The sequence below is a fragment of the Postechiella marina genome (assembly GCF_039538365.1).
Lineage (GTDB): Bacteria > Bacteroidota > Bacteroidia > Flavobacteriales > Flavobacteriaceae > Postechiella > Postechiella marina.
Map to the genome: position 1 here is coordinate 576714 of NZ_BAABCA010000001.1, position 57671 is coordinate 634384.

Here is a 57671-nt window from a genome sequence, read left to right on the forward strand (position 1 = left end):
AAAAATTTTGAGATTGTTATAGCAGATGATGGTTCTGGACCTAAAACCAAAGATTTATTATATAAATTTAGAGACCAAGAAGGATTAAATATTAATCATGTTTGGCAAGAAGATGATGGTTTTCAAAAATCTATGATTTTAAATAAAAGTATAGTGGCTTGTAAAAGCGATTATATTGTTATGAGTGATGGCGATTGCATACCACGAAACGATTTTTTAGAAATTCATCAAAACAATAAAGAAAAAGGATGTTTTTTATCTGGAGGTTATTTTATGTTACCAATGGATATATCTAAGGCTATAACCAAAGAAGATATTTTAAAAGGAAACTGTTTTAATTTAAAATGGTTAAAAGCTCATGGTTTAGCTTCTTCTTTTAAAAATAATAAACTTACTGCAAAAGGCTTAAAATCTAATTTGCTAAATAAGTTTACACCTACAAGACCTAGTTGGAACGGGCATAATGCTTCTGGTTGGAAAACCGACATTGTTGCTGTTAATGGTTTTGATGAGCGTATGCAATACGGTGGTCAAGATCGCGAATTGGGAGAACGTTTGGTAAACTATGGTATAAAACCTAAGCAAATTAGGTACAGTGCAATTTGTGTGCATTTAGATCATAAACGCGGGTATAAAACACCAGAATCTATGGCTAAAAACAGAGCTATTCGAGACGAAACCAAATCTGAAAACAAAAAATGGACAGATTCAGGAATTAAAAAAGGGTAGTTAAATTAAAATTTAAAATTAAAGTATTTAGTTATTTGCTCCCACTGTACACGTTTATAATCTAACTTATTATTTACACTTTTTAAAGATACTGCTTGTGTAGCAATTATTGGTATAGGTTCTGGCGCACTTATTTTGGCTTGAACACTTAGTGTATTATTTAATAGAGCTGTTGTTTTAAACCACAAGTCGTCACTTTTTGGCGAAAGTTTATTAATTAATTCTAAATCGTTAAACCTTTTGTCTAAAGCATTTTTTGGATATAAAACTAAAAAAGCACCAACAGGCATTAATAACTTTTCTCCCTCAACAGTTTCTGTAGCAAATGGCCATTGTAAATAGGGTAGAGGAGAGTTGTTTGCATCATAAGTAATGCGTCTACATCGGTTTCCTATAACTACATTTGGAGTGTTTAAATGCTCGTTATAAAGTAGCTGTAAACTTGAAGGATGATATATTAAATCATCATCACAGGTAATTACCGTTTTATCAGGGAAATTTTCAAGAGTATGAATAAGCTTTCTGTGAGAAAAGGTATGTGGCGAAAACCTAATTTCAAAAGTACTACCTATTAGTTTTTCTAATTTAGGAGGAATATTAGATTCGTAACTCGTGTTTAACCATAAAATAATTTTTTCTGGAAGTACTTCTTGATTTAATAAACTTCTAATTGTTATGTGTAAAGTTTTTATTCTAGTAGGAATGGTTGTTAAAGAAACAATAACAGGAATTCGCTTTTTAGAAGATTCGTTAAAACTTTTTATTGGCTTAGTTGCTAATTTAATACTATTGTAAAGAGAATTAGGTATTTCTGTAAGCTTCATAACTTAGAATATGATTATACAAATAACTATCTTGAATATAAAAATCAAGATAGTTATTTGTTTTATTATTAATACTTTAATTAAACAGCAACACTATGCTCGCGTAAAGCATCGTTAAGCGATGTTTTCTTGTTAGTACTTTCTTTTCGTTTACCTATAATTATGGCACAAGGTACGTTGTAAGTTCCTGCAGGAAATTCTTTAGGGTAGCTACCAGGAATAACTACAGAGCGTGCAGGTACCACACCTTTATATTCAACAGGCTCGTCTCCAGTTACATCAATAATTTTAGTACTCATGGTTAAAGTTACACCAGCTCCTAAAACAGCTTCTGTTTCTACTCTAACACCTTCAACAACAATACAACGACTACCTATAAAAGCGTTATCTTCAATAATTACGGGAGCAGCTTGCAATGGCTCTAAAACACCACCAATACCAACACCTCCAGATAAGTGTACATTTTTTCCAATCTGTGCACAACTACCAACAGTTGCCCAAGTATCTACCATAGTACCTTCGTCTACATAAGCACCAATATTTACATAACTAGGCATTAAAATAGTACCAGCAGAAATGTAAGCACCATGTCTTGCAACAGCATGAGGTACAACACGAATTCCTTTTTCAGCATATCCTGTTTTTAACGGTATTTTATCATGAAACTCTAATGGTCCACATTCAATAGTTTCCATTTTTTGAATTGGGAAATATAAAACAACAGCTTTTTTTACCCATTCGTTAACTTGCCATCCACCTTCAATAGGCTCTGCAACTCTTAATTCTCCAGCGTCTAATAGAGAAACAACTTCTCTTATTGCCTTAATTGTTGTTTCGTCGTTTAAAAGAGCTCTATCTTCCCAAGCGCTTTCTATAGTTTGTTGTAATTGTGTCATCGAAATATTTATTTTGAGCAAATATAATAGGTATCATTTAAAAAAAGGAATGAAAAGCTTATAATTATAATGCTGTTTTTGTATAACACAAGAGATTTTGATTATGCATTTAACAGGATAAAAAAAGCAGTTTATCATTTTGTCCTTTTACAGAATCGTTTAAATACAAGTAAAAGGTGTTTTTAACGATAAAAACACTCTTGTTATCTATTTATCGTTGGTTTTATACATTATCTCTAATAAACGAAAATGCAGCGTGTTATAACTAATTTTTTCTTTTAAACCTTGAGGTGTAAGGTATCTTTGACCCAACAAAAGCCCCCAAGCAAATGAAAACTTTTTACTTCTTTTTAATCTTATTATTTTCTTTCTCTTTTGCAAATGCACAAAGTATAGAAACTAAAGAAACGCAAACAACTGTTGTAGCGGTAAAAGAAAGTAAAGAAGTTACTAGCAAAGCAACTATTATTTTAGAACCTTCTATTATTAAAGAAGCAGTTGCACGTAGTAGTAGCGATATTAGAATTTATTTAAATCGTGAGCGTAAAGTTCAAAATATAAAATTATTATTCCCGAAAATTAATAAAGCAAGAAAAGCTTAAAAAATTTCAAAAATTGATTATTAAGGTTAAATCATTTGAAAAAAGACTATCTGAAAAGGTGGTCTTTTTTTGTTTAATAGAGTATTTTTGCATAAAATAATTATATGGCTAGAATATTAGCAATAGACTTTGGAGGTAAAAGAACAGGAATAGCAGTAACAGACGAGTTGCAAATTATAGCCTCTGGACTTACAACGGTTAATACCAAAGAGCTTATCTCATTTTTAAAAGATTATATTTCTAAAGAAAAAGTAGAGTTGTTTCTAATTGGCGAACCTAAACAAATGGACAATACAGCTTCAGAAAGTGAAGTGTTAATTGCAGCTTTTATAGAAAAGCTAAAAAAAGCAATTCCAGATATGCCTTTAAAACGTGTTGACGAACGTTTTACATCTAAAATGGCTTTTCAAACTATGATTGATAGTGGTTTGAAAAAAAATCAACGAAAAAATAAAGCACTTATAGACGAAATTAGTGCAACCTTAATATTACAAAGTTACTTATACGCTCAATAATTACATTTTTATAAAAGGAATACATTAAAATATATTTAGAGTTGTATTTTTGCCAAACAAAATAAATTATCAGCATGATTTTACCTATTGTCGCTATTGGCGACCCCGTTTTAAAGAAAAAAGCAATAGATATTACTAAGGATTATCCTAAGTTAGACGACTTGTTAAAAAATATGTTCGAAACCATGTATAATGCCTATGGTGTTGGTTTGGCAGCTCCACAAATAGGATTGCCAATTCGTTTATTTTTAGTTGATACAGCCCCGTTTGCTGATGATGAAGATTTAAGTGAAGAAGAACAAAGTAGTTTAAAAGATTTTAAACGTGTGTTTATTAATGCAAAAATTGTAAAAGAAGAAGGCGAGGAGTGGGCATTTTGCGAAGGCTGTTTAAGTATTCCAGATGTAAGAGAAGATGTGTTTAGAAAACCAAAAATTACCATTGAGTATTTTGATGAAAACTTTGAAAAACATACAGAAGTATTTGATGGTTTAATTGCTCGTGTAATACAACATGAATACGACCATATTCAAGGTGTTTTGTTTACAGACTTGTTATCAACCTTAAAAAAACGATTAATAAAAGGTAGATTGGGTAACATTTCTAAAGGAAAAATAGATGTAGATTACAGAATGCGTTTTCCTAATGCAAAAAAGAAACGATAAAATTTGCAAAACGATTTGAAACACTTGATATTTGCGCCTTTCAAAAAATAATTTATGAGTTTAGAAAAAATAATTGCTATTGCAGGAAAGCCAGGTTTATATAACTTAGTAACGCAAACACGTGGTGGTTTTGTAGCCGAATCTTTAATCGATAAAAAGCGTTTATCTATAAGCGTACACCAAAATGTAAGTGTGTTAAGCGAAATTGCTATCTATACTTTAGAAGAAGAAGTACCTTTAAGAGAAGTTTTTAAAAGTATTAAAGAAAAAGAAAACGGTAATACCACTAGCGTTGGACATAAAGATGGAAAAGATAAATTAGAAGAATATTTTTTCGATATTTTACCTAATTATGATGAAGATAGAGTTTATCCTAGCGATATAAAAAAGGTTATACAGTGGTACAATCTATTACACAAGCACGATTTGTTAGGCAATTTAGATGCTGATACTAAAGAAACTCAAAATAAAGACGAAGAAGAATAATATGTTAATTTTAACATATTAATTAAAACCTCCTTATTAAAGGAGGTTTTTTTATGCTTTAATGTAAGTTATTTAACTATAATACGACTTTTTAAACCTAACAATAGATTAAACATAAACGACATGAAATCAGTATGGTTTTTTGACGATGTAAACCTTTTTAAGGTACTTTGTCCTCACAAATTTAAGGCCTATAAGGCAAATCACGATTTTGATGCTTACAAAAAGAAAGATTATATCTACTTTGAAGAAGACTCTGCAAATAAAGTATATTTAATAGAAAAGGGAAAAGTAAAAATTGGCTACTATAGCGAAGACGGGCAAGAAATTGTAAAAGCTATTTTAACCCGTGGCGAATTATTTGGAGAAACTGCCATTTTTGGAAACGATAAACGAGAAGAGTTTGCCCAATCTATAGATAACACTACTAGTATTTGTCCCATTGGAGTACAAACCATGCACGATTTAATGCGAGACAATCAAACCTTTAGTTTTAAAGTTTATAAATTTATAGGGTTTAAGCTTAAAAAACTAGAAAGAAGACTTCAGTTATTATTATTTAAAGATACAAAAACAAGATTACTAGAGTTTTTAGAAGAATTGTGTACAGATTATGGTTACGATTGCGAAAAAACAGGTGATAAAATTATACATCATCCATATACACAAAAAGATATAGCTTCGTTAATAGGGACTTCTAGACCGACTTTAAATATTCTTATGAATGAGCTTAAAGAAGAAAAAGTGATAGAATTTAGTAGAAAAGAGATAAGAATTTATAAAAATATCGCTTAGTGTTAGGTGGCTAACATTTTATAAGCTAGTTATAATATAATTTTGAAGTATTAATAATTTAAAAAAAATATATTATGATTAAGAACATGTTTTTAGCTGTATTGGCAGTTGGTTTTTTAGCTACATCTTGTAGTGACGATGACGATAATAATACTCCAAACCTTTCTAATTTAACATTAGATTTAGATGGATTAGAAGCTTTAGGAGACGATTTTGTTTATGAAGGTTGGATTATTGTAGATGGAGCACCGATATCAACAGGTAGATTTTCTTCTGTAACATTTCCACAATCTTTTGAAGTAGATGCTAATCAATTAGCAGATGCCACTACATTTGTTCTTTCTATTGAGCCTACTGTAGACCCTGATGCAGGTCCTGCAGATACCAAAATTTTAGCTGGTGATTTTAATGGGAATTCTCAAATTATTGTAAATTCTAATTTAGTAGCAGATTTCTCATCGGCAACAGGCGAGTATATTTTGGCAACACCAACAGATACAGACGATACTAACGAAGCTAGCGGTGTTTGGTTTTTAAACAACTCTGCAGATCCTGCTGTAAAAGGGTTAGAATTACCAACATTATCTGCTGGATGGAAATATGAAGGTTGGGCAGTTATTGATGGTACACCAATAAGTACAGGAACTTTTACAGATGCAGATATGGCAGATGACAATGCTGCAACATCAGTATTTAAAGGCGATGCAGGAAATGGGCCAGGGTATCCAGGTGAAGATTTTATTCAAAATGCACCTTCTGGATTAACATTTCCTACCGATTTAAAAGGAGCAACAATAGTAGTGTCTGTAGAGCCTTATCCAGACAATAGCCCTGCACCTTTTACTTTAAAACCATTAGCACATGTTGTACCTGCAGATGCAGCAAATCATACAGTAATACCAATGTCAACAGGTCCTGTCTCTGTATTAGTTGGTGCTGTAAAAAGATAAATTGATTTATGAGTTTTGTTTAACTCATTTTTGTTAGATTTAAAGCATAGTTTCGACTTAGAGACTATGCTTTTTATATTTAAAATATGAAATTAAATAAATCTAAAAGAAACAATCTTTTAATACTACTGGTTTTAATATTAATGGTTGTTCCAGAAACACGTTTACCTATTCAGGTTTTTATTAATAAAGGTTTGGCTTTAATAAGTCCGTCAACAATATCAAAAAATAATCAAAGAAAATTAAAAAGTTATAATTGGACGTTAAAAGATTATAATGGGCATATATTAGATTTTGAAACCTTAAAAGATAAGGTTGTTTTAGTTAATTTTTGGGCTACTTGGTGTCCGCCATGTATTGCCGAAATGCCAAGTATGCAATCGCTTTATAACGACTATGGAGATAAAATAGCCTTTGTTTTTATATCTAACGAATCTGTAGAAATATTAGACAAGTTTTTAAATAAAAATAACTATTCATTTAAGGTGTATAGTAGTTTAACAAGTCCTCCAAATCAGTTTAATGTATCTAGTATTCCTAGAACATTTTTAATTGCAAAGGATGGTAGTATTGTTATAGATAAATCTGGAGCTTCAAACTGGAATAGTAATACGGTACGAGAAACTATAGATGGTTTATTAAATAAAAAAAGTGTTCTAGTTAATTAAACTAAAACACTTTTATTTGGATTAAAATAAATGTTTTTAATATAATTCTTTTATTTTAGAAAGTTTCGAAGCCCAAGTTTTTAAGTCTTCTTTATGCTTTGCAATGTTACTATGTACTTCTTTTACTAAAGGATTTGTATCGTCTACATTAGTAAAGAATTGTAAATTATTTTCAAGTTGATTAATTTGCCCTTTAATTTCATCAATTTTTTTACGAATAAAAGAACGTTCGTTATCTAAACTACGTCCGTTATCGTTAGCATTACTTAGCTCTTCTAGCTTGTTTTGAAACTTAATCATTTCAACCTGCTCTTTATCAATATCAAGTTTAGAAAACAAGGTGTCTAAGGCTTTGGCAAATTTACCTTCAATATAGCGTTTATCGTTAGGTACTCTACCAATAGCGTTCCATTGAGAAATATAGCCTTTAATAGTTTCAAGACCTATGTCTTTATCTTCTGGTAGTTTTATATCTTTTAAAACATTTAATAATTCGTGCTTTTTATTATAAGCATCAATAAACTCTTGGTTAGCTGCATTTTTAGAGGCGTGAAGTTTATCAAAATAATGATTACATGCGTTTTTAAATTGTTTCCAAATTTTATCGCTATCCTTTCTTGGTACATGTCCAATTTTTTTCCAATCACTTTGAATTTTCTTCATCAAAGCAGTGGTAACTTGATGGTCTTCACTGTCTTTATTATCTTCAGCTATTTTTATTAACTCAAGTTTTTGTTTAAGGTTAGAAAATTGATCTTTTTTAAGCTCTTTATAATAAGCATTTTTCTGTCTGTTAAATGTTCTAACAGCTTCCTTAAATTTAGCCCAAGTAGGTTCGTTTACTTTAGCAGGTACTTTTCCTGCGTTAAAAAACGCTTCTCGTAAAGCTTCTATTTCTTTAATCTTTTTTTGCCATGTACCATGAGAGTTAATCTGCTCTTCATTAATGGCATTTATTGATGTTATAATTTCAAGTTTATGCTCTAAGTTTTTTTCGTAAATTTTATCTACTTCTTGGTAATAAACTTGTCTTTTATCATTAATAATTTTTGTAGCAGCTTTAAACCTATCCCAAATTAGCTCTCTGTGTTCTTTGCCTACAGGACCTAATTCTTCTTTCCACATTTTATGAAGCTCTTGTAGCTCTCTAAATGCTCGCATTACATCATCATCTTGAGCTAACTCTTCGGCACGTACAATAATTTTTAATTTTTTATCTAGATTATGTTTAAAGTCTAAATCTCTTAAATCTCTATTTAAGTGTAAAAAATCGTAAAATATTTCTACATGGTGGTGGTAGCTATTCCATGCATTATTGTATTTGTCTCTAGGTATTGGTCCAGTTGTACGCCAACGCTCTTGCAATTCTTTAAAGTGCTTGTAGGTTGTGTTTATGTTTTCTTCTAGATTAATTAAGCCTTTAAGTTCTTCTATAATTTCTAATTTACTATTTAAATTAGCTTTAAGATTTTGTTCTAGGCTTTTATAATGTTCGTGTAATTTACTTCTATAAACTTTGTAAGATTCTTTAAATCGTTTTTGAATAGGAGTAGAGTAGTAAAAATCTATTTCGTTTCCACCTTCACTTATAAACTCAGCTTTTTTCTCTTCAATAAGGGTGTTGAATTTAGAATTAAACTCGTTTTTAATACCATCTACATGGGTTTTAATGGCCTGAACTTTTTGGTTGTTTACAAGTTTCTCTAATTCTATAACTAAAGATTCTAACGACATTTTATCATATTCCTTAACTTCTATAGAATGTCTCTCTTTGTTACCTTCATCTTCAGCATCTTCAGCGTTAGATTTTTCTATTTCATTAATAACTTCATCGTCGCTATTAGTTGCTTCTACTTGAGTTTTCTTTGTTATAGGAACTTCATTAGTATCGTTATCACTATTAGTTATAGAAGTATTTACTTCTGTTGCCGATTCGTTTTCTTTCTTTCCATCTGCGTTAGGCAGGTTATCTGTCTCAGACATTTAAAAAATGTTTAGGGTTTGTCAATTTGTTTAATTGCTTAAAGATACTAACAACTCAAGTATTTACAAAGCGGTAAGTTGTTTTAATATTTTAATATACTGTTGATTATTATATTTTCCATATGCTCCAAGACTTTTCTGCTTGTAATTTAAGCATATTGGCGCCATTTATTGTAACTGCATTTTTTTGCTTTCCTAGTCTTAAAAATTTAGTTTCTTCTGGGTTATATATTAAATCGAATAATATATGTTGATTACTAATGGTTGAGTAGGGAATATTTGGGCAAACATCGACATCTGGAAATGTACCTAATGGCGTACAGTTTATAATTATATTATGTTTTTCTACATCTTCTGCAGTTAGTGTATCGTAAGTAAAACTAACTCCTTTTGATGCTTTTCTAGAAACATAATGGCACTCTATATTTAAATTTTTTAAGGTGTACATAATAGCTTTACTTGCGCCACCAGTTCCCAATATTAATGCGCTTTTATGATTTGGTTTTAGGTGATTGATAATAGACTTTTTAAATCCGTAGCAATCTGTGTTATAACCTACGAGTTTACCTTTTTTTGTAATTTTAATGGTGTTTACAGCTCCTATAGCTTCAGCTTTTTTATCTAATTTATCTAAATATGGCATTACAGCTTCTTTGTATGGAATGGTAACATTCATCCCTTTTAAGCCTTCTGTGTTTTTTATTATTGAAGCAAAAAAAGAAATGTTTTCAATATCAAAGTTCTCATACAAAACATTTGTAATATTTTCTTTTTCAAATTTATTTTTAAAATAATTTCGAGAAAATGAATACGATATATTTTTACCTAGTAAGCCTAATTTATGCATGTGTTTTTCTTGTTTTTTGACCGTATAATTCCAGCATTAATACAATAGCAATACCTAAAATAATAAAGGCAATGGCATAATATGTTTCTGGAGTTAGTTCTGGAATAAAGCGTTTGTAGTTTTCTATTATTTTTTCGCCGGTAGAATCTAAAATAAAATCACCGTTATTTTCTTTTTTGAATAATGTTTTTTTCCATGGCCAAACAACTCCCAAAGAGCCTATAATAAAACCTATAATTGTAGATAGTGTAATACTTTTGTAGTGTTTTAAAATATAACTTAAAAGATGAGAAAAGGTAACAAGACCAGCGATAGAGCCTAATGTAAAAACAATTAATACTTTTAAAATTTTAACGCGTTCTGGATTATTAATAAAATTAAAATTACCTCCAAATACCTCGTATAATGTTAACGATAGTGCGTTTACAGAGTCTACTAAAAGTAATACATAATTGCCAAATAGTATAAGAATAAAAGAGCCCGAAAAGCCAGGTAAAGTCATGCCAGATACACTAATAATTCCGCAGAAAAAAACAAACCATAAATTATCATTTTCTTTTGCTGGGTTAAGAAAACTAATGCTTAAACCTATTATAGCTCCTAAAAACAAAGAAGTGTATGTTTTTGCATTCCAATCTTTAAAGTCTTTATTTATTTGATATATGGAGCCTATAATCATACCAAAAAAAACGCTCCAAACAAACAATTGGTAATGTTGTATTAAATAGTCTAATACTTTAGAAACACTAAAGTAGCTTAATATCATCCCAAAGAAAAGTAAGGATAAAAAACGACCGTTTATATAATTATAAAAACTTTTAAAGCGTCCGCTTATTAGCAGTTTAAAGGCTTTACTATTTACTTTTTTAAGCGAATAAATAAACTCTTCGTAAAAACCAGCAACAAAAGCAACCACACCGCCAGATACCCCAGGTACTTTATTTGCAGCACCCATACCTAAACCTTTTAAGATTAGAAAAATTTTATCGGTAAAAGAGCGCGTACTTTGCATTATTGTTTTTTAGATCCTACTTTTTCTAGAATAAAAATAGTTAAAAATCCAATAATCATTAATATTATAGCATATACAATTTGATTTTCTCCATCAAAAGAAAGCGGAGAAATACTTTTTTGTAGTAACGGTGTTTGTAAGCCTTTAGAGTTGGTGTGCCAAGTTAAAGTCTCTTTCCATGGCCAAACTTTATTTAGCGACCCAAAAATAAAACCAGTTAAAAGCGCTAACGTAATGTTATGGTAGTTTTTAAATAACCATTTTAGGATATGACTAAAACTTAAAAGGCCAACCAGGGCGCCACAAACAAAAATGACTAAGTTTTTTATATCAAAATCATGAATAGCATCGCTAAGCATTTTATAAGCACCCAAAACTATAAGTATAAATGAACCAGAAATACCTGGTAATATCATTGCACATATAGCAATAGCACCAGCAAAAAATAAAAATAAAGAACTGTCTGAGTTAGATTGTGTGGCTAAAGTTGAAATATAGAAAGCAATGCCACTACCTATAATTAAAGCTACTACCGTAGCTGCATTCCATTTTGTAATTTGTTTGCCCACAAAATAAATACTAGCTATTATAAGACCAAAAAAGAAAGACCAAATAAGTATTGGGTGATGTTCTAAAAAGTACTTAGCTAGTTTCATAAAAGTTATAAAACTTACAACTATGCCAGACAAAAGCGCTAAAATAAAATTACCATTTAGTTCTTCCCAAAATGGTTTAAAGCCTTTTTTTATAAGTGTTTTAAATAAAGCAGGTTTTACATTGCTTATAGTTGAGATAAGTTCTTCGTATATACCAGAAATAAAGGCTATTGTTCCTCCAGAAACACCTGGAACAGCATCGGCAGCACCCATGGCTAAACCTTTAAAAAAAATGACTACGTAATCTGTTAAACGTCTTTGCATAATTGGATTTTTAAGCGAAAACCAAAGGTATACATTTTACTGAAACGTTTTTATTAAAGTTTTGATTTTAAAATAGATTTTACTTTAAAATTTTTTATAATATCTGGAAAAAGCTCATCGATAATAAACGAGTACTCATTATTTATTTTAATTCCGTTTTTTAAATGGTAAGAGCCTTTTGAAGCTTCATTTAATGTAAAATATAAGCCAGCTAGTCTGTATTCTATTTCGGCACTTTCTGGATAAAAATCCATGGCTTGTTCGTAATTGTAAACCGCAGCTTGTAGCTCTCCTAATTTAATTAATAAATCGCCACGAGAAACCCATGTGTTTAATTCGTAATTACCTAGTTCTAGTGTTTTTTTGTATCCTCGTTCAGCTTCTTCATAATACTTTAATCGCTGATTTATTTGAGCATATAATTTCCAATACACAACATTTTCTGTATCTATATTAATAGCTTTATTAATATAGTATAATGCTTTTGGGTAGTTTTTTTGCTTATTGTAAAATTTAGTAATAGCAATCCAACCTTTATCTAATAAAGGATCTTCGTGCACTGTTTTGTAATAGTATTGAACAGCTAAATCACTATTGCCGAGTTTTTCATAACATTTACCAATATGGAGCAAAGCATACGATGTTGGATCGTCTAGACTTAGTGTTAAATTATAGCTTTCTATAGCTTCGTTATATCTTTTTAATTTTTCTAAAACTTTACCACGCTCTAAATATGCGCCAATAAATGTATCGTCGCTTATAATAGCAAAGTCAAACGCAGCAAGTGCTTTTTTATACTTTTTTATGGTTAAATATTGCTTTCCTAATTGATGCCAAGCAACCTCAGAGTAAGGATTTTTATCTAAAAAGATGTTTAAATATTCTATGGCTTCTTCATTTTGATCTAAGAAATCAAAACAATAAATAATATTATAAAGTGCAGAGTAATCTTCTAAATCTACTTCTAAACATTTTATAAAAAACTCTTTAGCATTTTCAAACTGATCTAAAAACAGGTATTCCATACCTATTAAAGAGTATAAATCTACTACATCATCAGTAAGTTCTAAGGCTTTTTTTAGTACTTCTATGGCTTTTTCGTGCTTGTCTTTTTTAGATAATATATTAGCCTTTTGAATATGAATTTCTTCATTCATTGGGTCTAAAATATATAGCTCGTTTAATAGGGTATCGGCTTCAATTAAATTATCTTCAAAAACAAAAACTTCTACTTTAAATAATTTTAAATTTGTTGACGTTGGATGTTGATCTAGTCCTAAACGAATTGCTTTTTTAGCTAAGGCTATTTTACCTTGATTAAGGTAATGGTGAATTATATTTTCAAATTCCTCCGAATCAAAAAACAAAATATGATTTGTTTTAAGCATTGATTCAAACTTAGTTAAAGATAAATTATTGTTGTCACTATGACTAAACTCCATACGCAGATTTGTAAGTGTTTTACTTTATTAAAAATAGTATTCTATTTTGCTTTATTTAAAAATTACAGTAAATGTTTTTAACAAAGTAATGAACATATAAGCTTTAAAAGCTTTTTTTTAGTTGTTTTTGTTTGATTTTCAGTATTTTAAAATGTTTTGTGGCTTTTTTAAATATGATCTAAAATGTTAATTATAATACTACAACCACTTATAATTTCTTGATTAGATATGGTTAAAGGCGGTGTAATTCTTACAGCTTTAGGCTCAAAAAGAAGCCAAAAAAGGATTAATCCATGATCTTGAGCTTTTAATATGAGTTGATTTGCTATGTTGGAAGAAGGCATAATTAAAGCGAGCATTAAGCCTTTTCCTCTAATTTCTTTTATAAGCGGATGCACTAAGTGCTTTCTTATTAATTCTTCTTTAACAAGCGTATTTGCTATTAAATTGCTTTCTGTAACTTCTTGCAATGTTGCTAGCGCAGAAGCTGCAATTACAGGGTGACCTCCAAAGGTAGTGATGTGGCCTAACTTGGGGGTATTTTGCAGTAAATCCATTAGTTTGCTTGAAGATGTAAACGCACCTATTGGCATGCCTCCTCCTAAGCCTTTTCCAGAAACCAGTATATCTGGAACACAGTTATAGTTTTCGAAACCAAATAGTTTGCCGGTTCTACCTACACCAGGTTGTATTTCGTCTAAGATTAATAAAGCGCCAACTTTATCACATTGTGCTCTAACTTTTTCTAAATAATTATTCTTTGGCTCTATAAAACCAGCGCCACCTTGAATGGTTTCTAAAATAACACAGGCTGTTTTGGTAGTAATTAATTCTAAATCTAATTCCTTATTAAAGGTTATAAATTTAATGTTGGGCAATAAAGGTCTAAAAGCTTGTTTACGTTCCTCAAACCCCATAACACTCATAGAGCCCATGGTGTTTCCATGGTATGCTTTGTTTGCTGAAATAATTTCTGATCGACCAGTTGCGCGTTTTGCTAATTTTAATGCACCTTCAATAGCTTCTGTACCCGAATTAGTTAAATATGTTTTTTCTAAAGGATAAGGTAAATGTAGAGCTAGTAGTTTTGTTAATTCTACTGCTGGTTCTTGAATGTATTCGCCATAAACCATAACATGTAAATAAGAATCTAGCTGTTTTTTTATAGCATTAACGACTTTTGGATGACCATGTCCAAGTGTGCATGCAGAGACTCCAGCTACAAAATCTAGGTAGGCTTTATTATTTTTATCGTAAATGTAAGAGCCTTTGGCATGAGAAATTTCCATAGCCAATGGGTGAGGGGATGTTTGCGCTTGATGTTTTAGAAAGTCTTGTTTCATAAAAACTATCTTAAGTTATTTTGGTAAACAGATGCTCCCCAGGAGTACACTAAATCATCTTTATCTATAGAGCTTAAAATAACATCATACTTAGCATTAGCTCCTAATTTGTTTATTTTTACAGTATATTTTTTCCAATTATCTGTAAGTTTTACATTAAGAGTTGGTTTTTTTGTTATAGTTCCAAGAATAGATCTAGAGGCAATTACTATTTCTCCTTTGCCTTTTAACCATATAGAAAAACTGTAATTATCTTCTTTAATAACGAAAGATTGTCTTAAATATCCAAATTTATCTCCTTTGTAAATTAGCTTGTCAGCTGTTTTATTTCCGTCAGGAGCTGTTGTAAAATTAGGAGTAATGGTAATTTTTGATTTTAGCCATTCTTTTTTATCGAATTGATTAGCATATTTTAAAACGTTTTCTTGTTCTTTGTATTTATTAATGGTAATTGGTAAAGTGTTTATTCTATTGCCAGCTTTATCAATTCTGTCTAACATGTCCTCATCAAAAAAGTTATCTTGAGGCACATAATCTTCAAGACCTTTTATTGTTGGAAGTACTAGTGGAGGATCGTCTTTAAATAAATCGTCTACGCTTTTTAAACGTTCTTCTGCTCTCCAATCAAATCCTTTTAAAATAGCTTCAATTTTTGGAAATTTAGATTCTGGATAGATATTTCCATCAACTTGATTTAATTTTTTTATTTCGTCTACTTCATTATCTACAATTTCTATTTCAATAGAGCCAGATTTAGATTTGTCTATCCCTACCAATTCATTCTCATCATTTCTAAAATAGTATATAGACTGTGCATTTTTAATAATGTCTACGTGATGCAATGCGTTTTCATCATTAAATAAACCAATCAATTTCATTCCGTTAATTTGATTGTACCCAGTTCCTAAAGTGTCTTTACTTATTAAAAAAGCATTATTAAAAACAATTAAAGAGTCTAGTTTTTCTTTTTCTGTGTTAGATTTTAGATGTATAGTGTCTCCGGTAATTTGATTATCATTATTCCAAAGAATGGGTTTTCTTTTAGTAGAAAAGGCATCGCCACTACCTTTAGATATATTTATTAATTTAGTAAGTCCTGTTGTTTGGTTTGAGTAGATTGAATCTGCTCTACCACTTAAATCTGTTTTATAAATTTTGGCGTTATAATATGCTTTTGCTATGCGGTTATCGGGTTTACCAGTAACCATTATTTTATCGGCATGAATATATATAGAATCTTTTTCTTGTACAGTAATTGCTACCGCACGTTTAGTAATAAATAAAGAGTCTTTGGCTTTAAAAACTTCGGCATAATGTCCTTTTATAACACTATTGTTTAGTGTGTCTGTTACTTTTATATTGTTTGTTGCAGAGGCAAAACTTCGGTTGTTATCAAAGTATAAACTATCGCCTAAAATTTCTCTATTATCATAGTCTATTTTGGCATTTTTTAAAGCGTACCCTATTTTGTTTTCTGTATCATAAAACCCTTTTTCGCAGTATGTTGTGCTTTCTTCAGTTGTTATGGTAGAAGGACCAAAGAGGTAGGCGTGTCCTAAATCTTCATAATAATCAAAGTAATTAGATTTAATTATAGCGTCTTCACCTTTTAAAGTAACACTATCTACAAACTTAAGTAGCTTATTTTCCATGTAATAACGACCAATTTTACTTGTAATAGTAAGTGTGGTATCTTTTACAACTGTACCATTATTTCTGTAAAAAGATTGCTGTTTTATTCTATCAAAATACAAAGTATCTGTAGATATTGTTGAGTCTGGACTTTCTAAAACAACATTTCCACTAGCAAAAGCCAATTGCGTGTCGCCATTATATTCAACGTATTTAGATGTTAAATTAATAGTATCTCCTTGCACAAGTTTTACGTTACCATAAGCTTCAAGAAAATTTTCTTTACCATAATAAAAGGCCTTATCGCACCATAAGTTACCGCCTTCATGAACAATATGTACTTGTTCTGCATCATCACGAGTTAGTATTTTTGCTCCAGGATAGGCTTTTTCGTCAAAGTTTAAAAATCCGGAGTATTTAATTTCTATTTTTTTTTGAGCCTTAACTTGTGTTAAGCTAGCACCTATAAAACAGAAAAAAAGAATAATATATATATGATTTGGTATTTTCAAAATATGATTGTTTGCAACAAAAATAACGATAATTATAATGTTTAAGTATGATATATTAAACAAAAAAACGCTTCAAATATTTTGAAGCGTTTAGTTGATTAGAAGCAATTATTTTAGTTGCTTAATAGTAATATATAATTGTTTTATAACAGCGCACATTTTGTCGAGACCCAAGGTTTCAATGGTGTCTTTTTTTGTATGATAGTTTTTATTTCTGTAAAAAGCTGTGTTTGTAACCATTACTGCAGGGGAGTTAAAATTCCAATAATTTAAATGATCTGAAAAATCTACACCAGAAACTAGGCTAGAACCTTTAAAAGATATTGTTTTTATAATGTCTTGTTGTTGCATTTTTTGTTCAATTTGTTTTCCAAATTCTCCACTTTTTTCACTTTGAACAACTGTAATAAAATTACCAATATCACCATATTGTAATTGCATATCTGGTATGGGATAGTTTTGAGAGCCTTTTTTATCACTATAAAAACCTATCATTTCTAAACAAATCATACCCTTAACAGAAATATTGTTTTTATGTAAATAATTAGCATGAATGTAACTGCCCATTTGTTTGGTTCTAAAAAATGGAGGCTCTTCCAATGTATAGGCAACAAAATCAATTCTATAATTTAGTTTGTTTTTTGAAAGCAATCTAGCTAATTCTAGTAAACCAACAACACCACTAGCATTATCGTCTGCTCCTTGTTGATTGCCACATACATCGTAATGGGCACCTATAATAAGGCGTTCTTTATTGTTTGTTCCAATTGAGCCAATTACATTTTTATACGTTTTTTTGTTTATTGAAAATGGTTGAAACGAAACGGTATCACAAACTTTTATTAATTCAGATTTAATATAATTAGCGACATTATTAAGTGTTTCTATGTTTTTATAGTTTCTGCTTTTTGGTGTTTTAGTTATTTTGAGTAAATCTTTTTTTACTCTAGTTTGGCTTATATGCTTAATAGAATCTATAGGTTTTGTTTGCGAATTAATAGTTATAGATACTACTAAAAACATAAGAATTAATAATTGTTTCATGTTTTGACTTTTACTGATATATAAATTTAAGTAATATGGATATATTTAAAAGTTGAAATTTACTATTATATAAATAATAAAACACTTCAAGTTATTTTGAAGCGTTTTGTTAAAGACAGTTTATAAAATTAAAAAAAAATATTTGGCCCAATCTGTTGTTCCCTTTTCTTTTATTAAAAATGCCTTCTTTATCGGTAATGTCATTAGGTATTTAGAGCCCTTTCAAGTTTTTTGATTTTTTTTGGAATCTCTATCAAAATTTAGTTAATCCATTAAACAAATATAAAAGAAAAGGCTACTTGTTAAGTAGCCTTTTTGGTTGTTTAATAAATGTTTTTACTTTATTTATTTCTAAAAATAGTTTGTTTTCTATCTGGACCAACAGAAACTATTGTAATAGGAATTTCTAATTCTTTTTCTAAGAACTCAATATATTCATTTAAAGATTTTGGTAATTGAGAAGTTTCAGACATTGTTGTTAAATCTTCCTCCCATCCACTAAACTCTGTGTATACTGGCTCTACGTTTTCAGGTTCAATATTATAAGGGAAATGATTAATTACTTCGCCTTTATATTTATAAGCAGTACATACTTTTAAGGTTTTAAAACCAGAAAGTACATCGCCTTTCATCATCATTAATTGAGTTACACCGTTTACTTGACAAGCGTATTTTAAAGCAATTAAATCTAACCAACCACAACGTCTTGGACGTCCTGTGGTAGCTCCAAATTCGTTACCAACTTTTGCCATTTGAGCACCATCTTCGTCAAATAACTCTGTTGGGAAAGGTCCCGAACCAACACGTGTTGTGTAAGCTTTAAAAATACCAAAAACCTCACCAATTTGGTTTGGGGCAACACCTAAACCAGTACAAGCACCTGCTGCAGTAGTGTTACTAGATGTTACAAATGGATATGTTCCAAAATCAATATCTAGTAAAGAACCTTGTGCGCCTTCTGCTAAAATAGTTTTTCCCGATTTTTGTGCTTGGTAAACATATTCTTCAGAATCTATAAATTTTAATGATTTTAAAACTTCTACAGCTTCAAAGAATTCTTTTTCAAGTTCTTTTAAATCGTATTCTATTTCAACATTATAATAAGAAATCATAGATTCATGCTTATCTGCTAGAGCTCTATAAATTTCTTTCCAATTGTTTAATTCTAAATCTCCAACACGAATACCGTTTCTACCTGTTTTGTCCATGTAAGTTGGGCCAATGCCTTTTAGTGTAGAACCAATTTTAGCTTTTCCTTTAGAGGTTTCGCTAGCAGCATCTAATAAGCGGTGTGTTGGTAAAATAATATGAGCTTTACGAGAAATAAGAAGCGATTTTCTATAATCTACATCTTGTTCTTCAAGTTTATCAAGTTCTTTCTTAAAAATTACTGGGTCTATAACAACACCGTTACCAACTAAGTTTGTTGCATCGTCATGAAAAATTCCAGAAGGAATGGTGTGTAAAACATGTTTTCTTCCGTTAAATACTAAGGTGTGTCCTGCGTTTGGGCCACCTTGAAAACGAGCTATAATGTTGTAGTTTGATGTTAGTACGTCAACAATTTTTCCTTTGCCTTCGTCTCCCCATTGTAATCCTAGTAGTAAATCTACTGCCATTGTAAAAAAATATTAGTTGGTTGTTTTTTTTCTGTTTCCGTAAAAATAAAGTGAGTGGTTTGTTATTTCGATATCAAAAACTTCTTCAATAGTTTTCTTTATAGACTGAATTCTTGGGTCGCAAAACTCAATAACTTCACCTGTATCTGTTAGAATAACATGATCGTGTTGTTTGTCGAAATAAGATTTTTCGTAATGGGCTTGGTTTTGACCAAATTGGTGTTTTCTAACCAAACCGCATTCTAAAAGTAACTCTATAGTATTATATAAAGTTGCTCGAGAAACTCGATACTTTTTATTTTTCATATTAAGATATAGAGATTCTATATCAAAATGTTCTTTATTATTATATATTTCCTGAAGGATAGCGTAACGCTCGGGTGTTTTACGGTGCCCGTTTGTTTCTAAAAAGCTTGTAAACACGCTTTTAACGATATCTTGATTTTTTGTATCTGCTTTTGAATTCATAATTGCGGTGCAAATTTACACTTTTTTATACTCTAGAGACCTTATCTATGCCATTAATTTTTTTAAGTTTATCTAAAAGGCGTTTTAAAAGAGATTTGTTTTTAACAACTACCTTTATTTTTCCTGAGAATAAACCGTCGTCTGTCTCAAAACTAAGGCTTTTCATATTTACATGCATATTGGAAGATATGACTTCTGTAATTTCGTTAACTAATCCAATTTGATCTATTCCAGAAATTCTTATTTCTGATAAAAACTCTTGTTGAGACGAATCGACCCATTTAGCTTGTAATATACGATAAGCATAATTGGAATTTAAACTTAAAGCATTTGGGCAGTTTTTTTTATGAACTTTTATGCCTTCAGATACTGTTAAAAAACCAAAAACATCGTCGCCAGGAATAGGGTTACAGCAATTAGATAATTTATAATCTAACTTTTCTTCTTCTTTTCCAAAAACAAGAGAGTCGTAATTTACTGTAACTTCTGCTTTTTCTATTTCATCTTTAGGAATATTAGCTTTTCTAGAAATTTTATTTTTAATAAAACTCATTAAAGCATTGCTTCTAGATGCCGAGTAGTCTTTTAGCATGGTATTGTCTATAGTGCCAATACCAACGCGGTAAAATAAATCTAAACTAGTTTTTAATTTAAAATAATTAACTAATTCGTTAACACTGTTTTCGTTTAGTGTAATTTTTAGTTGTTTTAATTTACGTCTTAATATTTCTTTGCCTTCTTCTCCAATTAGCTTACGGTCTTCTTTTAATGCCGATTTTATTTTACCTCGAGCACGAGCTGTGGTAGCATAATTAAGCCAGTTTGCATTAGGCTTTATATTTGCAGATGTTAAAATATCTACTTGATCTCCACTTTTTAATTCGTGGCTAAGCGGTACTAATTTTCCATTAACTTTTGCGCCACGAGTTTTCATGCCAACTTCTGTGTGTATACTAAAAGCAAAATCTAGCGAAGTGGCTCCTTTTGGTAGCGATTTTAATTCGCCTTTAGGTGTAAAAACAAAAATTTCTTTGGAGTATAGGTTAAGCTTAAATTGTTCTACAAAATCTACAGCATTAATCTCTGGGTTTTCTAAAGCTTCTTGTAGTCTATTTATCCAAATCTCTAAATTGTCTTCTTTTTCTGTATCTTGTTTGTATTTATAGTGAGCAGCATAACCTTTTTCTGCAATTTCGTTCATGCGCTCACTACGAATTTGCACTTCTACCCATTGTCCTTTAGGGCCCATTACGGTAATATGTAAGGCTTCGTAACCGGTAGATTTTGGAGACGATATCCAATCTCGTAACCTAATAGGGTTTGGTCTAAAGTGATCTGTAACAATAGAGTATATTTTCCATGCTAAAAATTTTTCGTTAGCATCATTATCATCACACTTGTAAATAATTCTAATAGCAAACTTATCGTAGACTTCATCAAAAGAAACCCCTTGTTTTACCATTTTTCTTCTTATAGAAAAAATAGATTTTGGGCGTCCTTTTATGGTGTAGTCCATAAGCTCTTTATTCAAAGAGTTTTTTATAACGTTACTAAATTCTTGAATGTATAAATCTTGCTCTTCTTTACTATCCTTAATTTTTGTTAGTATGTCTTTATAAACATTAGGTTCTGTATATTTTAAACCTAAATCTTCAAGTTCTGTTTTTATGTTGTAAAGTCCTATTCTATGGGCAAGTGGCGCATAGATATAAAGTGTTTCTGATGCAATTTTTACTTGTTTATCGGCGCGCATAGAATCCATAGTTTGCATATTATGGAGTCTATCTGCTATTTTTATTATAATAACTCTAACATCGTCGTTAAGAGTTAAAAGCATTTTTCTAAAGTTTTCTGCTTGTAAAGATACATCCATGTCTTGTTCTTTACTAAGAGAAGATATTTTTGTAAGTCCGTCTACTATTTTAGCAACGGTTTCTCCAAAAAGTTGCTCTATGTCTGTAATAGAATAGTCCTCGCAATCTTCTACAACATCATGTAGTAATGCAGCAGCAATAGATGTGGCGTCCAAACCAATTTCTTCTGCTACTATTTTTGCAACAGCAATGGGATGAAAAATATAGGCTTCGCCCGATTTTCTTCGCTGGTCTTTATGTCCGTCTACAGCAACTTCAAAAGCTTTACGAATTAATTTTTTGTCGTCATCAGATAGTGTTCTGTAACTAACTTTTAATAATTCTTTATAGGCTTTTTTTATGGCTGCATTTTCTCTTTCAATATCTTCTGCTGTCATAAATTAAAAGTAACATAAAGTATATTAACAGCCAACTCGCTTTTCAACTTTTTAAAATTTTATTTTAAGAATTTAAAAAATTTACCAGCATAGCAACAGCTTTTCCTCTGTGGCCAATACTATTTTTTAAATTTAAATCCATTTCGGCAAAAGTTTTGTTATATCCTTTGGGTTTAAAAATAGGATCGTAACCAAAGCCCTTTTTTCCGAATTTAGATGCTGTTATTTCGCCTTCGCAAATACCAGTAAAGCTTGTTTGTTTGTTGTTTAATTGAAGCGATATAACTGTTTTAAACTGTGCTTGTCTGTTAGTTTTACTTTTTAACTTTTTAAGTAGTAAATCCATGTTGTCGTTATTATCCCTTTGTTCGCCTGCATAGCGTGCAGAGTATACACCTGGCTCTCCGTTTAAAGCTTTTACTTCTAGGCCAGTATCATCTGCAAAGCAATTATAACCGTAATGTAATTTTATATATTCAGATTTTTGAATAGCGTTGCCTTCTATAGTGTTTTGAGTTTCTGGAATATCTTCAAAACAACCAATATCTTTTAAACTTAATAGTTTTATGTGCTCAGGAATTAAAAGCTGTACTTCTTTAAGTTTGTTTAAATTATTTGTAGCGAATACAATTTGCATGAGTGTAAATTTTAAGTTTGCAAAATACTAATAAGTTTATTTTGATAAAATTAAATTAGGTTTACTAATTTAATTTTTCATAAATTTACAATAGGTTGTAATTGTTAATAGTCTTAAAATAGTAATTTAAGCATACACTCTCATTTAACATTTTATGTATTTCTTGTTTTTAAGAAATCTGGGTAAAAAAAATAGGGAAATTAATTTAAGTAAAATTAATTAGTGTATAAAAATTATTAATGAAAAAACAACAAGAGGCCATAAAAAAAAGATATATATTCTTCATATCTTTAATTACGCTTTTAATAATTACTATTTTGTTTACAATACAAAGTAGTGTTAGCTCTCAAGTATTAAATTCTAAAATAATTAACATAGCTATTAAACAAAGTTTAATAAGTCAAGATATTAATAGACAGTTAATTTCTATTGGTAATAATAAGGCTTTAGAGGCAAACCTAACACCTGTTAAAGAACTCGCAAAAGAATTAGATAGTATAATAGCACTACAAGAAAATGCTAAGTTAGAACAAGAAGATAATGCTGAATTAAATTCTCTTTTAAATAAAAATAGAGAGTATTTAGAAAGAGTATTATTTTCTAGTAACGCTATAATTAGCACATCGAATTTAGAATTAATTAATAAACATGTAAATTTTATTGCTAAGGCAGAGTCTTCTTATTTAAATAACATTGAAAGCTTAATTAACATGGGGCAAGACGTTGAATCAAAACGTCTTAATAGTGTGAAAAGAATAGTTGTTTTTCTCTTATTAGGAATAATAGTAATGCTCTTAAATGGTTTTTTCTTTGTGCTTCGTCCTGCGTTTAAAGCATTTATTAAGAAAAATTCAGCGCTTCAAAAATCTAATGAAGCCTTGCAGTTATCAGAAAAACAAATAAAAGAGAACTTAGTAAATTTAAAAAAACTAAAATCTGACTTAGAACTAAAAGAGACTTATAATAAGATATTTATAGAACAAGCACCAACTGCTATTGCCATGTTAGATAATAACATGTGTTATATGGCTGTTTCAGAAAAATGGGTTTCAGATTACAAAATGGAAAGAGAAACTATTGTAGGACGTTCTCATTATGAACTTTTTCCTGATACAAACGAGGTTTGGAAAGAAAGATACGAAAACTGTTTAAAGGGAGCTGTAGATGCTTGCGACGAGGCACCTGTTGAACTTAATGATGGTTCAATTAAATGGATTTTTTGGGATATAAAACCTTGGTATATTTCTAAAGGAAATATAGGAGGGTTAATTGTGTATACAGGAGATATTACAGAGGCTAAAAACAGTCAAAAAGAAAAGATTTTGATAGAAGAAATTCTAGATAAAACTAATGAAATTGCACGTATAGGAACTTGGGAGTTAGATTTAGAAAAAAATAAAATTTATTGGAGCAAGGTAGTTTGTGAAATACACGAAGTACCAGAGGGTTATGTGCCAGATTTAGAAACAGGTATTAATTTTTATAAAGAAGGAGATAGTAGAAATAAAATTAGAAAATGCGTACAAGAAGCTATAGAACAGGGTAAGGCCTATGATGTAGAAGTAGAGCTTGTAACAAATAAAGGAAACATTATTTGGGCACGAGCCATTGGGCAAGTACAGTTTGTAAATGGAAAATGTATGCGTTTATTTGGAGTGTTTCAAGATATAAGCGAAGTTAAGTTTTCTCAAACGGCCTTAAAAAAAGCACATATAGAGCTAAAAGCTATATTTAATTCTGGTCCTATAGCAATTATAACTACAGATAATAATGGGGTTATTAATCACTTTAACTATGGAGCAGAGCTTATGTTGGGGTACACTGCTAAAGAAATTCTAGGGTTCGAAAAACCAGAGATTTACCATTTAGAAGAAGAATTATTAAGTGTTAAAAATGAATGCGGTAAACTCAATGAAACCCTTAAAAACTTTAATGTTTATAAAGCTTTAACTGCAGGCAAGGCTTTCGATAGGAGAGAATGGACATATCGCAGAAAAGATGGTTCTATATTCCCTGTAGAGTTAACGCTAACAGCTATTAAAGACGATGCTGGGGAGCAAATGGGGTATATGGCAGTTGCAACAAACATATCAGAAAGAAAAAAGTCTGAGCACGAAATATTGAAAAAAAATCAGTTGTTACTTTATGCCGAAAAAATAACAATGATGGGCAATTGGCAGTGGAATGTTGTAACTAATGTTGTAAAATGGTCTCCTAACTTATACAATATATTTGGTATTGATGAAAAAGAATATCCAGAACTAGACTACGGTAGTTCTTTTAAATTTATACATCCAGACGATTTGCCATTGGTTACTAGTTGGGTACAAACATCAATAGCCAATAAAAAATTTCCTGATAATTTTTCATATAGAATTATAACAAAAAAAGGTGAAACGAAAATAGTTAAACTTTTAGGAGAAGTAGTTGTTAATAAAAAAGGAGAAGTAGTAGAGTTAATTGGCACTTGTCAAGATGTAACCGAACAAAAGATGGCAGAAAAGAAATTTAAAGGCTTGCTCGAATCTGCTCCAGATGCCATGGTAATTGTAGACGAAAAACGAGAAATACAACTTATAAATAAGCAAGCAGAAAGACTATTTGGTTACAAAGAAGAAGAATTACTAAATAAATCGGTAGAAATACTTTTGCCAAATAGATACCATCAAGAAGGGTATTTTTCTAAATTAAAAACAAGGGCAGTTGGTGTGCAAGAAGAGTTGTATGGCAAAAATAAAAACGGTAAAGAAATTCCTGTACAAATGACATTAAGTCCTTTAAAAACAGAAGAGGGTTATTTATTGTCTGCAGCAATAAGAGACATAACCGCTCAAAAAGCAGCAAATCTTAAAATTGTTAAAGCTAAAGACGATTTAGAATTATATGCTAAAAGATTAACAGTTCAAAATACGCAATTGGCAGATTTTGCTCAAATAACATCTCATAATTTAAGGGCTCCTGTAAGCAATCTTAATTCATTATTATATTTGTATAGAAATGCCGAAAGTGCAGAAGATAAGGCCTTGTTGTTTAATAAATTTGAAAAAACAATTAATAGTCTTACCCTTACATTAAATACTTTAGTTGAAGCTATAAAAACAAAGAATGATGAGTCGACTTCTACAGAGGTAATTGATTTTGAAGATGTTATGAGTAAGACGCAAGAGGCCTTAAGCGGAGAAATAATAAAAACAAATGCAATTATAAATACAGATTTTTCTAATGCACCTAAAATAAACTATAATAAAGATTACTTAGAGAGTATTTTTCTTAACTTAGTGGGAAATGCCATTAAGTATAAATCAGAAGATAAAACACCAAAAATTGATATTGAAACTAAAGCGGTAAACGGAGAAATACAACTCGTTATTAACGACAACGGTTTGGGTATTAATATGAGCAGACATGGTAAAAAATTATTTGGTTTAAATAAAACGTTTCATAGGCATCCAGATGCCAAAGGTATAGGTTTATACATGACAAAAGTGCAAATAGAAGCAATGGGAGGCACTATAAAAGCTTCAAGTAAGGTTGGTGAAGGCACTAATTTTATAATTAATTTTTAAAAATAATTTATGAAGAAATACAACATATGCATAGTCGATGACGATGAAATTTATCAATTTACCATTTCAAAAATGTTAAAGACATTTAATTTTGGCGATAAAATTATATCTTTTGAAGATGGAGAAGAGGCTTTGCATTATATGATGGATAATTTAAACAACGAAAAAGAACTTCCAGATGTTATTTTTCTAGACATTAATATGCCAATAATGGATGGTTTTCAATTTATGGAAGAGTATGTAAAAATAAAACCTAAATTAAGTAAAATAGTAACCATATATATGGTTTCTTCTTCGGTAGATCCTGTAGATATTGAAAGAGCAAGAAAAATTGCTGAGATATCAGATTATATTATTAAACCTATAAAGCCAGGAGAATTAAAAACCATTATAGAATCTATAGAGCCAAAAGGTTTGTTAGAATAAATACTAAAATATTTAAGAGTAATAGCAACCCTATTATCTATGATGATAGGGTTCATTTTTTAAAATAGTAAAACCTCTATACAGTTGCTCTATAACAAATAGACGAACCATTTGATGCGAAAATGTCATTTTAGATAACGATAATTTGCCACGCGCTTTAGAATATACATCTTCAGAAAAACCATAAGGACCTCCTATAACAAAAACAAGTTGTTTAATACCCGAATTCATATGTTTTTGTAAATATTGAGAAAAACCAACAGAATCTAATTGTTTTCCATTCTCATCCAACAAAATTAAAACATCAGTAGCACTTAATTTCGATAAAATAAGAGAGCCTTCTTTGCTTTTTTGTTGTTTTTCGCTTAAATTCTTAACATTTTTTATGTCTGGAATAATTTCTAAATCAAACTTAATATAATGTTTTAAACGTTTTTCGTATTCGGTTATTAAGTCCTTAAGTTCCTTATTATCAGTTTTGCCAATGGCAAGTAGTTTTATAGTCATATGGCAAAATTACTATTTACTATTTATGAATTATGTATTTAAATTAATAAAAATTAAAAAATTCATAAAATTAAAATTTAAATAAGTGAATCAATTTCTTATTTTTGCGTTAAACCATTATTTTTTATGATAACCAAAGAACAATTTGAAACAGAAATAGAAATTATAATTTCTAATGCTATTAGAGAAGATGTTGGAGACGGAGATCATAGCTCTCTAGCTTGTATTCCTGCCAATGCTAGGGGTAAAGCAAAACTATTGGTAAAAGATAAAGGGGTAATTGCTGGTGTAGCTTTTGCAAAGCGCGTTTTTAATTACATAGACGAAAATTTAAAAGTAGAAATACTTATTGAAGATGGTACCGAGGTAACCTACGGAGATATTGTTTTGTTTGTAGAAGGTTCGCCACAATCGATACTAAAAGCAGAGCGAACTGTGCTTAATGCCATGCAGCGTATGAGTGCTATTGCAACAAAAACTAGAGGTTTTGTAAATTTATTAAAAGGAACAAAAACCAGAATTTTAGATACACGTAAAACCACGCCAGGAATAAGAATGCTAGAAAAATGGGCAGTTAAAATTGGAGGTGGAGACAATCATAGATTTGCTCTTTACGACATGATTATGCTTAAAGACAACCATATAGATTTTGCTGGAGGTATTACAAAAGCTATCGATATGACTAAAGAATACCTAAAAGAAACAGGTAGAGATTTAAAAATTATGGTTGAAGCTAGAGATTTGTACGAAATAGAAGAAATTCTTAAAAGCGAGGGTATTTATAGAATTTTAATAGATAATTTTGATTACGAAGATACTAGAAAAGCAGTAGAGCTAATAGGAGACAAATGTCTTACTGAGTCTTCTGGAAATATAAATGAGGCTACAGTTAGGCATTATGCAGAATGTGGTGTAAACTATATTTCTTCTGGAGCATTAACACATTCTGTTCATAACATGGATTTAAGTTTAAAAGCTGTAAATTAGTACACACATTATGTAAAAACCGTTTGATGTTTTTATAATAAGTTTGTAAGTGTATTATTTAACAGCATTATTAAATGACAAAACCCATAGAAGACAAGCTAGATAAAATTCCGGTAGTAAATATCTTAGTTCGTTTTTTTAAGCAAATAAAATTACCAGGTCTAGAGGGACTTTCGTTTTACGATTTACTTGAGCTATACATAACAGGAATTGTTAAAGGCGCTTTAACAACACGAGCTAGTGCTATTGCATTTAGCTTTTTTATGGCTATTTTTCCTTTTTTACTATTTGTATTAATAATAATTCCTTATGTACCAATAGACGATTTTAGAATAGAATTTCTTTCGTTTTTAGAGTCGTTTTTACCACCAAGCACATCCGATTTTTTCTTCGATAATATATTCGAGAACATAGAGGGGACACAGCGTGGCGGATTGTTGTCGTCTGTTTTTGTGCTTTCTATTGCATTAATGGCAAATGGTGTAAATGCGGTTTTTTCTGGTTTTGAAAACTCGTACCACGAACAACTTACTCGTAATGTAATTAGGCAATATTTATACGCGCTTGGTATAGCGTTAATTTTGGCCTTTTTGTTAATTATAACCATTATATTTTTAGGTTATTTTCAAATATATGTGGTTCAAGAGTTGTTCTCTGTGTTAGAGCACAGAGGGTTTAAAGTAGATAGTCAAAGTGTATTTTGGGCAAATATGGCCCAGTATATGTTTTTTGTTCTTATGGTGTATTTAGCTACAGCCACCTTATATTATTTTGGAACTCAAGAAGGAAAGCATTCAAAGTTTTTCTCGGTAGGTGCATTGTTTACAACATTACTTATTATATTAACCTCTTATTTATTCGGAATTTATATCGAAAATTTTGGTCAGTACAACAAGCTTTATGGCTCTATAGGCGCCTTATTAATATTATTATTTTATTTATGGCTAAACTCTAATATTTTATTGTTAGGTTACGAATTAAATGCGTCATTAAATAAATTAAGAAAAAGTTTTTAATTATGAAGAATTATATTTTCTTTTTAGCATTTTACATATACTCGTTACTTACATACTCTCAAGGTGTTTTAGGAAAATGGAAAACTGTTGATGATGAAACAGGAGCAAACAAATCTATAGTAGAGATTTACGAAAAAAATGGTAAAATATTTGGTAAAGTTATAGAAATACTAAAACCCTTTGATGAGAAAACGCTGTGTCAAAATTGCGATGGCGATAAAAAAGATCAGCCTATTTTAGGTATGGTAATTATAAACGACTTAGAAAAGCATGGCGAATATTATAAAAATGGTACTATTTTCGATGCAGAAAATGGTAAAGGTTATAAATGCAGAATAAAGTTAGATAAAGAAACAGATAAGCTTCAAGTTAGAGGGTATATAGCCTTTCTATACCTTACGCAATATTGGGTTCGATATAACCAGTAGTAATTTTTTAACAGCAAATATTAGTAATTTGTATTTTATAGATGTCATCATACCTATTCCCTTAAAAAGACTTTTTACATATCGTGTAACAAAGTCCGAAAGCGATTTTTTAAAAAGAGGAATGCGCGTGGCTGTACCGTTTGGTAAATCTAAAGTGTACACGGGTATTGTTTTTAAAATACATAATGATGCGCCTACAGCTTACGAAGCTAAAGATATTCAGCAAATTCTAGATAACCAACCGGTTGTAAACGAGAAGCAATTAGATTTATGGCAATGGATATCAGATTATTATCTATGTACGCTGGGCGATGTAATGCGAGCTGCACTTCCAAATGCATTTATTCTAGAAAGTGAGACTAATATTATAAAAAATAAAGAAAAAACTATTGACGAATCTGAATTAAAAGACGATGAGTTTTTAGTTTATGATGCTCTTCATCATCAATCATCATTAAAAATTCATGATATAGTTAATATTCTAGATAAAAATAATGTCTTATCGGTAATTAATAGATTACTTGATAAAGATGCTATTATTGTTGAAGAAGAAATTTATGAAAAATATAAGCCTAAATTAGTTAGATATGTGAAGCTAAACGCTACATATTCTGCTGAAGCATCATTGCATCAATTGTTAAATGATTTAAGTAGAGCGCCTAAACAACGGGATGTTATTATGACATTGTTTTCGGTTTCGGCTAAAACCAAAAAACCTATAAAAGTTACAGATTTGGTTGCAGAAAGCGGTGCGTCTTCGTCCATAATTAAATCGTTAATAGATAAAGGTGTCTTAGAAGAATACCACATACAAACCGATAGAGTACAATATTCTGGCGAAGAAAACGAAGCTACAAAAACTCTTAATGCCTATCAAGAAAAAGCATTAGTAGAAATAAAAATAGCGTTTAAAACTTTTAATACAACGTTATTGCATGGCGTAACATCTTCGGGTAAAACCGAGGTATACGTAAAATTAATTGAAGATGTTTTAAAACAAGGTAGGCAAGTACTGTATTTATTGCCAGAAATAGCATTAACAACGCAACTAATTACAAGACTTCAAAATTATTTTGGAGAAAAGGTGGCTGTTTTTCACTCTAAATATTCGTCTCATGAGCGTGTTGAAGTTTGGAATCATGTTTTAAGCAATTCCGCGAAAGCGCAAATAGTTTTGGGTGCCAGATCTTCTATATTTTTACCTTTTAAAGATTTGGGGTTAATAATTGTAGACGAAGAACACGAGCAATCTTTTAAGCAATTTGATCCAGCTCCACGATACCACGCTAGAGATACTGCGGTTGTTTTGGCCCATATGCATAAATCTAAAGTATTATTAGGTTCTGCAACACCTAGTTTAGAAAGTTTTTTTAATGCGAAACAAAATAAATATGGTTTTGTAGAAATTAAGCAGAGATATAATAATGTATTAATGCCAGATATAGAACTGGTAGATATTAAAGAAAAGCATAAAAAGAAGTTAATGCGAGGGCATTTTAGCGATAGACTTATTGAAGAAATGACCGAAACTTTGGCAGAAGGACAGCAAATTATTTTGTTTCAAAATAGGCGTGGTTTTTCTCCTATTATAGAGTGTAATACTTGTGGGCACTCCCCACAATGTCCTAATTGCGATGTTAGTTTAACCTATCATCAATATAGAAAACAATTACGTTGCCATTATTGCGGTTATGTTTCTGTAATGATAAAAAATTGTGCAGCTTGTGGGAGTTCAGAATTAGATAATAAAGGTTTTGGCACCGAGCAAATTGAGGAAGAAGCAAAAATGTTGTTTCCAGACCATAAAGTTGGACGCATGGATTTAGATACAACTAGAGGTAAGTATGGCTACGAAAAAATAATAACATCTTTTGAGCAGCAAGAGGTTGATATTTTAGTTGGTACACAAATGTTAACCAAAGGTTTAGATTTTAGAAACGTAAAACTTGTTGGGGTAATGAACGCCGATAACATGCTTAATTTTCCAGACTTTAGAGCTCACGAGCGTAGTTTTCAATTAATACTACAGGTTTCTGGTAGGGCAGGGCGTACCGATAAAAGGGGGAAAGTTTTAATACAAACGTACAATCCATATCATAATATATTACAACAAGTGTCTACTAATAATTATGTAGGCATGTATAAAGAGCAGATGGACGATAGGTATAATTTTAAATATCCGCCAGTTTATAAGCAAATAAAAATAACACTAAAACATAAAGATTTTAATAAAGTAGAAGTGGCTGCAAATTGGCTAGCAAAATCGTTAAGACTATTTTTTAAGGATAATGTGCTTGGGCCAGAGTCGCCACCAATTGCTAGAATTAGAAATCAGTTTCATAAAAATATTTTAATCAAAATACCTAAACAGCAATCTTTAGTAAAAACAAAAGAAGCTATTATTAAACTAAATAACAGCTTCTTTAGTATAAAGGATTTTCGGTCAGTTAAAATAATTTTAAATGTCGATAACTTTTAATTAATTTAGTTGGGTACTAAATATTGTTTAAAGCATCAACTAGTTGGGTTTTCTTATTTCTACTTAAAGGAATTTCGTAAGCACCAACTTCAACATTTTTACTATTAAATCTATCTATTTTATCAAGATTAACGATATAAGATTTATGAATTCTTAAAAATTTACCATCAGGTAATTCTGCTTCAAAAGATTTCATAGTAGATAAAACTACTAAACTACTATCTTCGGTAACAAGTTTTACATAATCGCCAAGAGCTTCAATCCATTTAATATCCTTAATATATACTTTACGTTTTTTAAGGTTGCTTTTTACAAAAATATGTTCACCTTCTTCTTCGTTAAAATCAAGTGTTAATTTGTGTTGCTCAAGTGCTTTTGCTACAGAAGTATTAAAGCGTTCTCTAGTAATTGGCTTATGTAAGTAATCGGTGGCATCGTAATTAAATGCTTTAAAAGCATATTCGGTTTTACCGGTTACAAAAATAATTTGCGGTTTGTTGTTTAATACATCTAAAAGTTCGAATCCATTTAATACTGGCATTTCAATATCTAAAAAGATTAAGTCCACTTGGTGTGTATTTAAACCATTTTTTGTCTCTAAGGCACTACTGTACTCTGCAATTAAATTTAGAGAAGGATGATTCTCTACTAATTTAACGATAGAGAGCCTTTGTATTGCTGAGTCGTCTACTACTACACAGTTTAAAGTCATAACATTTTATATTATTTCGGTTAAGATATCGACAATAGTACGATAAATTCCGCTAAAAACCAAATTTCATCGTTTAACTGTCGTTTTTAACATAATTTTAACAGTTTTAAAATACTTACAATTTATAATGCAATATATGTTGTATATTTTAATTAAAAGAATTATTTTTGCACCCAATTTTTAACAATAAAAATAGATTTTTATGAATCATTATGAAACTGTTTTCATCTTAAATCCCGTTTTATCTGAAGATCAGATAAAGGAGACAGTAAAGAAATACGAAGATTTTCTTGTTTCTAACGGCGCTAAGATGGTATCAAAAGAAAACTGGGGGCTTAAAAAATTAGCTTACCCAATTCAAAACAAAAAAAGTGGTTTTTATCACTTATTCGAGTACCAAGTTGCTGGAGAGGTTATTAACCCTTTAGAAGTAGAATTTAGACGTGATGAGCGTTTTATGCGTCATTTAACAGTGTCTTTAGATAAGCATGCTGTAGCTTGGGCTGAAAGAAGAAGAGAAAAACTTAAACAAAAAGCTTAATTATGTCATCAATAGAACAACAATCTAAAGGAAAAAAAGACGGAGAAATTAGATATTTAACTCCGCTTAATATTGAAACTAACAAAGCTAAAAAGTATTGTCGTTTCAAAAAATCAGGAATCAAGTATGTAGATTATAAAGATGCAGACTGGTTATTAAGATTTGTTAACGAGCAAGGTAAAATTTTACCAAGACGTTTAACAGGAACTTCATTAAAGTATCAAAGAAAAGTGTCTGTAGCTGTAAAAAGAGCACGTCACTTAGCTTTAATGCCTTACGTAGCAGATTTATTAAAATAAAATACCAATAACAATGGAACTTATATTAAAACAAGACGTTGAAAATTTAGGATTTAAAGACGATATTGTAACAGTTAAGAGCGGTTATGGTAGAAACTTTTTAATTCCTCAAAAACAAGCTGTATTAGCTACAATTTCTGCAAAGAAAGTATTAGCAGAAAATTTAAAGCAACGTGCTTTTAAAGAAAAGAAAATAGTTGATGATGCTAACACAATTGCTGAAGCTTTAAAAGCTTTAGAAATTAAAATAGCAGCTAAAGTAGGAGCAGGAAACAAGTTATTTGGTTCTGTAAACAACATTGATGTTGCTGCAGCTTTAGAGAAAGAAGGTCAATCTATAGATAAAAAATTCATTACAGTTGCTACTGTAAAAAGAACAGGTAAGTATAATGCTGTTGTTCGTTTACATAGAGAAGTATCTGTAGATTTAGAATTTGAAGTTATACCTCAAGCAGATTAAGTTGTGTTAACAAAAAGTTAATAAAACCTTAAATAAAATCGAGCCACTCTTAGGAGTGGCTTTTTTTTTGTGCTATTTTTGTACTAAGAACTTGTTATGCAAGCATAACAAGTAAAGACTAACTCAAATAATTTAATCAAATGAAAAGAACAACACTTTCTATGCTTTTTATGTTTTTTGGTTTATTGGCGTTTTCGCAAGTAACCACATCAAACATTAAAGGTTTAATTCTTGATGAAGCATCGGTACCTCTTCCTGGAGCCAATGTTGTAGCAATTCATACACCAACAGGTACAAAGTATGGAGCAGCATCAAATTTTGATGGTAGATTTAATTTATTAAACCTAAGAGTAGGAGGTCCTTACTCAATTACAATTAGTTTTGTTGGTTATCAAGCCAAAACGTTTAACAATGTGTATTTAACTTTGGGTAAAACTCAAAACATAGATGTTGTTTTGTCTGAAGATGCAGCGCAACTTGATGCAGTAGTTATTCAAGGCACTGGTGGTACAGGTACTTTTGGTAGCGACCGTACAGGAGCAGAAACGAGTGTTGGAAGACGAGAATTAACGCGTTTGCCAACAATTTCTAGATCTCAAGCAGATTTTACAAGGTTAGAGCCTACAGCTAGCGGTGGTTCTTTTGGTGGTCGTAACGATCAGTTTAACAATTTCTCTTTAGATGGTGCTATTTTTAATAACCCTTTTGGGTTGGATGCAGCAACACCTGGAGGACAAACAAGTTCTCAGCCAGTATCTATAGATGCTATAGAGCAAATTCAAGTATCTACAGCGCCTTACGATGTTACATTATCTGGGTTTACAGGAGCTTCTGTTAATGCAGTAACTAAAAGTGGAACAAATGAGTTTCATGGAACTGTTTATGGTTTTTACAGAGACGAGAAAATGACTGGTAAGAAAATTAAAGGCGAAGAAGTTGCCAGACCAGATTTAAACCAAGCTCAATATGGTGTTAGTATTGGTGGTCCAATAATAAAAAATAAATTATTCTTTTTTGCCAATTTCGAAAAAGACGAGCGTGACGATTTAGGAACTAATGGATGGACACCAAATACGGGTTCTGGAGGTATTACAGAATCTAGAGTTTTGGAAAGTGATTTAATTAGTGTAAGAGACGCATTGTTAGATGCAGGTTACGATCCAGGAGCATACCAAGGTTTTACTCATGCAGCAGAGTCTACAAAAGGTATTTTTAAAATAGATTGGAATATTAACGATAACAACCGTTTGGCTGTTATTTATAACTTTTTAAATGCATCTAAAGAGAAACCTGCCCACCCAACAGCTATTGGTTTTAGAGGGCCTAATGCCAATACATTACAGTTTGAAAACTCAGGTTACGAAATAAACAACGAAATTAGGTCTATGCAAATAGAGTTAAATTCTACGTTGTCAGAGAAAGTATCAAATAAATTTCAATTTGGTTATACGCACTTTAACGATTTTAGAACACCTTTTTCTACACCAGCTCCTTCAATTAATATTACTAAAGAAGGATCAAATTATATTATAGCGGGGCACGAACCTTTTTCTATCAATAATAAATTAGATCAAAAAGTAATTCAACTTACAAATAATTTAAACTTTTTTGAAGGCGACCATACTTTTACTGTTGGTTTTTCTTTTGAAAAATTTCAATTTGATAACTCATTTAACTTAACTAGTTATGGTTTCGACCTTTTTGGAAGTGTTGATATAGCAGATTTTGATGCCACTAGTTACGATTTTAATACACCTCAAAATACATTTAATACAAATAATAATCTTCCAGAAGATGAAGGTTGGGCTTTTGCAGAAACAAACGTTGGTCAACTTGCATTTTATGCACAAGACGAATGGAATGTTTCAGAAAAATTTAAATTAACTTATGGTATACGCTTCGATAAACCATTGTTTTTTGACTCGGCAGAAAAAGCACAAGATGTAATTGATAGAGGATTTGTATTGCCAGATTTTCTATATAACAATCCTAATACTAACGAGCTTACTACAATTGATAATACGCAAATGCCAAGCAACGATTGGTTAGTTTCTCCAAGAATTGGGTTTAATTACGATGTAAATGGAGACGATACTTTTCAATTACGCGGTGGTTCTGGTTTATTTACTGGGCGTTTCCCTTTTGTATGGTTAGGTAACCAAATAGCTGCTCCAGATGCTTTTTTCTTGCAAGCTGTAGATCCAGATTATAAATTCCCTCAAGTATGGAGAACCAATATTGGTGCAGATAAAAAACTTGAAAGTGGTGTAATTTTAACTGCAGATGTATCTTATACTAAAGATACTAATGGTGCACATGTGCAACACTGGGGTTTTAAAGCTCCAACAGGAACTTTATCTGGTGTAGACAATAGGTCTTATTATACAGATGCAGATTTGCTTAGTTTTGATGGAGGAAAAGGAAACGGTCCTTTTGTTTTTACAAATTCTGATAAAGGTAGAATCTGGAATGCATCTTTTAAGGCACAAAAAACGTTTACTAATGGCCTTTATGCCATGGCTGCTTATAATTATTTAAATTCTAAAGATGTAAACTCTATTGAAGCAGAAATTACAAGTGATGCTTTTGCAGGTAACCCAATAGTAAACAATGTAAACACAGATGTTTTATCGCATTCTAAATACGGAGATACCCACCGTTTTATAGGTGTTGCTAGTAAAAAATGGAATTACGGTAACGACAAATGGTCTACCACATTATCTACATTTTTCGAATATGCAAAAGGAGGTCGTTTTAACTATACATATGGAGGAGATCTTAATGGAGACGGTTCTGTAATAAACGATTTAATATACATACCAACAGCAAGCGAAATAGGAAACATGCAATTTGCAGGAGCAAATGACGCAGCTGCATTAGAAGCTTTTATTGCTCAAGACGATTATTTAAGCGATAATAGAGGGCAGTACGCAGAGCGTTATGGAGCTACAGCACCATGGAGAGGAAAATGGGATGTTAAGTTTTTACAAGATTACAAAATTAAAGTATCTGATGATAAAACGAATAGAATTCAATTTAGTATCGATATTTTAAACTTTGGAAATTTGTTAAACTCAGATTGGGGAATTATTCAGCAACCAAACAGTGTACAACCAATAGGTGTAACTTTTCCAGATGCTAACCCAGACCCTAATGTTTATGAGGCAGATCGTACTCAAAACCCTATTTATTCTTTTAATGGAGACCAAAAAAGTACTTTTGGTTTCGATTCTAGCTTAGCTTCAAGATGGCAAGCACAATTTGGATTACGTTATATTTTCTAAGAAAATAACATATATATTCTTAAATTTGCGCTCCTTAATTAAGGGGCGCATTTTATTTTATAGAGTATGAAGAACATTGTCGTTTTATTATTAGTTTTATTTAGTTTGTCTTGTAAAACAGAAACAAGTAAATTATCTGCAAAGAGCCAATCTAGCTTATTAAAAACATATACATACAAAACAGGATCTAAACCCGTGATTAGTGTGCATAGAGGCGGAAAAGGATTAAAACATTACCCAGAAAACTGTTTAGAAACCTTAAAATATATTAACGATAGTATTCCTGCCATTTACGAAATAGATGTTGCAAAAACCAAAGACAATGTTTTAGTGCTAATGCACGATAATAGCTTAAATAGAACAACAACAGGCGAAGGGCCAATAGCAGCCAAAACATTTTTAGAGCTAAATCAATTTTATTTAGAAGACGATTACGGAAATCAAACCAATTTTAAAATTCCTTTATTTAAAGACGTTTTAATTTGGGCAAAGAAAAATCAAGTTATTCTTACTATAGACATAAAAAAAAGTGTAAATGTTAAAGATGTAGTAGCATTAATTCGAGAAACTAAAGCTGAAGACATATCTATAATTATTACATACGATTTAAAACAAGCTCTAGCAGCAAATCAAGCAGCTCCAGATTTATTATTGTCGGTTTCTTGCAGAAATCAAGAAGAGTTAGATTGGTTATTACACTCCAAAATTCCAACACAAAATATGTTAGCCTTTACAGGTACTCGTTTATCAACCAAAGCATTTTATAAAAAAGTACATAAAAATGGTATTAAATGCATTTTAGGTACTTTAGGCAACTTAGACAAACAAGCAGAGGCAAAAGGCGATCATTTATATAAAAAATGGGTAGATCTTGGCGCAGATATTATAGCTACAGACAGGCCTTTTGAAGTAGCAAAAAGTTTAAATATAAAAAACGATTAAATTAATTTCGCTTTCGCGGAAAAGTACATAGAGCAATGAAATACTCAAGATTAACAAAAGAGCAATTTGAAGAATTACATCAAGAGTTTATTAACTTTTTAGCAACACAATCTATTACAGCAGACGAGTGGACTAACCTAAAAGCCAATAAGCCAGAAATGGCCGAAATGGAGTTAGATGTTTTTAGTGATTTAATTTGGGAAGGTGTTTTAAATACTGCTAAATATTTAGAGCATATTTCTGCCAACCAAATACACATGTTTAGCCTAAATGAAGATAACATGAAACTAATAGGTGTTAAATTAACCAATGGTAAAGATTTAACAACTAAAGAAGGTTACAATTGGCTGCGCGAAAATTTAATGGACGATGCTGTAGAGTTTGTACAAGCAACAAAAGATTATAGCGACGATAAAAACCTAGATAAATTCACCTTAATACAGCAAGGTGCAGTTATAACAAAAGGCGATTTATTTAAATATTTTAATACGTTAATAAATTAGTTATTGCTAAAAAAGTAGGAATCTAAATCAAATTAAACTGCTATTTTTGTTTGTCCGCATCACAGAATAGCATTAGTAGTTGTATGATGCGGAAGTTTTAAAGAATTAATAATTATTAAATACAATTCCTGTTTTTCAGGAAAATCAATATGGCTCAAAAACCAAGTATACCTAAAGGCACTAGAGATTTTAATCCAGAACAAGTAGCAAAGCGAAACTATATTTTTAATAATATTCGTAATGCGTTTCAAACTTTTGGGTTTCAGCCCATAGAAACACCAAGTTTTGAAAACTCAGACACCTTAATGGGAAAATATGGTGAAGAAGGAGATCGATTGATTTTTAAGATTTTAAATTCTGGAGACTATTTATCTAAAGCAAATACGGAGGCTTATGATGAAAAAAACTCAAATAAATTAACGCCTAGTATCTCAGAAAAAGCACTTCGTTACGATTTAACAGTGCCCTTTGCGCGTTACGTTGTGCAACACCAAAACGAAATAGAATTTCCTTTTAAACGCTATCAAATTCAACCTGTTTGGAGAGCCGATAGACCCCAAAAAGGACGTTTTAGAGAGTTTTTTCAATGCGATGCCGATGTTGTTGGTAGTAAATCGCTTTGGCAAGAAGTAGAATTTATTCAATTATACGATACTGTATTTTCAGCTTTAAAACTTGATGGTGTTACTATTAAAATAAACAATAGAAAAATACTTTCTGGAATTGCCGAAGTTATAGGCGCAAGCGATAAGCTTATAGATTTTACTGTAGCCTTAGATAAGCTTGATAAAATAGGAGAAGAGAAGGTTAAAGAAGAAATGTTAAAGAAAGATATTCCTCAATCTGGTATAGATAAGCTGCAACCATTGTTCTCTTTAACAGGTAACTTCGAATCGCAAATAAAAAGCTTAAAATCTATTTTAGCATCATCAACAGAGGGTTTAAAAGGAGTAGAAGAGTTACAGTTTATAAATAAAGCAATACAAGAGTTAGGTTTAAAAACAGCTGTATTGCAATTGGACGTTACTTTAGCTCGTGGGTTAAATTATTATACAGGAGCTATTTTTGAAGTATCTGCACCCAAAAATGTTAAAATGGGCTCTATTGGTGGTGGTGGTCGCTACGACGACTTAACAGGAATTTTTGGAATGAAAGACGTAAGTGGCGTTGGTATTAGCTTTGGTTTAGATAGAATATATTTAGTGCTTGAAGAGTTAGGCTTATTTCCAGAAACGGTAAGCAAAAACATAGAAGTTCTTTTTATCAATTTTGGAGATAAAGAAGCGCTTTTTAGCCTAAAAGCCATTAAAACATTAAGAGAAAATGGTATAAATGCCGAGTTGTATCCAGATGCAGCTAAAATGAAAAAACAAATGAATCATGCTAATAAACGAGAAATTCCGTTTGTAGTATTAGTAGGAGAGCAAGAAATAGAATCTAATAACTATACTTTAAAAAATATGGTTTCTGGCGAGCAAGACAACGTTTCTATAACTACGCTGATAGAAAAAATAAAATAAATTAAAAAGTCCCGAGTTTAATTCGGGACTTTAAATTTAATAGTTAAAAAATAAATTAGGGAGAGAACTATTTAACCATTACTTCTTACTTTATCTTAATTTTTTTATTAAACGGGTATATCTAGTATTTACTATTTTGTTTTAATGCTGTATAATTAGCTTTTTTGTTATTTCAATTTTATTTGTGTTGTTATAGGCAGAAACAAAATAAACACCATCTAAAAAATTGGTTGTATTTAGTATATAACCGCTTCTTATATTGTCAATTTTTTTTATAATTCTGCCCAAAGCATCAGTAATTTTAAAATTTAAAGTAGTGTTTTTTACACTAAAATTTAGTTTAACTTCATTTTTTGCAGGATTAGGCACTAAAACCAAATTAGAAATAATATTATAAAAAGAATAAGGAGGTGTAGTGTTTTGTTTTTTTAATTTAGAAAAGCTTGTACTAGCATTAACAGGGCTTAATAAGAAAACAACGTAAAGGGTAGAAAGTAAAAATAATCTCATATGTTAATGGTTTATACCACCAATTATACTACAATATGAGAGACCGAGAGTATGTTGTAATTATAACATAAATGGTCGATGTTAATTTATATCAAATAAATCTTGCTTACGCAAAGTTACTTTATATTTTAACGCAACAGGTTTAAAAAACATTAAATTTCGACGAAATACAGTGTTTTTGTTGTAAAATTTAGTCTTCTCTGTATAAATGTCCAGAGCCTAATTTAAAGTTAGATATTTTAATTTTCTTTATGGCTCTAAAGTTTTTATCAAATTCATTTAAAATATCAGCCCATTGCTTTTCGGGCGTAACAGTATAAGGTCCTTTTTTGGTAATAAAAGCAAAGGTTAAAATTACAGCGTTTATTATTAATATAATAATTTCCAAAATTAGTTTAGTTATTACCGCCATACATATGGCCATCAGTAAAATCTTTATAAGCTTTTTCGCCTTCTTCCTCTTCTAGCAGACTAATTTCGTTTAGTCTATCATTTTCTTTTTTTAGCTTATAAGATTTTCTAATGCCTAGAATTAAAAGAATCGAGAAAAAAATAACTACAACTGTTAAAATTGATACTATTTGAGATTGCGGTAATAAAAAAAAGTTTTTTATATAAGTAAAGCATATGTAATTAAACATGTAGAGTGTCAATTTGGGTTAATAGCTGCTTCAAATATACTGTTTTTTAATATAGTAGGCAATTAAAATATATTAGCCTATGGTAGGTACTAGTATGTTTTTTAGCTGTATTTTTTTACTTTATCTATAAGTTTAATGCTTTAATTTTTTGATGTAAAATCGTATAATAAAAGTAAAACTGTATAATTTATTACAAATAAGTTTAAAGAATTGTAACATTTTAAAACAAGAGAATACTTATAATTTAATAGCGATAAATTTCTTAATTGATAATTTTTAACGAAATTGCTTATCTAAAACTATATTGTTCAACTAAAACACATAATACAACATGTCCGATGATTTTGATTTATTAGAAACAAATTCTAAAGAAAAAACAGAAAAAGTTGATGTTAATTGGGGTAAAGCCATTGACACCATGAAATCTAAACTTTCTCAAGAAGACGATCCAGAAGTGCGTCAAAAAATATTAAATGCCACTTTAGACGATGTTGTAGACATGGCAGAGAAAGATAGATCTACTTTATTGGATGCCATTAAAGATTTAACAGATTATCAAGACGAAGTTGGTATTTTATTTGAGCGTTTCTCGTCGTTAAATTCAGACGAGCAAAAGGTTATAGACGATGCTCAAAAAGCTTTAGATCGTGCTAATATAGAATTAGAAGACGCCCAAAAAGTACCAGATTCTTGGTGGAATAACCTTTGGGGACGTAAAAGTAAAATAGCAAAAGCAGAAGCAGCGTTAAAATCGGCTCAAACCATAAGAGCAGGAGCAGATAACAAGGCAAAAGCCATGTTTCAAGAGCGTATAGAAAGTGCAGATGTACAAACATTACTTGGCGAGCTATCTTATAAGTCTCAAGCAGCGGTATCGCGTTTAAAAAACAGAGAAGTAGAGATTAAAGAAGTAGAAGAGAAACTAAAAGATGCTATCGTAGAAGCATCAAAAAACCATACAAAAGCTTTAGAAAAGAAAAAAGAAGTAGAAGCTAAGCTAGAAGAGCAATACGCCTTGTTAAAACAATCGCGCCAAGAATTAGAAGATATAGCCGATAAACAATCTGCAGAATACGCAGAAGCCATTGGTAAAATGACAGCCTTAGAGCAAAAAGTTGAAGAACTAGAAGGCCTTAAAAACGCTTACACAACACTAGCAGCATCCAAAGACAGTTTTGTACACAAACACAATTTAACAATTAAAGTATTAACCTCTTTACGTAGTAATTTACAAACACACCGTGCAAAATTAAAGAGTGATACAGAAGAGCGCCTTAAGTATTACGACGGATATGTAGTGGCATTAAAAGCAAGAACAGATCAAGAATTCGCTGCTATTCTAGAGCACTTAGGTGTAAAAACAGACGAACATATTGGCGAAACCTTAGCATCTATGCATACAGCAAGTGCAAAAGCACGCCAAGATATGATGGATAATATTCCGGTACACGAAAAAGTAATGCAAGGCGTTTACAGCAGTTATGCCGAGGCTTTACAAGAAATTCGTGCTAAAGATGGCGAGATTCAAAAAAACTTTGCAGAGCGTTACGGTATAGATATGAAAGAGATTTTCGAAGACTATTACAATGCCGATGCAAACCAACCAGCAGGAGATGGAGGCAAGCCAGAAGGTAAGCCAAAACCAGATGCAGGAGACGACAATATGTTATCTTAAAATAAAAAGGGCGTTACCCCGATAAAAATCGGGGTCAGGCTTTCTGCTATATCTTTTTTGCGAAAAACAAAAAAGGATGTCGCTTCAATCCTTAACGCATTACCAATTAACTTTTAGGTTTTAAGTAAGAACAAGTAATTTTTAATTGTTCATTTTTAAATAAATCAATGTCAATAAACCACATCGTAACAGCATTAGATTCGGCTCACTTAGACACAAAAGAGCAATACGTTTTCTATCATAAAATGGTCGATTTTGCTTTAAAAGAACTTATAGTAACAGTTCAGCAAAACAAATTATGTAATACTCAAGAGCTTATATTTTTCAAGCAATATTCAGACTTATTATTGTATTCTATAGAAGCCATGCGTATAAAATATATGTACGACGACGAGGATAATATGAATGTAGATTTAACAGAGTCTGGTTTTCCTAATTATCTAGAGTTTCGTTACCTCTTTAACGATTTATCTTTACGAGAAAATTACATATCAAAATTAAAAGACGTCAATCAATTACAAGACGAGTTTTTAGATACACTTTTAAGAAAAAAACGCCCCATAAGAAGAGATAAACTTTTTCAAGCAGCATCGGTAATTTATTATACAACCGTAGATAAAAAGTATATTTTTAATCGCTTTGTACAAGGTAAAATAATAGAGTCAGATGCAGGAAAAACAAAGTATTTAACCAGTTGGAGCTTTTTCGATGTTACCCACAATAGGCCTTTTATTTGCTTTATGTATTTTGATTATACAGGAAACAATATAAAAGATCAAAAAGCAGAATTGTACGAAGTTTTAAAAATGGTTGCAGACAGAAAAATGGCGCTAGATACCATGGCGTATACCATAGACAAAAAGTTGCCAGAAGTAATGCCAAAGCACATAAAACGTATAGATTTAGGGCCTTTTCATAATGTATTTGCAAAAGACGAAAACAAAATAACACATAGCATTTTACAAAGTATAGGTAATAAAGAAATTCCTTTAGAGTCTTACGCATTATCGTTAAAAATAGACGAAGTATATTCTGGAAGTGAGTTTAAAGAAGGTAGTTTTTTTAATAAACAAACGCTTCAAAAGTGGAGTACACCAATAAAACAAAAGTATGTTTTTGCACCACATCGTATTATTCAGCTATTGTATAATAAAACACCAGAGATTATAAACGATTTGGTGCAACCACCAATTCAAATGTCAGATTTAAAAATTAAGTAAACAGTTTTCTTTACTATTTAATCTGCATGTTTAAATTATAGCAAGAGGTTACACCAAAGAAAATAGAATTACAATTAAAAATAAGTAGTAGGAAAGCTTATCAATTTTAAGATGAACAATCTAGAAAATTTTAAATAAAATAAAAGGAGTCATCTGTTTTCATCATTATTAAGTAACTGGAAACTTAAGACTAACAACTGAAGACTTAAAATACATGGAACACAACTCAACATTCCCTATAAAATTAACAGAATTAGATTTGCTACGAGACGAAGCTTCATCATATTTAAAAAGTATACAATGGGAGCAAAGTCAGCGTGCTAAAAATAAAGATAAAGACGCCAAAGACGAATCCATTTTATTGTTTTTATCAAGAGCAAATAATGGATCGAATGCAACCGAAATTACATCGGTATCTAAAACCATTTTAGCTTTAAAAAAGCGGTTGTTGCCAGACTCTGTAGCGTTACCTTTGTATTTAAACCAAACATTATACGCGGTTCAAGAAGGATTAGCGCTAGGTATTTGGATAAAAGATAGTTACTACGATTCGTCGGGTTTAACAAGTTTAAATCAAAATAAATCGGCATTAGATGGCAATGGAAAACGTGAGTTCGAAAGTAAAATGCACACCGCAACAGCATTTATGTTATTTGCATCGGCTTACCATATTTTACATAATTTAAAACCATATGCATCAGACGATTTAAGTGTGATGAAACAGAAGTTTGCAGGCATTCCAGAAGTATCTTTGTTATCGCCTTTAAAAGGAATTTCATGTAATTTATTTTATTTTGATAAATACCTAGACCACCCAGATATTATAAAATCAGATAAAGATGTAATAGATTTTACGGTGGTATATTTTGAAGCTTTAATAGACGAAATTCAATTACGCAAAAGTAGTTTGGAGTATACAGAAACTATTGAAGATAGAACTTATAAACTTGAAAAATCTGAATTTGCAGTTTCTGGTTGGGGCAATGTGTTTTCTGGTACAGCAAAAAGTATAGAATTTAATAAAATTCAGTTTGAACAAATAGTAGGTAATCGCGATGCAAAACATTTTGCACGACGATTAACAGAACGAATGCTTAGTTACGATTTTACAGCAAAAAAGAATCCGTTTCAAGAGTTAGGCGGTTTTATGCCTGTTTTTATGGGGTACGGTATTCCTGGAACAGGAAAAAGCATGCTTATTGCAGCCATAGCAACAAGATTAAAAGAGCATTGCGATAATTTAGATATTCCGTTTTTATTTCATCCCATGCCAGATACATTAATAAGTACGTTTCAAGGTGGGTCTGCAGAAAAAATGGTAGAATGGATGAAACCTATGCAAGATCCTTCAAAATTAATTTTTGCACCAATTGATGATGCAGAAAATAATTTGCAAGAGCGAACAGCTCAAGGTGTTTCGGCAGGTGTAAAAGAAGTTATTGGTGTATTTTTAAGGTATACAGAAGGCGCTTATGCTGTAAATTATGGTAATAGTTCTATTGGTTTATTTACAAATTTACCCGAAATGCTAGATAAAGCAGTGATTTCGCGTGTACAAGGTCGTTTTAAAATAGATGGTGCACGTACAGAAATCGATTTTTTAGACCAAGACCATTTATGGTGGAGTAAATTGGATAAAACCATGCCTGAGTTTGTAAACATGGTAGGCCCCGAAAACTATAAGTATTTGCAAAATCAAGGTTTGGCTAAAAATATGGGAGATATTTTAAGCAGTGTAGAAAAACCTAGCGAAGCTCGTGTTTTAGAAGCTTATGACAAGGCAGAGAAGGTACATAATACCAATCAGCATTTATTTTTTGCAAGTTTATATAAAGAAATTCAGAATATATTTCCATTCTTTTCTTCTAGAGATGTTAGAAATATTCAATCGGCGATATCTTTAAGGTTAACCGATTTCGATTTAGAACAAGATTGGTTTGATAACCCTGAAATATATTTTAAGCAAGATTACGAAACTAAGTTTAACATGCTTCAAGAGTTAATGAAGTCTAATATGAAAGGTTTAAACTTTTCTGAAATTAGAAGACAAGAAGTCGTGCGTTATTTAGATAATGTGGCAACTATTGCTGATACCGATTTTAAACGAAAGGTAGATGCTAGAGTAAATCAAATTAATATAGAAACAGAAGCTAGAAAAGTGTTTAATAATGAATAATGGTGAAGTAAAAAATATAGAACAAAAACTGCTTTCGGATAATTACTATATACTTAACAGAGTAAAGTTTGATTACCTTATGAAAAGTGGAAAATGGGTAACACAAATGCGCGAGGTTTATGATAGAGGAGATGGTGCGGGAATTTTACTTTATAACAAACAAAAGCAAACCGTAATTTTAACGCGACAATTTAGAATGCCAACCTTTATGAATGATAATAAAGATGGTTTTCTGGTAGAAATTACAGCAGGTATGCTAGATAAAGACAATCCGAAAGATTGCATTATTCGCGAAACAGAAGAAGAGGTTGGTTATAGAATAAAAGATGTAAAAAAGGTTTACGAAGCTTATACATCGCCAGGTGTTTTAACAGAAAAAATGCACTTTTTTGTTGCGGAATATACTGATGATATGAAAGTTAGCGAAGGTGGTGGTTTAGCAAGCGAACACGAAGATATAGATGTTTTAGAATGGCCTTTTAAAAAAGCGCTTAATATGCTTGAAAAGGGCCAAATTTACGATATGCGTACTATTGTATTATTACAATATGCCCAAATCCATAAGTTGTTAGATTAGATAAATGGAAAAACTAAAAGCAGCAAATTTATATAGAAGTGAACTTATTCCTGTAAGTGGTAAACTTGTAGAACGTTATAACAAATGTTTGGTAAAACTTGGTTTTACAGAAACTAAGCTTAAATCGTTTTCTATTGATGGTATAGGTTGGAGCCCTGAAATTGCCGAAGAAAAGGATAACTTGCACTATTTAAACAACGGAGAAGCAAATTTGCATGGCATTATAATTTCTCCTTTACAAAAAGGGAAGCCTGTTTATGTACCATTTCATACGTTCGATAGAGACATGATGAAGTTTGTATTTAAAGTTCATGGTACAAAAATTAATGATATTACTAGAGATTGTGCAATATGTATAGATTTCGATCAGAGTATAGATGCGTTTTACGAACCTTTAGACGTCTTAAAATACGATAAGGTTAATATTAATTTTCATTTAATTAATGATTTAGTTAATATTCAAAAAAAACAAATAGAGTTAATAGCAACCTTTAAAACAGGCAATAATTTTATAGATGAATCTATTCATCAACAGTTATTAAATTCGGCTAAAACATATGGAGATTTAAGAACTCGCGATTTAGATTTGCACGAACTCCAGTACACTACAAGTTCTTTTTACACAAGAGCTTTTGGCGGTGTTTATTTGCTTAGAGATTTTATCTCGCCAATTATTGTTTTTGAAAGCGAAACTTGGCATAAAGAAGCTATAAAAGACACGAATTACGATGTTTTAATTTATCATATAAATCAGCCAGAATTAATGGATAAATTAAGAGACCACGTTATTATAGAATACAATCTAGAAACTGTTGTTAAAACAGATAGGTACGAACGTGTAAAAAAGTTCGAAATGTTTCAGTCTATTAAAAAACCAAAACATCCTATAAAAGAAATTTTAGATGATAAATTGTTGTACAAAAGTTATTTAAATAAGCTCGATATTCAATCTAGAAAAAAGGTAATGAGTGTAGAGCTTTATTTAGAAAAACTAGAAACTAGTAATCAATATAAAATAGCCGATATTGTAGATCTAAAAATGTTTCAGGCCTTACATAATCCGCATTCATCGCTAGAGCCAAAGCATCAAGATTTAATATGGATGTTATTGGTAAACATCTCGCCAAAAGATATTTTGTATTTGTATTGGTACGATAAAGAAGCTTTTTATAACGAGTTTAAAACTTGGGACGATTCTTTTAAAGACTGGGTAATTGAAACAATTAGTAACAATATTTAAAATTTATAGACATATTATATAGAAGTAAATTATGGAGATTTAATATCCCTTTTTATTTCATTTAATACTAAAATTAAAATTTAACAAAGTAAGCATAACAAGCATCAAGCTTTAAATTATTTAATTTAAACTTATATTTATGACACTAGAACTTATCGTTTTTATCGCAGCTATATTATTTGGAGCTCTTATATATTGGAGAGAATCTCATGGAAATAAATTGTACAGATTTTTTAATAAAATAATGTACTCTAAAGAGTTACAAATGAAACCCACAGATAAAACAGGCTTTGTATATCAGCAAAAACTACTTATTCGCATTGTATTTATTGGTTTCTTGTTTATTATAGGTATTGTTATTACGCGTTTTTTAATACCTATAGATATTGCTACAATTTCTATATTCGCTTCAATGATAGTAGGTACACTTATTGGAACTTATTTGGCGAATTTTATTTTTAAATCATCAGAAGTTATTGAAGAAAAAAGCGACTCTATTGAAGATATGGTTAGCGATACTATAGAAAAAGGTAAAGACTTTATAGAAGATTTAAAAACTAAAGAAGCAGAAGTGATAGAAGAGATAAAAGAAGCTCCAAAAACTAACGAAAAAAGTGCAAGAGAACGTTTAAAAGACAAAGGACTGTTATAAGGTAAATTGTAATACTTACAAAGTAATCGTTATATAATAGAAGAATTATAAAACAAGTTGCCATATTAAAAATGAGCAATAACAAAATATTAGCAATGATAAAAACATATTGGAATAAAGGAAGCAAGCAAAAAAGAAACGTTATAGTTTTAGGACTAATACTTTTAATAACGCTTATTTTTTTAAGAGACGATTATCAACCAGCTTTGTTATTTGTCAGAAAATTTATTTTTGTTATTCTGTTAAGTAGCACTGTTTTATTTTTTGGACTTAGAAAGTTTAGAAAATTGGCAAGTGCAGGAGCTAGAATAGGTGTTTTAGTATTATTGATTGTTTTTTTCGGGATTTTGTATGTAATAGGATGGCATTTTAAAATGTACGACTACATGAAAACATACAACGTTTTTAATAATTTAAATAAAGTAGAAATTCACGATTTGCCATTAACGCAAAACGAACGTATCCAGCCATTACGAAACGTTTTTTCTATGGCTAACGAAAGTGTTGGAGAAACCAAAGATGTATCGCTTCCTCATTTAGTACGTATAGAAAACGAAAATAAATGGACCATGGCAATACAGCCAACAGAGAAGTATATGTGGCAAGGTATGACAGATAATACAGAAGAGGTTTTTGCGGTATCTAGTACAACACCTTTTCCTCGATTTTCTGGAGAAAATCGAATTCCTGTAACGTTTTCTATAGGCGAATCTTTAAAATTTAGCAGAAACACGTATAATGCAGTAGTTCAAAGATTTAATGTTTTCCAACTATTTACAATGGAACCAAGCGATACCTTTTACATGAAAAATGATTCAGGGCAATGGGTAGAAGTGGTGAGTTTAATAAAATGGAAAGGTTTCTTTTTTCCATATCCAACTTTTGGAGGTGTTGTGGTTATAAATAATGGAGAGCACGATATTAAAGATTATTTTGAGCGTATTTTAATAGGGAAGGGAACTTATATAAGTCCAGAGAATATGAAGAATTACCCGTATTTAATAGGACAAAATACTTTAGCCGAAAAGGTATCTCAAGTTCAGGCAGAATCTTTAAAGTTTTTAGGTGGCTTTAGTGACCCTTTACCATGGAATATGAAGACTGCTGTAAAAATACCTAAAATGCCAGACGATCAAAATCAACAACCGTTTGTAACAGATTTCGATTTTTCTGATACAAATTCTGATGCTTATAGTGGTTTATATCATTGGTTTGGTTTAGAGCCTGTTGGTAACGAACGTACAAGTTTAACATTTAGTGTTTTTATTCCATCAGACGGAACAGATAAATTGTATTACTACGATCATGCATCAAAAAAGCAAGGCTATGCTGGTGTTACAGCAATGCCTGCAAAAGTTATAGAGTCTAGAAAAGAATTCGACTGGTCTGTAAATAAGCCTGTAGAATTTAGACCGTACATTAAAAATATAGCAGGTAGAAAGCGTATGTTTTTCTTAGGTACCATTTCTGCAGTACGAGAAGGGTCTAATAATTTTGATGGGTCTGCTACTCCAGATTTAGCTTTAATAGATAGTGAATATCGCGATGTTATTTGGATTGATGTTAAGCATCCTAGTAGTTGGGATAAATCTGTTTACGAACAGCTAAACGAAGCATGGAGATCTAGTGAAGGTATTGGTAATTATTATGTAGAAGACGAAAAAGTAATTGATGCAACACTAAATAATACCGACTCTTTACAGGTAATAGCTCCTGTAAGCAATAACCAAGCGGTTATAGATAATCTTCAACGTCAACTCGACTCTTTAAAAGCTGTATCAAATAAAAAATAAAAATTTAAGCACAACATAATTATTTATTGTCAAGTTTATATCTAGTTAATTTTAAAGAGGTTTTAAACATTTGTTATGGTAAAACATACGTTAATTAAGGTGTAATTGTTAGTGGCAAAATATTTTTGTAAAAATTAAAAACAGAAATCATCAACTAACATTACCTAAATTAAATATGAGGTTTAATTCTAATAAAAAATTATCCATAGTTTTATATTCTGCATTTATTATAATTGGATGCAGTAGTAAAAGTTCAGAATCTGACGATACAATTACGCCACCGCAAAACGATACACCTATAGCTAATAACGATGTATTGGTTGTAAACCAAAATAGTGTTGCTGGTAGTGCAAATCAAGTAACAGTGTCTACTAACGACAATATAGGTAACGATGGAGGCGATGGCGAAGATTTTAATTTGTTAGCAAATGCTACCAATGGTATTGTGTCTGAGATTAGCGATGGTGTTTTTCAATATATTCCTAATGCAAATTTTAGTGGTGTAGATAGTTTTACTTACAATATTACAGATAAAGATGGCGATAAAGATTCTGCTACTGTAAATATTACTGTTAATGCTGTAGATGAAGGTTTAACTGCAGAAGACTTTAATAATATCGATCCTAATTTTCCGTCTTTTGTTTCTATAGACGATACAACACCAGAAGGAAAACAATGGGTGAAGCAAGAAAATATGTCTGACGAGTTTAACTCTAATTGGGATAGTAGTAAATGGAAAAAATCGACTTGGAATTATGGAGTCCCTGTTTTTATGTCTACATCTAGTGATAATTCTGGAGTATCAGATGGGAATTTATGGATTAAAGCAACACTAAATGAAAGTAATCCTGAAAATAGATGGTTTCAAACTGCGCGAATTCATTCAAAAACAAAGATTAATTATCCAATGTATACCGAAAGCAGAATTAAAGCGGCTCATATTTCGGCCTACAATACTTATTGGTTAAATAATGGAGATATTAATAATAGAGACGAAATAGATATTATAGAAAACAACTCGAAACCATCTTGTGGCTGCCAACCAGAAATGCCAACTAGAATGAATTCGCAGTATTTTCAAGCAGATGAAAATAAAACACCAGAAACTATTCGTGACGAAGATAATTTTAATCGCTCTGGTTTATCAGACGTAAACCCTCTTAAAAATGTTAATTGGAATGAAGACTATCATACTTTTGGCGTTTGGTGGAAAGATGCTAATAATATTCAGTTTTATTTAAATGGCGAACCTGCTGGTAGTGTAGTAGTTGGCCACGATAGATCTGGGCAAACTTATGCAGATAGAAAATTTACAAGAGATTTAGAAATAATTTTTGATTTATGGACTAATGAAGCGAATTACTTAGGCGGACTTCCTCCAAAGTCTGATTTAGCAGATAATACTATAAATACCATGAAAATTGATTGGGTAAGAACATGGAAATTAGAAGATAAATAATTTGAATTTTATTTAATTTAGTTAGGAAAGTCCACTGTTTATTCTTTAAACAGTGGTTTTCTTTTTTTACATGTATTAAAAATCTAATTTCATTTTAATATTACTACGTTTGTAAGGCGAATTAGGTTCTATATCTTGTTCTATAAATCCAAATTTTCTGTAGATGTAAATGGCATTTTCTAATTTAGTATTCGAGTATAATATAAGATTTGGTAGCCCAGAATTTTTAGCAAAATCTATACAAAATTGCATTAGTTTTTGCCCAATTTTATGACCTCTATGTTTTGGAGAAACTCCCATTTTTGTAAGCTCTACCATGCCTTGGTTGCCAATTGGCATTAGCGCTACAGTGCCTACAACTTCATTATTTAATAATGCAAAAAAAATATTTCCTCCTTTATCTATAATATATTCTTGTGGTTTACTTAATACTTTTTCGTCATAAGGCTCTACTTCAAAATAGGTTTTTAACCATTCTATATTTAGGTTGTAAAAATCTTTAGCATATTGTGGTTTATAACCAATAAACTTTAATGTATTATTAGGTGTTGTATCTATTTTACTTATAACGGTTTTGCTAAAACTATTCATATTTAATTTGTTCTCTAATTTGTTTAAATGTTCTAATAAAGAACAAGAATTATTTATTGTATAGGCTTTAATAGTAATATCAATATGGTGCCAAATTGGTATTAATTTTTGTACCAACAGGTGTCCTTTTTTAGATAATACTATTACTTTTTTTCGTTTATCAACTTTATGGTGCTCAAAATCAATTAATCCTTTTTTATTTAGCTTGTTAATAGTTTGTGTAATTGCAGGCTGAGAAAAGTTTAAAGCCTCTTGTATTTCTTTGTTTGTTAAGCCATTTTTTAAACTTAGCATTTTAAACACAGGAAAAAGGTGAGGGGCAAAATCTATATTATAGTAATTGTAAATAAGTTGTGTTTCTTTCATTAAACACTCACTAATTCGTTTAAGTCTAGAGCCCAAACCTAATACTCCAAATTCTTTTAGTTTATCCATAAATAATTTATTTACATAAGTGCTTATGTAAAATTAATATATATCTTTGATATATTTATTAAGTGGATAAGATATTTTTAACAAAACTTTAAGCAATGTATAATTGCTTGTTTTTAAGTTGATTAAATAAGTTTTTATAAGGTGTAATACGATAAGATTTTAGCAAAACATCCAAAACAGAAAACTGCGACGTATATATTTTTGAAATGAACTTATTAATTTAATTGTTAACTAAAAAGTATTTAAATATAACCGTAACTCTAACATTTAAAACAAGTAATTATGGAAAACAGCACAGGTAGTACAGGATTAAAAGTAGCTTTAGGAATCGCTTTAGTTTTATTTTTAGCAACAGGTTTTTATACTATGAATTTGTATAAAGAAAGTAATGAGACTAAAAAAGAATTAACAGAAGAAAAGCAATTAGTAATGAACGATTTAAATGCAATGGCAAAACAATATGATGAAGCCATTGGAGAAAATGATATAGCTAATTCTAATTTAATACAAGCTAGAGAAAGAATTCAAGGTTTAATAGATTCTTTATCAATTTCAGAAACTAACGTGAAGAGTTTATGGAAATATAAAAATAGATATAGATCTCTACAAAAAGAAATGGATGTATTATTAGCTCAAAATGACTCTTTACGTGTAGAGAATTCTTATTTAGCAACATCTTTAGATAGCACAAGAGTACGTTTAGAAGAGCGTACTATGTTTACAGATTCTCTTTTAGTGCAAAATACAGCTTTGGCAGAGGTAGTAGAAAATGCAGCTATACTAGGAACTGTAGGTTTAAAAGGTTTTGGTGTTATAGAAAGAACTTCTGGGAAGTTAATACCAACAGAACGAGCTGGACGAGCAGATAAAATTAGAGTTTGTTTTACGGTTGCTAAAAATGGTTTAGTACAAGCAGGCGATCAAGAACTATATGTGCAAGTAATAGATCCAAAGAATAATACATTGGGTTCTAATCAGCAAGTTGTTTTTGGAGATAAAACATTAAATTATAGTATTATAAGTAAATTTAACTATGAAAATACAAACTTAAATATCTGTGAGTTTGTAGCTTCTAGAGGCGAAAATAAATTTGAAAAAGGACGTTATATGGTAAACGTTTATAACGAAAAAGATTTAGTATCAACATCAGAGTTTACACTTAAATAATATAAACTCTTAATTTATTAGTAAACCCAAAAAGTATTATACTTTTTGGGTTTTTTTATGTTTTTGAAGAATATTTCTGAGTTTTACAGTTTTTTTTATTATTTTAAGAAAATACTTACTATTTTTATTATAATGCTTTAAGTAATTAAAAATTAGATGCAAGAAAACCTTATTTTTACTTTTTTAAAAACGATAACAGAGATTTCTCAAGACTCTTTTAACAGTCTTAAAGAAATTACTGAGGTTAAAGAATTAAAAGCAGGTACTCAAATTTCTAAAATAGGAGAGAAGCCTACTAGTTTATATTTGTTATTCTCTGGTATTGTAAGAGTTTATAAATTATCTGATACGGGTAAAGAGTATAATAAAAATTTTTTTTTACCAATGAGTTTTACAGGTTCGCTTACAGCTTTAATTAAAGATAAACCCTCTGAATTAATTTATGAAACCATAACAGATTGTAAACTTTATGGTGTTAATTATTCTGAATTAATAGAATTATCTCGAAAAAACATTCAAATTAGTCAACTTTATATCAAAGCTCTAGAAAGTGTTTTTGTAAGTTATGAAATAAGACAATTAGAATTAATTTCGTTAAATGCGACCGAGCGATACAAAAAACTTATAAAATCTATTCCAGATATTGAAAAATTAATAGCTCAATATCAAATAGCATCGTATTTAAGCATAACAGCTGTGCAATTAAGTAGAATTAGAAAAAAAATAAAATAGAAACTCATGAAAATAAAAAAACTGACATATTTCATGTCAGTTTTCATCCATTATCTTAATTATTTAGGAGACGCATTTTTTATTTAAGTTCTCCAACCATATTTTCTGGTTTTACCCAAGCATCGTAATCTTCTGCAGTTACATATCCTAAATTAACAGCTTCTTCTTTTAAAGTTGTACCGTTTTGGTGTGCTGTATTTGCTATCTCAGCAGCTTTATAATATCCTATTTTAGTATTTAAGGCTGTTACAAGCATTAAAGAGTTGTTTAATAATTCTTTAATTACCGGGTGGTTTGGTTCTATACCAGCAGCACAGTTTTCTTCAAAACTAACACAAGCATCTCCAATTAATTGAGCAGATTGCAAAACGTTGGCAGCCATAACAGGTTTAAAAACGTTAAGTTCGTAGTGGCCTTGTAAGCCTCCTACAGATACAGCAACATCATTACCCATAACTTGAGCACAAACCATAGTTATAGCCTCGCATTGTGTAGGGTTAACTTTTCCAGGCATAATAGAACTTCCTGGCTCGTTAGCAGGAATTGTAATTTCACCAATACCACTTCTTGGCCCAGAAGCCATCATTCTAATGTCGTTTGCAATTTTATTTAACGATACAGCTATTTGTTTTAAAGCACCATGAGTTTCTACTAAAGCATCGTGAGCAGCTAAAGCTTCAAATTTATTTGGAGCAGTTACAAAAGGTAATTTTGTAAATTCTGCAATATATTCTGCAACACGTTTGCTATAACCTTTTGGCGTATTTAATCCAGTTCCAACAGCTGTACCACCCAAAGCTAATTCGCTTAAATGTGATAAAGTGTTTTCTAGAGCTTTTAAGCCATGATCTAATTGAGCAACATACCCAGAAAGCTCTTGTCCTAAAGTTAAAGGTGTAGCATCCATTAAATGCGTACGTCCAATTTTAACTACATTTTTAAATGCCTCAGATTTGCTTTTTAAAGTATTTCTTAATTGTTTAACACCAGGAATTGTATTTTCTACAATTTTCTTGTAAGCAGCAATGTGCATACCTGTAGGAAAGGTATCGTTTGATGATTGAGATTTGTTAACATCATCATTTGGTTGAATTGTTTTTTCTCCTTCACCAATAACATGTCCAGCCAATTGATGTGCTCTATTTGCAATAACCTCGTTAACATTCATGTTACTTTGCGTACCAGATCCTGTTTGCCAAATAACTAAAGGAAACTGGCTATCGTGTTTTCCTGTTAAAATTTCGTCGCATACTTGAGCAATTAAATCGCGCTTTTCTATAGGCAAAACTCCTAGCTCGCAGTTTGTGTAAGCTGCTGCTTTTTTTAAGTAAGCAAAACCATAAACAATTTCTAATGGCATAGATGCCGATGGTCCTATTTTAAAATTATTTCTAGAGCGTTCTGTTTGCGCTCCCCAAAGTTTATCGGCAGGTACTTTTACCTCGCCCATTGTATCTTTTTCTATTCTAAAACTCATGATTATAACGATTTAATTTAAACCGCTAAGTTAGGTGTTTTTGATTATTTTAATAATGATAATTGTTAGTTTTTACATTATGTTTTTAACAATATTGCTAAGATTTTAATGTAATAAGTTATACCAATAATTATTTCTTTACTTTTTAATAAATACTACTTGATAATAATTGTAAAAAGTTGAAAAAACTGTTAATAAATCTTAATTTTAGTATTGTGTAACAAGAAGCTTTGCCCTATATTTGCGTAAAATTATAATAGACAATTACAATTATGTTCGATTTTGATCAATATTTAGGCTTTTTAGCATTTTTAACTATTCTTACAATAGGGTTTTGGTTAATGATATTTTTATTAACTTTTGTTATTCCTTATTGGATTGGAGGATCTTTAATTGAAAGATTAAAAGAAATTAGAGACGAAAAGAAAGCTAAAAGTCAAGCTTAGAACTTAGTTATATAATATAAAAAAAGCGAAAACAATTACATTGTTTTCGCTTTTTTTGTTTTTACATTTGTACATCGTCGCCACCGCCTCTTGGTCTGCCACCACGTTCTTCTTTTTTCTTTTGATTAAATCTATAGGTAAAAGATAAATTATAAGAGCGCACACCTCTAAATCTTATTTCTCTATCCGATATAAAATCGTCTGTTTCTACGGTGCCAGAAAATTTATTACTATTAAACACATCATTTATATTAAAGGCTATAGATGCTTTTTCTTTAAACAAATCTTTACTAAATGCTAAGTTTGTAGAAAAAACAGCATCTCTAACGTTTTGAGCATCTTCACTAGCGCCTCTATAACTCATGTTTGT

The 57671-nt window shown here is 30.6% G+C and carries 54 protein-coding genes (2 of these 54 cut by a window edge); 32 read left to right on the forward strand and 22 right to left on the reverse strand.

The window, feature by feature from the left end; all coding sequences use genetic code 11:
- Positions 1–729 carry the 3' portion of a glycosyltransferase family 2 protein gene (locus tag ABD715_RS02305; protein ID WP_344786451.1) on the forward strand. Its footprint begins 87 nt before the window's first position, so the window shows 729 of its 816 coding nt (coding positions 88–816); its start codon lies beyond the left edge, outside the window; its stop codon occupies positions 727–729.
- 5 nt (positions 730–734) lie between these two features.
- On the opposite strand, the gene ABD715_RS02310 is transcribed toward ABD715_RS02305, so the two are convergent.
- Together ABD715_RS02310 and ABD715_RS02315 are read right to left on the reverse strand one after the other, a co-directional pair.
- Positions 735–1553, reverse strand: coding sequence for a glycosyltransferase (locus ABD715_RS02310; RefSeq protein ID WP_344786452.1), 819 nt, complete (start codon positions 1551–1553; stop codon positions 735–737).
- A gap of 80 nt (positions 1554–1633) precedes the next feature.
- Complete coding sequence (locus ABD715_RS02315; RefSeq protein ID WP_344786453.1) at positions 1634–2449, reverse strand: 2,3,4,5-tetrahydropyridine-2,6-dicarboxylate N-succinyltransferase; 816 nt, start codon at positions 2447–2449, stop codon at positions 1634–1636.
- Positions 2450–2778: 329 nt separating this feature from the next.
- Between ABD715_RS02315 and ABD715_RS02320 the strand changes: the two genes are divergently transcribed.
- From ABD715_RS02320 to ABD715_RS02350, 7 genes are all read left to right on the forward strand, one after another.
- Complete coding sequence (locus ABD715_RS02320) at positions 2779–3051, forward strand: hypothetical protein (protein ID WP_344786454.1); 273 nt, start codon at positions 2779–2781, stop codon at positions 3049–3051.
- A gap of 104 nt (positions 3052–3155) precedes the next feature.
- Complete coding sequence (ruvX, locus tag ABD715_RS02325; protein WP_344786455.1) at positions 3156–3566, forward strand: Holliday junction resolvase RuvX; 411 nt, start codon at positions 3156–3158, stop codon at positions 3564–3566.
- Between the two features lie 74 nt (positions 3567–3640).
- Complete coding sequence (gene def / locus ABD715_RS02330) at positions 3641–4231, forward strand: peptide deformylase (protein ID WP_344786456.1); 591 nt, start codon at positions 3641–3643, stop codon at positions 4229–4231.
- Between the two features lie 54 nt (positions 4232–4285).
- Positions 4286–4717 carry a DUF5606 family protein gene (locus tag ABD715_RS02335; RefSeq protein ID WP_344786457.1) on the forward strand — a complete coding sequence of 144 codons (432 nt, stop codon included), beginning with the start codon at positions 4286–4288 and terminating at the stop codon, positions 4715–4717.
- A gap of 123 nt (positions 4718–4840) precedes the next feature.
- Positions 4841–5512 (forward strand): Crp/Fnr family transcriptional regulator, encoded by a 672-nt coding sequence (locus tag ABD715_RS02340; protein ID WP_344786458.1) that lies wholly within the window; start codon positions 4841–4843, stop codon positions 5510–5512.
- Between the two features lie 74 nt (positions 5513–5586).
- Positions 5587–6462 carry an anti-sigma factor gene (locus ABD715_RS02345; RefSeq protein WP_344786459.1) on the forward strand — a complete coding sequence of 292 codons (876 nt, stop codon included), beginning with the start codon at positions 5587–5589 and terminating at the stop codon, positions 6460–6462.
- An 86-nt stretch (positions 6463–6548) separates the two neighbouring features.
- Positions 6549–7130: a TlpA family protein disulfide reductase gene (locus tag ABD715_RS02350; protein ID WP_344786460.1), complete on the forward strand. Its 582-nt coding sequence runs from the start codon at positions 6549–6551 to the stop codon at positions 7128–7130.
- A gap of 36 nt (positions 7131–7166) precedes the next feature.
- Here ABD715_RS02350 and ABD715_RS02355 read toward each other — a convergent pair whose 3' ends face one another.
- The 12 genes from ABD715_RS02355 to ABD715_RS02410 all read right to left on the reverse strand — a co-directional run bounded on the left by ABD715_RS02355 (position 7167) and on the right by ABD715_RS02410 (position 22840).
- A complete protein-coding gene (locus ABD715_RS02355) occupies positions 7167–9113 on the reverse strand; it encodes a DUF349 domain-containing protein (RefSeq protein ID WP_344786461.1) in 1947 nt (648 codons plus the stop codon).
- Between the two features lie 109 nt (positions 9114–9222).
- Positions 9223–9960: a shikimate dehydrogenase family protein gene (locus tag ABD715_RS02360; RefSeq protein WP_344786462.1), complete on the reverse strand. Its 738-nt coding sequence runs from the start codon at positions 9958–9960 to the stop codon at positions 9223–9225.
- Entirely contained in the window at positions 9953–10972 is a 1020-nt protein-coding gene (locus ABD715_RS02365; RefSeq protein ID WP_344786463.1) for a DUF368 domain-containing protein, read from the reverse strand. The genes ABD715_RS02360 and ABD715_RS02365 overlap by 8 nt, the downstream gene beginning before the upstream one ends.
- Positions 10972–11892: a polyprenyl-phosphate transporter gene (locus ABD715_RS02370; protein WP_344786464.1), complete on the reverse strand. Its 921-nt coding sequence runs from the start codon at positions 11890–11892 to the stop codon at positions 10972–10974. Before ABD715_RS02370 ends, ABD715_RS02365 begins: the two co-directional genes overlap by 1 nt.
- Positions 11893–11945: 53 nt before the next feature.
- Positions 11946–13334 carry a tetratricopeptide repeat protein gene (locus ABD715_RS02375; RefSeq protein ID WP_344786465.1) on the reverse strand — a complete coding sequence of 463 codons (1389 nt, stop codon included), beginning with the start codon at positions 13332–13334 and terminating at the stop codon, positions 11946–11948.
- Positions 13335–13501: 167 nt separating this feature from the next.
- Positions 13502–14677 carry an aspartate aminotransferase family protein gene (locus tag ABD715_RS02380; RefSeq protein WP_344786466.1) on the reverse strand — a complete coding sequence of 392 codons (1176 nt, stop codon included), beginning with the start codon at positions 14675–14677 and terminating at the stop codon, positions 13502–13504.
- A 5-nt stretch (positions 14678–14682) separates the two neighbouring features.
- Complete coding sequence (locus ABD715_RS02385; RefSeq protein ID WP_344786467.1) at positions 14683–16821, reverse strand: OstA-like protein; 2139 nt, start codon at positions 16819–16821, stop codon at positions 14683–14685.
- 108 nt (positions 16822–16929) lie between these two features.
- Positions 16930–17865, reverse strand: a complete 936-nt coding sequence (locus ABD715_RS02390; protein WP_344786468.1) for a M28 family peptidase — start codon at positions 17863–17865, stop codon at positions 16930–16932.
- A 341-nt stretch (positions 17866–18206) separates the two neighbouring features.
- Positions 18207–19484: an adenylosuccinate synthase gene (locus ABD715_RS02395; protein WP_344786469.1), complete on the reverse strand. Its 1278-nt coding sequence runs from the start codon at positions 19482–19484 to the stop codon at positions 18207–18209.
- Positions 19485–19496: 12 nt separating this feature from the next.
- Positions 19497–19952: a Fur family transcriptional regulator gene (locus ABD715_RS02400; RefSeq protein WP_344786470.1), complete on the reverse strand. Its 456-nt coding sequence runs from the start codon at positions 19950–19952 to the stop codon at positions 19497–19499.
- Positions 19953–19977: 25 nt separating this feature from the next.
- Entirely contained in the window at positions 19978–22203 is a 2226-nt protein-coding gene (locus tag ABD715_RS02405) for a RelA/SpoT family protein (protein WP_344786471.1), read from the reverse strand.
- A 64-nt stretch (positions 22204–22267) separates the two neighbouring features.
- Complete coding sequence (locus tag ABD715_RS02410) at positions 22268–22840, reverse strand: non-canonical purine NTP diphosphatase (RefSeq protein WP_344786472.1); 573 nt, start codon at positions 22838–22840, stop codon at positions 22268–22270.
- Positions 22841–23079: 239 nt separating this feature from the next.
- On the opposite strand from ABD715_RS02410, the gene ABD715_RS02415 reads away from it, so the two are divergent.
- Together ABD715_RS02415 and ABD715_RS02420 are read left to right on the forward strand one after the other, a co-directional pair.
- Entirely contained in the window at positions 23080–26406 is a 3327-nt protein-coding gene (locus ABD715_RS02415) for a PAS domain-containing sensor histidine kinase (RefSeq protein WP_344786473.1), read from the forward strand.
- 9 nt (positions 26407–26415) lie between these two features.
- Complete coding sequence (locus ABD715_RS02420) at positions 26416–26832, forward strand: response regulator (RefSeq protein WP_344786474.1); 417 nt, start codon at positions 26416–26418, stop codon at positions 26830–26832.
- 33 nt (positions 26833–26865) lie between these two features.
- Here the strand turns inward: ABD715_RS02420 and rlmH are convergent, their stop codons facing one another.
- Positions 26866–27339, reverse strand: a complete 474-nt coding sequence (gene rlmH, locus ABD715_RS02425; protein WP_344786475.1) for a 23S rRNA (pseudouridine(1915)-N(3))-methyltransferase RlmH — start codon at positions 27337–27339, stop codon at positions 26866–26868.
- A 126-nt stretch (positions 27340–27465) separates the two neighbouring features.
- Here rlmH and nadC point away from each other — a divergent pair, with 126 nt between their 5' ends.
- The 4 genes from nadC to priA all read left to right on the forward strand — a co-directional run bounded on the left by nadC (position 27466) and on the right by priA (position 32249).
- Positions 27466–28326 carry a carboxylating nicotinate-nucleotide diphosphorylase gene (nadC, locus tag ABD715_RS02430; RefSeq protein ID WP_344786476.1) on the forward strand — a complete coding sequence of 287 codons (861 nt, stop codon included), beginning with the start codon at positions 27466–27468 and terminating at the stop codon, positions 28324–28326.
- Positions 28327–28400: 74 nt separating this feature from the next.
- Positions 28401–29342 carry a YihY/virulence factor BrkB family protein gene (locus tag ABD715_RS02435; protein ID WP_344786477.1) on the forward strand — a complete coding sequence of 314 codons (942 nt, stop codon included), beginning with the start codon at positions 28401–28403 and terminating at the stop codon, positions 29340–29342.
- Between the two features lie 2 nt (positions 29343–29344).
- Positions 29345–29770 (forward strand): DUF2147 domain-containing protein, encoded by a 426-nt coding sequence (locus tag ABD715_RS02440; protein ID WP_344786478.1) that lies wholly within the window; start codon positions 29345–29347, stop codon positions 29768–29770.
- 28 nt (positions 29771–29798) lie between these two features.
- Positions 29799–32249: a replication restart helicase PriA gene (gene priA, locus ABD715_RS02445; protein ID WP_344786479.1), complete on the forward strand. Its 2451-nt coding sequence runs from the start codon at positions 29799–29801 to the stop codon at positions 32247–32249.
- A 16-nt stretch (positions 32250–32265) separates the two neighbouring features.
- Here the strand turns inward: priA and ABD715_RS02450 are convergent, their stop codons facing one another.
- A complete protein-coding gene (locus tag ABD715_RS02450; RefSeq protein ID WP_344786480.1) occupies positions 32266–32961 on the reverse strand; it encodes a LytR/AlgR family response regulator transcription factor in 696 nt (231 codons plus the stop codon).
- A 202-nt stretch (positions 32962–33163) separates the two neighbouring features.
- Between ABD715_RS02450 and rpsF the strand changes: the two genes are divergently transcribed.
- The 7 genes from rpsF to hisS all read left to right on the forward strand — a co-directional run bounded on the left by rpsF (position 33164) and on the right by hisS (position 40510).
- The gene (rpsF, locus tag ABD715_RS02455; RefSeq protein WP_344786481.1) at positions 33164–33502 is read left to right on the forward strand and encodes a 30S ribosomal protein S6; all 339 of its coding nucleotides are present in this window, start codon (positions 33164–33166) and stop codon (positions 33500–33502) included.
- 2 nt (positions 33503–33504) lie between these two features.
- Complete coding sequence (rpsR, locus tag ABD715_RS02460) at positions 33505–33801, forward strand: 30S ribosomal protein S18 (RefSeq protein WP_344786482.1); 297 nt, start codon at positions 33505–33507, stop codon at positions 33799–33801.
- A gap of 13 nt (positions 33802–33814) precedes the next feature.
- The gene (gene rplI, locus ABD715_RS02465; protein ID WP_344786483.1) at positions 33815–34261 is read left to right on the forward strand and encodes a 50S ribosomal protein L9; all 447 of its coding nucleotides are present in this window, start codon (positions 33815–33817) and stop codon (positions 34259–34261) included.
- Positions 34262–34401: 140 nt separating this feature from the next.
- Positions 34402–37545, forward strand: coding sequence for a TonB-dependent receptor (locus ABD715_RS02470; protein ID WP_344786484.1), 3144 nt, complete (start codon positions 34402–34404; stop codon positions 37543–37545).
- Between the two features lie 66 nt (positions 37546–37611).
- Positions 37612–38487, forward strand: a complete 876-nt coding sequence (locus ABD715_RS02475; RefSeq protein ID WP_344786485.1) for a glycerophosphodiester phosphodiesterase family protein — start codon at positions 37612–37614, stop codon at positions 38485–38487.
- Between the two features lie 35 nt (positions 38488–38522).
- A complete protein-coding gene (locus ABD715_RS02480; protein WP_344786486.1) occupies positions 38523–38990 on the forward strand; it encodes a DUF6495 family protein in 468 nt (155 codons plus the stop codon).
- Between the two features lie 149 nt (positions 38991–39139).
- Positions 39140–40510 carry a histidine--tRNA ligase gene (gene hisS, locus ABD715_RS02485; RefSeq protein ID WP_344786487.1) on the forward strand — a complete coding sequence of 457 codons (1371 nt, stop codon included), beginning with the start codon at positions 39140–39142 and terminating at the stop codon, positions 40508–40510.
- A gap of 141 nt (positions 40511–40651) precedes the next feature.
- On the opposite strand, the gene ABD715_RS02490 is transcribed toward hisS, so the two are convergent.
- The 3 genes from ABD715_RS02490 to ABD715_RS02500 form a co-directional block, all read right to left on the reverse strand.
- Entirely contained in the window at positions 40652–41020 is a 369-nt protein-coding gene (locus ABD715_RS02490; RefSeq protein WP_344786488.1) for a T9SS type A sorting domain-containing protein, read from the reverse strand.
- A gap of 190 nt (positions 41021–41210) precedes the next feature.
- Positions 41211–41408 carry a hypothetical protein gene (locus ABD715_RS02495; protein WP_344786489.1) on the reverse strand — a complete coding sequence of 66 codons (198 nt, stop codon included), beginning with the start codon at positions 41406–41408 and terminating at the stop codon, positions 41211–41213.
- Between the two features lie 7 nt (positions 41409–41415).
- On the reverse strand, positions 41416–41661 hold the full coding sequence (locus tag ABD715_RS02500) for a hypothetical protein (protein ID WP_344786490.1): 246 nt from the start codon (positions 41659–41661) through the stop codon (positions 41416–41418).
- Positions 41662–41992: 331 nt separating this feature from the next.
- Between ABD715_RS02500 and ABD715_RS02505 the strand changes: the two genes are divergently transcribed.
- The 8 genes from ABD715_RS02505 (at position 41993) to ABD715_RS02540 (ending at position 52453) form a co-directional block, all read left to right on the forward strand.
- Positions 41993–43336 carry a microtubule-binding protein gene (locus tag ABD715_RS02505; protein WP_344786491.1) on the forward strand — a complete coding sequence of 448 codons (1344 nt, stop codon included), beginning with the start codon at positions 41993–41995 and terminating at the stop codon, positions 43334–43336.
- Between the two features lie 167 nt (positions 43337–43503).
- On the forward strand, positions 43504–44556 hold the full coding sequence (locus ABD715_RS02510; RefSeq protein WP_344786492.1) for a hypothetical protein: 1053 nt from the start codon (positions 43504–43506) through the stop codon (positions 44554–44556).
- A 214-nt stretch (positions 44557–44770) separates the two neighbouring features.
- Positions 44771–46732 (forward strand): AAA family ATPase, encoded by a 1962-nt coding sequence (locus ABD715_RS02515; RefSeq protein WP_344786493.1) that lies wholly within the window; start codon positions 44771–44773, stop codon positions 46730–46732.
- On the forward strand, positions 46725–47309 hold the full coding sequence (locus ABD715_RS02520) for an NUDIX domain-containing protein (protein ID WP_344786494.1): 585 nt from the start codon (positions 46725–46727) through the stop codon (positions 47307–47309). Before ABD715_RS02515 ends, ABD715_RS02520 begins: the two co-directional genes overlap by 8 nt.
- Positions 47310–47313: 4 nt before the next feature.
- On the forward strand, positions 47314–48549 hold the full coding sequence (locus ABD715_RS02525; protein ID WP_344786495.1) for a DUF6638 family protein: 1236 nt from the start codon (positions 47314–47316) through the stop codon (positions 48547–48549).
- 139 nt (positions 48550–48688) lie between these two features.
- Complete coding sequence (locus tag ABD715_RS02530) at positions 48689–49201, forward strand: hypothetical protein (protein ID WP_344786496.1); 513 nt, start codon at positions 48689–48691, stop codon at positions 49199–49201.
- Between the two features lie 95 nt (positions 49202–49296).
- Positions 49297–50994: a hypothetical protein gene (locus ABD715_RS02535; RefSeq protein ID WP_344786749.1), complete on the forward strand. Its 1698-nt coding sequence runs from the start codon at positions 49297–49299 to the stop codon at positions 50992–50994.
- A 175-nt stretch (positions 50995–51169) separates the two neighbouring features.
- Positions 51170–52453 carry an Ig-like domain-containing protein gene (locus ABD715_RS02540; protein WP_344786497.1) on the forward strand — a complete coding sequence of 428 codons (1284 nt, stop codon included), beginning with the start codon at positions 51170–51172 and terminating at the stop codon, positions 52451–52453.
- A gap of 75 nt (positions 52454–52528) precedes the next feature.
- Here ABD715_RS02540 and ABD715_RS02545 read toward each other — a convergent pair whose 3' ends face one another.
- Positions 52529–53479, reverse strand: a complete 951-nt coding sequence (locus tag ABD715_RS02545; protein WP_344786498.1) for a bifunctional helix-turn-helix transcriptional regulator/GNAT family N-acetyltransferase — start codon at positions 53477–53479, stop codon at positions 52529–52531.
- A gap of 282 nt (positions 53480–53761) precedes the next feature.
- Between ABD715_RS02545 and ABD715_RS02550 the strand changes: the two genes are divergently transcribed.
- Both ABD715_RS02550 and ABD715_RS02555 read left to right on the forward strand, forming a co-directional pair.
- The gene (locus ABD715_RS02550) at positions 53762–54646 is read left to right on the forward strand and encodes a chromosome partitioning protein ParA (RefSeq protein WP_344786499.1); all 885 of its coding nucleotides are present in this window, start codon (positions 53762–53764) and stop codon (positions 54644–54646) included.
- A gap of 156 nt (positions 54647–54802) precedes the next feature.
- Positions 54803–55378 carry a Crp/Fnr family transcriptional regulator gene (locus ABD715_RS02555; protein ID WP_344786500.1) on the forward strand — a complete coding sequence of 192 codons (576 nt, stop codon included), beginning with the start codon at positions 54803–54805 and terminating at the stop codon, positions 55376–55378.
- Between the two features lie 79 nt (positions 55379–55457).
- On the opposite strand, the gene fumC is transcribed toward ABD715_RS02555, so the two are convergent.
- A complete protein-coding gene (fumC, locus tag ABD715_RS02560) occupies positions 55458–56855 on the reverse strand; it encodes a class II fumarate hydratase (RefSeq protein WP_344786501.1) in 1398 nt (465 codons plus the stop codon).
- 272 nt (positions 56856–57127) lie between these two features.
- Here fumC and ABD715_RS02565 point away from each other — a divergent pair, with 272 nt between their 5' ends.
- Positions 57128–57301 (forward strand): hypothetical protein, encoded by a 174-nt coding sequence (locus ABD715_RS02565; protein ID WP_344786502.1) that lies wholly within the window; start codon positions 57128–57130, stop codon positions 57299–57301.
- Positions 57302–57362: 61 nt separating this feature from the next.
- Here ABD715_RS02565 and ABD715_RS02570 read toward each other — a convergent pair whose 3' ends face one another.
- Positions 57363–57671, reverse strand: partial view of a TonB-dependent receptor gene (locus tag ABD715_RS02570; protein WP_344786503.1) — the 3' end only. It continues 2109 nt past the right edge of the window; only the last 309 of its 2418 coding nucleotides appear in the window; its start codon lies beyond the right edge, outside the window — the gene reads right to left on this strand; its stop codon occupies positions 57363–57365.

Bases quoted from the DNA above. Each gene is read 5' to 3' on its own strand.
- ABD715_RS02310 (WP_344786452.1), bottom strand. From the start codon at position 1,553: ATGAAGCTTACAGAAATACCTAATTCTCTTTACAATAGTATTAAATTA.
- ABD715_RS02315 (WP_344786453.1), bottom strand. From the start codon at position 2,449: ATGACACAATTACAACAAACTATAGAAAGCGCTTGGGAAGATAGAGCT.
- ABD715_RS02320 (WP_344786454.1), top strand. From the start codon at position 2,779: ATGAAAACTTTTTACTTCTTTTTAATCTTATTATTTTCTTTCTCTTTT.
- ruvX (WP_344786455.1), top strand. From the start codon at position 3,156: ATGGCTAGAATATTAGCAATAGACTTTGGAGGTAAAAGAACAGGAATA.
- def (WP_344786456.1), top strand. From the start codon at position 3,641: ATGATTTTACCTATTGTCGCTATTGGCGACCCCGTTTTAAAGAAAAAA.
- ABD715_RS02335 (WP_344786457.1), top strand. From the start codon at position 4,286: ATGAGTTTAGAAAAAATAATTGCTATTGCAGGAAAGCCAGGTTTATAT.
- ABD715_RS02340 (WP_344786458.1), top strand. From the start codon at position 4,841: ATGAAATCAGTATGGTTTTTTGACGATGTAAACCTTTTTAAGGTACTT.
- ABD715_RS02345 (WP_344786459.1), top strand. From the start codon at position 5,587: ATGATTAAGAACATGTTTTTAGCTGTATTGGCAGTTGGTTTTTTAGCT.
- ABD715_RS02350 (WP_344786460.1), top strand. From the start codon at position 6,549: ATGAAATTAAATAAATCTAAAAGAAACAATCTTTTAATACTACTGGTT.
- ABD715_RS02355 (WP_344786461.1), bottom strand. From the start codon at position 9,113: ATGTCTGAGACAGATAACCTGCCTAACGCAGATGGAAAGAAAGAAAAC.
- ABD715_RS02360 (WP_344786462.1), bottom strand. From the start codon at position 9,960: ATGCATAAATTAGGCTTACTAGGTAAAAATATATCGTATTCATTTTCT.
- ABD715_RS02365 (WP_344786463.1), bottom strand. From the start codon at position 10,972: ATGCAAAGTACGCGCTCTTTTACCGATAAAATTTTTCTAATCTTAAAA.
- ABD715_RS02370 (WP_344786464.1), bottom strand. From the start codon at position 11,892: ATGCAAAGACGTTTAACAGATTACGTAGTCATTTTTTTTAAAGGTTTA.
- ABD715_RS02375 (WP_344786465.1), bottom strand. From the start codon at position 13,334: ATGGAGTTTAGTCATAGTGACAACAATAATTTATCTTTAACTAAGTTT.
- ABD715_RS02380 (WP_344786466.1), bottom strand. From the start codon at position 14,677: ATGAAACAAGACTTTCTAAAACATCAAGCGCAAACATCCCCTCACCCA.
- ABD715_RS02390 (WP_344786468.1), bottom strand. From the start codon at position 17,865: ATGAAACAATTATTAATTCTTATGTTTTTAGTAGTATCTATAACTATT.
- ABD715_RS02395 (WP_344786469.1), bottom strand. From the start codon at position 19,484: ATGGCAGTAGATTTACTACTAGGATTACAATGGGGAGACGAAGGCAAA.
- ABD715_RS02400 (WP_344786470.1), bottom strand. From the start codon at position 19,952: ATGAATTCAAAAGCAGATACAAAAAATCAAGATATCGTTAAAAGCGTG.
- ABD715_RS02405 (WP_344786471.1), bottom strand. From the start codon at position 22,203: ATGACAGCAGAAGATATTGAAAGAGAAAATGCAGCCATAAAAAAAGCC.
- ABD715_RS02410 (WP_344786472.1), bottom strand. From the start codon at position 22,840: ATGCAAATTGTATTCGCTACAAATAATTTAAACAAACTTAAAGAAGTA.
- ABD715_RS02415 (WP_344786473.1), top strand. From the start codon at position 23,080: ATGAAAAAACAACAAGAGGCCATAAAAAAAAGATATATATTCTTCATA.
- ABD715_RS02420 (WP_344786474.1), top strand. From the start codon at position 26,416: ATGAAGAAATACAACATATGCATAGTCGATGACGATGAAATTTATCAA.
- rlmH (WP_344786475.1), bottom strand. From the start codon at position 27,339: ATGACTATAAAACTACTTGCCATTGGCAAAACTGATAATAAGGAACTT.
- nadC (WP_344786476.1), top strand. From the start codon at position 27,466: ATGATAACCAAAGAACAATTTGAAACAGAAATAGAAATTATAATTTCT.
- ABD715_RS02435 (WP_344786477.1), top strand. From the start codon at position 28,401: ATGACAAAACCCATAGAAGACAAGCTAGATAAAATTCCGGTAGTAAAT.
- ABD715_RS02440 (WP_344786478.1), top strand. From the start codon at position 29,345: ATGAAGAATTATATTTTCTTTTTAGCATTTTACATATACTCGTTACTT.
- ABD715_RS02450 (WP_344786480.1), bottom strand. From the start codon at position 32,961: ATGACTTTAAACTGTGTAGTAGTAGACGACTCAGCAATACAAAGGCTC.
- rpsF (WP_344786481.1), top strand. From the start codon at position 33,164: ATGAATCATTATGAAACTGTTTTCATCTTAAATCCCGTTTTATCTGAA.
- rpsR (WP_344786482.1), top strand. From the start codon at position 33,505: ATGTCATCAATAGAACAACAATCTAAAGGAAAAAAAGACGGAGAAATT.
- rplI (WP_344786483.1), top strand. From the start codon at position 33,815: ATGGAACTTATATTAAAACAAGACGTTGAAAATTTAGGATTTAAAGAC.
- ABD715_RS02470 (WP_344786484.1), top strand. From the start codon at position 34,402: ATGAAAAGAACAACACTTTCTATGCTTTTTATGTTTTTTGGTTTATTG.
- ABD715_RS02475 (WP_344786485.1), top strand. From the start codon at position 37,612: ATGAAGAACATTGTCGTTTTATTATTAGTTTTATTTAGTTTGTCTTGT.
- ABD715_RS02480 (WP_344786486.1), top strand. From the start codon at position 38,523: ATGAAATACTCAAGATTAACAAAAGAGCAATTTGAAGAATTACATCAA.
- hisS (WP_344786487.1), top strand. From the start codon at position 39,140: ATGGCTCAAAAACCAAGTATACCTAAAGGCACTAGAGATTTTAATCCA.
- ABD715_RS02490 (WP_344786488.1), bottom strand. From the start codon at position 41,020: ATGAGATTATTTTTACTTTCTACCCTTTACGTTGTTTTCTTATTAAGC.
- ABD715_RS02500 (WP_344786490.1), bottom strand. From the start codon at position 41,661: ATGTTTAATTACATATGCTTTACTTATATAAAAAACTTTTTTTTATTA.
- ABD715_RS02505 (WP_344786491.1), top strand. From the start codon at position 41,993: ATGTCCGATGATTTTGATTTATTAGAAACAAATTCTAAAGAAAAAACA.
- ABD715_RS02510 (WP_344786492.1), top strand. From the start codon at position 43,504: ATGTCAATAAACCACATCGTAACAGCATTAGATTCGGCTCACTTAGAC.
- ABD715_RS02515 (WP_344786493.1), top strand. From the start codon at position 44,771: ATGGAACACAACTCAACATTCCCTATAAAATTAACAGAATTAGATTTG.
- ABD715_RS02520 (WP_344786494.1), top strand. From the start codon at position 46,725: ATGAATAATGGTGAAGTAAAAAATATAGAACAAAAACTGCTTTCGGAT.
- ABD715_RS02525 (WP_344786495.1), top strand. From the start codon at position 47,314: ATGGAAAAACTAAAAGCAGCAAATTTATATAGAAGTGAACTTATTCCT.
- ABD715_RS02530 (WP_344786496.1), top strand. From the start codon at position 48,689: ATGACACTAGAACTTATCGTTTTTATCGCAGCTATATTATTTGGAGCT.
- ABD715_RS02535 (WP_344786749.1), top strand. From the start codon at position 49,297: ATGATAAAAACATATTGGAATAAAGGAAGCAAGCAAAAAAGAAACGTT.
- ABD715_RS02540 (WP_344786497.1), top strand. From the start codon at position 51,170: ATGAGGTTTAATTCTAATAAAAAATTATCCATAGTTTTATATTCTGCA.
- ABD715_RS02545 (WP_344786498.1), bottom strand. From the start codon at position 53,479: ATGGATAAACTAAAAGAATTTGGAGTATTAGGTTTGGGCTCTAGACTT.
- ABD715_RS02550 (WP_344786499.1), top strand. From the start codon at position 53,762: ATGGAAAACAGCACAGGTAGTACAGGATTAAAAGTAGCTTTAGGAATC.
- ABD715_RS02555 (WP_344786500.1), top strand. From the start codon at position 54,803: ATGCAAGAAAACCTTATTTTTACTTTTTTAAAAACGATAACAGAGATT.
- fumC (WP_344786501.1), bottom strand. From the start codon at position 56,855: ATGAGTTTTAGAATAGAAAAAGATACAATGGGCGAGGTAAAAGTACCT.
- ABD715_RS02565 (WP_344786502.1), top strand. From the start codon at position 57,128: ATGTTCGATTTTGATCAATATTTAGGCTTTTTAGCATTTTTAACTATT.